This is a genomic window from Huintestinicola sp., assembly GCF_051882455.1.
Taxonomy (GTDB): Bacteria; Bacillota; Clostridia; order Oscillospirales; family Ruminococcaceae; genus Huintestinicola.
In genome coordinates, this window is record NZ_JBJERV010000063.1 from 29,895 (window position 1) to 82,614 (window position 52,720).

At 49.8% G+C, this 52,720-nt stretch carries 51 protein-coding genes; 23 read left to right on the top strand and 28 right to left on the bottom strand.

What is annotated here, in order from left to right:
- The first annotated feature begins 197 nt into the window (after positions 1-197).
- Positions 198-662 (top strand): superoxide dismutase family protein, encoded by a 465-nt coding sequence (locus ACI4J0_RS08405; RefSeq protein ID WP_439765366.1) that lies wholly within the window; start codon positions 198-200, stop codon positions 660-662.
- A 2-nt stretch (positions 663-664) separates the two neighbouring features.
- Here ACI4J0_RS08405 and murB read toward each other — a convergent pair whose 3' ends face one another.
- From murB to hprK, 3 genes are all read right to left on the bottom strand, one after another.
- Positions 665-1,573 (bottom strand): UDP-N-acetylmuramate dehydrogenase, encoded by a 909-nt coding sequence (murB, locus tag ACI4J0_RS08410; RefSeq protein ID WP_439765367.1) that lies wholly within the window; start codon positions 1,571-1,573, stop codon positions 665-667.
- 37 nt (positions 1,574-1,610) lie between these two features.
- On the bottom strand, positions 1,611-2,333 hold the full coding sequence (locus tag ACI4J0_RS08415) for a phosphatase (RefSeq protein WP_439765368.1): 723 nt from the start codon (positions 2,331-2,333) through the stop codon (positions 1,611-1,613).
- A 73-nt stretch (positions 2,334-2,406) separates the two neighbouring features.
- Positions 2,407-3,369: an HPr(Ser) kinase/phosphatase gene (hprK, locus tag ACI4J0_RS08420; protein ID WP_439765369.1), complete on the bottom strand. Its 963-nt coding sequence runs from the start codon at positions 3,367-3,369 to the stop codon at positions 2,407-2,409.
- Positions 3,370-3,646: 277 nt separating this feature from the next.
- Between hprK and ACI4J0_RS08425 the strand changes: the two genes are divergently transcribed.
- Positions 3,647-4,357: a winged helix-turn-helix transcriptional regulator gene (locus ACI4J0_RS08425; RefSeq protein WP_439765370.1), complete on the top strand. Its 711-nt coding sequence runs from the start codon at positions 3,647-3,649 to the stop codon at positions 4,355-4,357.
- Positions 4,358-4,394: 37 nt separating this feature from the next.
- Here the strand turns inward: ACI4J0_RS08425 and ACI4J0_RS08430 are convergent, their stop codons facing one another.
- Together ACI4J0_RS08430 and ACI4J0_RS08435 are read right to left on the bottom strand one after the other, a co-directional pair.
- Complete coding sequence (locus tag ACI4J0_RS08430) at positions 4,395-4,601, bottom strand: hypothetical protein (protein WP_439765371.1); 207 nt, start codon at positions 4,599-4,601, stop codon at positions 4,395-4,397.
- 2 nt (positions 4,602-4,603) lie between these two features.
- Positions 4,604-5,047, bottom strand: coding sequence for a hypothetical protein (locus ACI4J0_RS08435; RefSeq protein ID WP_439765372.1), 444 nt, complete (start codon positions 5,045-5,047; stop codon positions 4,604-4,606).
- Between the two features lie 88 nt (positions 5,048-5,135).
- On the opposite strand from ACI4J0_RS08435, the gene ACI4J0_RS08440 reads away from it, so the two are divergent.
- The 13 genes from ACI4J0_RS08440 to ACI4J0_RS08500 all read left to right on the top strand — a co-directional run bounded on the left by ACI4J0_RS08440 (position 5,136) and on the right by ACI4J0_RS08500 (position 16,329).
- On the top strand, positions 5,136-5,510 hold the full coding sequence (locus ACI4J0_RS08440) for a GntR family transcriptional regulator (RefSeq protein ID WP_439765373.1): 375 nt from the start codon (positions 5,136-5,138) through the stop codon (positions 5,508-5,510).
- Positions 5,503-6,399 carry an ABC transporter ATP-binding protein gene (locus ACI4J0_RS08445; RefSeq protein WP_439765374.1) on the top strand — a complete coding sequence of 299 codons (897 nt, stop codon included), beginning with the start codon at positions 5,503-5,505 and terminating at the stop codon, positions 6,397-6,399. Before ACI4J0_RS08440 ends, ACI4J0_RS08445 begins: the two co-directional genes overlap by 8 nt.
- The gene (locus ACI4J0_RS08450) at positions 6,377-8,989 is read left to right on the top strand and encodes a hypothetical protein (protein ID WP_439765375.1); all 2,613 of its coding nucleotides are present in this window, start codon (positions 6,377-6,379) and stop codon (positions 8,987-8,989) included. Before ACI4J0_RS08445 ends, ACI4J0_RS08450 begins: the two co-directional genes overlap by 23 nt.
- Positions 8,990-9,093: 104 nt before the next feature.
- On the top strand, positions 9,094-9,480 hold the full coding sequence (locus tag ACI4J0_RS08455; RefSeq protein WP_439765376.1) for a hypothetical protein: 387 nt from the start codon (positions 9,094-9,096) through the stop codon (positions 9,478-9,480).
- Positions 9,481-9,797: 317 nt separating this feature from the next.
- A complete protein-coding gene (locus ACI4J0_RS08460) occupies positions 9,798-10,178 on the top strand; it encodes a hypothetical protein (RefSeq protein ID WP_439765377.1) in 381 nt (126 codons plus the stop codon).
- Positions 10,175-10,486, top strand: a complete 312-nt coding sequence (locus tag ACI4J0_RS08465; RefSeq protein ID WP_439765378.1) for a hypothetical protein — start codon at positions 10,175-10,177, stop codon at positions 10,484-10,486. The genes ACI4J0_RS08460 and ACI4J0_RS08465 overlap by 4 nt, the downstream gene beginning before the upstream one ends.
- A 24-nt stretch (positions 10,487-10,510) precedes the next feature.
- Positions 10,511-11,203: an urease subunit gamma gene (ureA, locus tag ACI4J0_RS08470; protein WP_439765379.1), complete on the top strand. Its 693-nt coding sequence runs from the start codon at positions 10,511-10,513 to the stop codon at positions 11,201-11,203.
- A complete protein-coding gene (gene ureC, locus ACI4J0_RS08475) occupies positions 11,196-12,908 on the top strand; it encodes an urease subunit alpha (RefSeq protein WP_439765380.1) in 1,713 nt (570 codons plus the stop codon). The genes ureA and ureC overlap by 8 nt, the downstream gene beginning before the upstream one ends.
- Before the next feature lie 70 nt (positions 12,909-12,978).
- Positions 12,979-13,473 (top strand): urease accessory protein UreE, encoded by a 495-nt coding sequence (locus ACI4J0_RS08480; protein WP_439765381.1) that lies wholly within the window; start codon positions 12,979-12,981, stop codon positions 13,471-13,473.
- Positions 13,474-13,478: 5 nt separating this feature from the next.
- A complete protein-coding gene (locus ACI4J0_RS08485) occupies positions 13,479-14,150 on the top strand; it encodes an urease accessory protein UreF (RefSeq protein ID WP_439765382.1) in 672 nt (223 codons plus the stop codon).
- A 16-nt stretch (positions 14,151-14,166) separates the two neighbouring features.
- Entirely contained in the window at positions 14,167-14,778 is a 612-nt protein-coding gene (gene ureG, locus ACI4J0_RS08490; protein ID WP_439765383.1) for an urease accessory protein UreG, read from the top strand.
- A 1-nt stretch (position 14,779) separates the two neighbouring features.
- A complete protein-coding gene (locus tag ACI4J0_RS08495; protein ID WP_439765384.1) occupies positions 14,780-15,532 on the top strand; it encodes an urease accessory protein UreD in 753 nt (250 codons plus the stop codon).
- 38 nt (positions 15,533-15,570) lie between these two features.
- The gene (locus ACI4J0_RS08500) at positions 15,571-16,329 is read left to right on the top strand and encodes a response regulator transcription factor (protein ID WP_439765385.1); all 759 of its coding nucleotides are present in this window, start codon (positions 15,571-15,573) and stop codon (positions 16,327-16,329) included.
- Between the two features lie 214 nt (positions 16,330-16,543).
- On the opposite strand, the gene ACI4J0_RS08505 is transcribed toward ACI4J0_RS08500, so the two are convergent.
- Positions 16,544-16,885, bottom strand: coding sequence for a histidine triad nucleotide-binding protein (locus tag ACI4J0_RS08505; protein ID WP_439765386.1), 342 nt, complete (start codon positions 16,883-16,885; stop codon positions 16,544-16,546).
- 13 nt (positions 16,886-16,898) lie between these two features.
- On the bottom strand, positions 16,899-19,535 hold the full coding sequence (gene alaS, locus ACI4J0_RS08510) for an alanine--tRNA ligase (RefSeq protein WP_439765387.1): 2,637 nt from the start codon (positions 19,533-19,535) through the stop codon (positions 16,899-16,901).
- Between the two features lie 395 nt (positions 19,536-19,930).
- On the opposite strand from alaS, the gene ACI4J0_RS08515 reads away from it, so the two are divergent.
- Positions 19,931-22,612, top strand: a complete 2,682-nt coding sequence (locus tag ACI4J0_RS08515) for a cation-translocating P-type ATPase (RefSeq protein ID WP_439765388.1) — start codon at positions 19,931-19,933, stop codon at positions 22,610-22,612.
- Here ACI4J0_RS08515 and ACI4J0_RS08520 read toward each other — a convergent pair whose 3' ends face one another.
- A complete protein-coding gene (locus ACI4J0_RS08520; protein ID WP_439765389.1) occupies positions 22,613-23,209 on the bottom strand; it encodes a leucine-rich repeat domain-containing protein in 597 nt (198 codons plus the stop codon). It lies immediately after the preceding gene.
- A 67-nt stretch (positions 23,210-23,276) separates the two neighbouring features.
- Positions 23,277-24,719: a glycogen synthase GlgA gene (gene glgA, locus ACI4J0_RS08525; RefSeq protein ID WP_439765390.1), complete on the bottom strand. Its 1,443-nt coding sequence runs from the start codon at positions 24,717-24,719 to the stop codon at positions 23,277-23,279.
- Positions 24,720-24,946: 227 nt separating this feature from the next.
- On the opposite strand from glgA, the gene ACI4J0_RS08530 reads away from it, so the two are divergent.
- A complete protein-coding gene (locus ACI4J0_RS08530; protein WP_439765391.1) occupies positions 24,947-25,162 on the top strand; it encodes a type II toxin-antitoxin system Phd/YefM family antitoxin in 216 nt (71 codons plus the stop codon).
- Positions 25,159-25,575 (top strand): PIN domain-containing protein, encoded by a 417-nt coding sequence (locus ACI4J0_RS08535; protein ID WP_439765392.1) that lies wholly within the window; start codon positions 25,159-25,161, stop codon positions 25,573-25,575. The genes ACI4J0_RS08530 and ACI4J0_RS08535 overlap by 4 nt, the downstream gene beginning before the upstream one ends.
- A 44-nt stretch (positions 25,576-25,619) precedes the next feature.
- On the opposite strand, the gene ACI4J0_RS08540 is transcribed toward ACI4J0_RS08535, so the two are convergent.
- The 5 genes from ACI4J0_RS08540 to ACI4J0_RS08560 all read right to left on the bottom strand — a co-directional run bounded on the left by ACI4J0_RS08540 (position 25,620) and on the right by ACI4J0_RS08560 (position 32,290).
- The gene (locus ACI4J0_RS08540; protein WP_439765393.1) at positions 25,620-27,977 is read right to left on the bottom strand and encodes an ATP-dependent Clp protease ATP-binding subunit; all 2,358 of its coding nucleotides are present in this window, start codon (positions 27,975-27,977) and stop codon (positions 25,620-25,622) included.
- 215 nt (positions 27,978-28,192) lie between these two features.
- Positions 28,193-28,993, bottom strand: a complete 801-nt coding sequence (locus tag ACI4J0_RS08545) for a YdcF family protein (protein WP_439765394.1) — start codon at positions 28,991-28,993, stop codon at positions 28,193-28,195.
- Positions 28,990-29,232 (bottom strand): TIGR03905 family TSCPD domain-containing protein, encoded by a 243-nt coding sequence (locus ACI4J0_RS08550; RefSeq protein ID WP_439765395.1) that lies wholly within the window; start codon positions 29,230-29,232, stop codon positions 28,990-28,992. Before ACI4J0_RS08550 ends, ACI4J0_RS08545 begins: the two co-directional genes overlap by 4 nt.
- Before the next feature lie 17 nt (positions 29,233-29,249).
- On the bottom strand, positions 29,250-30,083 hold the full coding sequence (locus tag ACI4J0_RS08555) for a PHP domain-containing protein (protein ID WP_439765396.1): 834 nt from the start codon (positions 30,081-30,083) through the stop codon (positions 29,250-29,252).
- Positions 30,084-30,235: 152 nt separating this feature from the next.
- Positions 30,236-32,290, bottom strand: a complete 2,055-nt coding sequence (locus ACI4J0_RS08560) for a diguanylate cyclase (protein WP_439765397.1) — start codon at positions 32,288-32,290, stop codon at positions 30,236-30,238.
- 286 nt (positions 32,291-32,576) lie between these two features.
- Here ACI4J0_RS08560 and ACI4J0_RS08565 point away from each other — a divergent pair, with 286 nt between their 5' ends.
- The 5 genes from ACI4J0_RS08565 (at position 32,577) to ACI4J0_RS08585 (ending at position 38,247) form a co-directional block, all read left to right on the top strand.
- Positions 32,577-33,074, top strand: a complete 498-nt coding sequence (locus ACI4J0_RS08565; RefSeq protein WP_439765398.1) for a hypothetical protein — start codon at positions 32,577-32,579, stop codon at positions 33,072-33,074.
- Between the two features lie 25 nt (positions 33,075-33,099).
- Entirely contained in the window at positions 33,100-34,167 is a 1,068-nt protein-coding gene (locus ACI4J0_RS08570) for a radical SAM protein (RefSeq protein WP_439765399.1), read from the top strand.
- A gap of 154 nt (positions 34,168-34,321) precedes the next feature.
- Positions 34,322-35,476: an MFS transporter gene (locus tag ACI4J0_RS08575; protein ID WP_439765400.1), complete on the top strand. Its 1,155-nt coding sequence runs from the start codon at positions 34,322-34,324 to the stop codon at positions 35,474-35,476.
- Positions 35,477-35,639: 163 nt separating this feature from the next.
- Positions 35,640-36,974 carry a diguanylate cyclase domain-containing protein gene (locus tag ACI4J0_RS08580; RefSeq protein WP_439765401.1) on the top strand — a complete coding sequence of 445 codons (1,335 nt, stop codon included), beginning with the start codon at positions 35,640-35,642 and terminating at the stop codon, positions 36,972-36,974.
- 97 nt (positions 36,975-37,071) lie between these two features.
- Positions 37,072-38,247, top strand: a complete 1,176-nt coding sequence (locus ACI4J0_RS08585) for a DUF4317 domain-containing protein (protein ID WP_439765402.1) — start codon at positions 37,072-37,074, stop codon at positions 38,245-38,247.
- Between the two features lie 288 nt (positions 38,248-38,535).
- Here the strand turns inward: ACI4J0_RS08585 and ACI4J0_RS08590 are convergent, their stop codons facing one another.
- The 14 genes from ACI4J0_RS08590 to mutL all read right to left on the bottom strand — a co-directional run.
- Positions 38,536-39,486: a transketolase family protein gene (locus ACI4J0_RS08590; RefSeq protein WP_439765403.1), complete on the bottom strand. Its 951-nt coding sequence runs from the start codon at positions 39,484-39,486 to the stop codon at positions 38,536-38,538.
- A gap of 4 nt (positions 39,487-39,490) precedes the next feature.
- Positions 39,491-40,333, bottom strand: coding sequence for a transketolase (locus ACI4J0_RS08595; protein ID WP_439765404.1), 843 nt, complete (start codon positions 40,331-40,333; stop codon positions 39,491-39,493).
- A 34-nt stretch (positions 40,334-40,367) separates the two neighbouring features.
- Positions 40,368-41,189, bottom strand: a complete 822-nt coding sequence (locus ACI4J0_RS08600; protein ID WP_439765405.1) for a Cof-type HAD-IIB family hydrolase — start codon at positions 41,187-41,189, stop codon at positions 40,368-40,370.
- On the bottom strand, positions 41,182-42,120 hold the full coding sequence (locus ACI4J0_RS08605) for an RluA family pseudouridine synthase (RefSeq protein WP_439765406.1): 939 nt from the start codon (positions 42,118-42,120) through the stop codon (positions 41,182-41,184). The genes ACI4J0_RS08600 and ACI4J0_RS08605 overlap by 8 nt, the downstream gene beginning before the upstream one ends.
- Entirely contained in the window at positions 42,110-42,619 is a 510-nt protein-coding gene (gene lspA, locus ACI4J0_RS08610; protein WP_439765407.1) for a signal peptidase II, read from the bottom strand. Before lspA ends, ACI4J0_RS08605 begins: the two co-directional genes overlap by 11 nt.
- The gene (gene ileS, locus ACI4J0_RS08615; protein WP_439765408.1) at positions 42,619-45,432 is read right to left on the bottom strand and encodes an isoleucine--tRNA ligase; all 2,814 of its coding nucleotides are present in this window, start codon (positions 45,430-45,432) and stop codon (positions 42,619-42,621) included. The genes lspA and ileS overlap by 1 nt, the downstream gene beginning before the upstream one ends.
- A 31-nt stretch (positions 45,433-45,463) precedes the next feature.
- A complete protein-coding gene (locus tag ACI4J0_RS08620; protein WP_439765409.1) occupies positions 45,464-46,051 on the bottom strand; it encodes a DivIVA domain-containing protein in 588 nt (195 codons plus the stop codon).
- Between the two features lie 92 nt (positions 46,052-46,143).
- Positions 46,144-46,932, bottom strand: a complete 789-nt coding sequence (locus ACI4J0_RS08625; protein WP_439765410.1) for an RNA-binding protein — start codon at positions 46,930-46,932, stop codon at positions 46,144-46,146.
- Positions 46,933-46,958: 26 nt separating this feature from the next.
- Positions 46,959-47,432 (bottom strand): cell division protein SepF, encoded by a 474-nt coding sequence (locus tag ACI4J0_RS08630; RefSeq protein ID WP_439765411.1) that lies wholly within the window; start codon positions 47,430-47,432, stop codon positions 46,959-46,961.
- Positions 47,433-47,473: 41 nt separating this feature from the next.
- Positions 47,474-48,172 (bottom strand): YggS family pyridoxal phosphate-dependent enzyme, encoded by a 699-nt coding sequence (locus ACI4J0_RS08635; protein WP_439765412.1) that lies wholly within the window; start codon positions 48,170-48,172, stop codon positions 47,474-47,476.
- A complete protein-coding gene (locus ACI4J0_RS08640; protein ID WP_439765413.1) occupies positions 48,165-49,595 on the bottom strand; it encodes an HlyD family efflux transporter periplasmic adaptor subunit in 1,431 nt (476 codons plus the stop codon). Before ACI4J0_RS08640 ends, ACI4J0_RS08635 begins: the two co-directional genes overlap by 8 nt.
- A 26-nt stretch (positions 49,596-49,621) precedes the next feature.
- A complete protein-coding gene (gene hfq / locus ACI4J0_RS08645; RefSeq protein ID WP_432651090.1) occupies positions 49,622-49,873 on the bottom strand; it encodes an RNA chaperone Hfq in 252 nt (83 codons plus the stop codon).
- A 100-nt stretch (positions 49,874-49,973) separates the two neighbouring features.
- Positions 49,974-50,927: a tRNA (adenosine(37)-N6)-dimethylallyltransferase MiaA gene (gene miaA / locus ACI4J0_RS08650; protein WP_439765414.1), complete on the bottom strand. Its 954-nt coding sequence runs from the start codon at positions 50,925-50,927 to the stop codon at positions 49,974-49,976.
- The coding region (mutL, locus tag ACI4J0_RS08655; protein WP_439765415.1) for a DNA mismatch repair endonuclease MutL at positions 50,927-52,720 on the bottom strand (1,794 nt) is incomplete at its 5' end. The genes mutL and miaA, both read right to left, overlap by 1 nt.

Consider the following 52,720-nt stretch of genomic DNA (forward strand, 5'->3'; position numbering starts at 1 on the left):
GTAACGGTAGAAATAAATTGACCCACATGATCAATATTTTGCAGGCTGAGCCTGCAGCCGCTCGTTCTATAGTTTTTTTGGGGCAGCAGACAGGCGGCTCGGTAACGGTAGAAATAAATTGACCCACATGATCAATATTTTGCAGGCTGAGCCTGCCAAAGTCCTCCCGTACTGCATATTATAATGCAGTATGGGAGGTGTTTTTTATAAATACAGTATACGCAAAAGCCGCCATTCACGGCAGCAATAAATATCCGGATATTTACGGCTATGCCGCATTTGTCCCCGATGCAAACAAAACTCTTGTGACAGTCTCGGTCTACGGTCTGCCCAAATGGGAAAAATGTGACTGCCACATCTTCGCAATGCACATTCATGAGGGCGGAAGCTGTACGGGTACATCGGAAGACCCCTTTGCCGACGCAAGATCACACTTTGACCCCGAGGGCTGCCCTCACCCCTGCCACGCAGGCGACCTGCCGCCGCTGTACGCCGATAAAAGCGGCACCGCAAAGCTTGCCTTTGTCACCGACCGCTTTACTCCAAGTGAGATAATAGGCAAGACCATCATTATACACAAAATGCCCGATGACCTTCACACTCAGCCATCGGGCAATTCGGGAGAGAAAATAGCCTGCGGAGTTATTGAGAAAATGGGATAAATTTATCCCCGTCTGATTATCTCAGGCTCGCACTCCAAGCGTATCCCCCGTTTTTCAAAAACCGTTTTCTTTACGTGTTCTATAACGTTCATAACGTCCTCAAAGGAAGCAGTTCCCTTGTTTATCACAAAGCCGCTGTGCTTGACGCTTACCTCGGCGTCACCGCAGGAATAGCCCTTTAAGCCGCACTCCTCAATAAGGAGAGCCGCAAAGGTGCCCTCGGGTCGCTTGAAGGTGCTGCCTGCGCTGCGGTATTCAAGGGGCTGCTTTTCCTTTCGCTTTGCTGTAAGCTCAGCCATTGTTTCGGAAATTTCATGGGTATTTCCCCGGGAAAGCCTGAGCTTTGCGGACAGAATGATGTATCCGCCCCCCGAAAACACGCTGTGACGATAGCCGAAATCAAGCTCCTCTGCGGAAAATTCACGGATATTTCCAAAGAAGTCCGAAGCGGTAACGCTTATTATCACATCTTTCATCTCGCCGCCGTATGCCCCCGCGTTCATATATACGGCTCCCCCCACGTTCCCGGGGATACCATAGGCAAACTCAAGCCCCGTAAGCCCCCTGTCACGGGCAAATGCGCTGACAGCAGATAAAGCCGCTCCCGCCTGACAGGAAATAACGCCCTCTTCCTCGGAAATATCCGCGATATCCTTTCCCATATGCAGGAAAACCATAGGGATATCCCCGTCCTCCACCAGCAGATTTGAGCCTTTCCCGATAACGTAAAAAGGGATTTTTTCGGCAGACAGCGCCTTCACAAGCTCCGCCGCCCCCTTTTCGCCGCCTATCTCTATCATCAGCGGACATTTTCCGCCGATGCCGAATGTGGTGTATCTGCTGAGAGGAACATTTTCAAGACATTCAAAGCCGAGGGTATCCGCAAGCTCCTTTATTTTATTTACATTCATTGTCATAGTCATCACCCAAAGTCCATTATGCCATAAATCAGCTGAAAATAATGCCGTTTTTTCTGTTTATCCTTTCAAGGAGCAGCTCCCTGTCCGCATTCACAATTAGCCTTTCGGGGTAATCAAACTCCCGAAGCAGCGCAAGCGAACGGCTCACCTGTCCTACAGCCGCAAAAAAATGAGCGTCGGTGTTTACGATAACGCTGACCTCATATTTTTTGCATAAAGGAATTATTTCCCGATAATTTTTCTCCGAATTTTTCCAGAGCAGAGTGCTTTCGTTTATCTCGACCAGCTTGTCATATTCCTTGAACGCCCTTATCCCCTTTTCGTAATCAAAGAGGAATTTGGTGTTTCCCGGGTGTCCGATAACGTCCACAAGGGGATCTTTTGCAAGTCCCAGATAGGCATTTGTGTTCTGTTCGACAGTACCCGAGGGAAGGATATCCGTATGCACCGAGCCGATTATCCAGTCAAGAGCCTTACATTCCTCAGCGGGCAGGTCAATATGCCCCTCGAAATCAGTAACGCTTGACTCCGCCCCGTATATGATCTTGACCCCGAAAAGCTCACGGGGAATAGCCTTGTGAAGATTGTGAAAATGCCAGATATGAGGCCCGTCGGTGGAGTTCGGCGTGTGGTCGGTTATGGCAAGAAACTCAAGCCCCGCGTCCCTCGCCGCCTCGGTCATTTCCTTGACGGTGGAGTAGGCATGAGTGGAGGCAACGGTGTGAGTGTGCATATCTGCGATTATTTTCATTGGTTAACTTTACCTCACAAAATGCAGACTTCGGAGCGCCGCCGAAGCCTGCATATCTTCAATTTGCTTGTGATCAATAAATATCCCACTTCTTGATGGTATCCTTGTGCTCCATCTCGAGACCCAGGTTGTCAAGCAGCTCCTGAGCAGCGTTGTAGCCCATCTTCTTCTGACGGTTGTTCATAGCCGCTACCTCAAGGATAACAGCCAGGTTACGTCCGGGCTTTACGGGAATAGTGGTGCAGGGCACCTTTACGCCGAGGATAGAGGTATATTCGCTGTCAACGCCCATTCTGTCGTAAACCTTTTCCGAATCCCAGGGCTCCAGCTCAACTATCATATCGATCTTTTCCGTTACCTTAACGGCACCCATACCGAACAGGCGGCGGGCATTGACGATACCGATACCTCTCAGCTCCAGGAAATGGCGGATATTCTCGGGGGACGAGCCTACGAGACTGATATTTGAAACCTTTCTTATCTCAACAGCGTCATCGGCAACCAGTCTGTGACCGCGCTTGATAAGCTCAACAGCGGTCTCGCTCTTACCTACGCCGCTCTCTCCGAGAATGAGCATACCCTCGCCGTAAACCTCGATAAGAACGCCATGACGGGTAATTCTCGGAGCAAGGTGGAGATTAAGGTAAGCAATAAGAGCGGACATAAAGCTTGAAGTGCTGTCCTTGCAGCGCAGAAGGGGTATCTCATACTGCTGCGCAAGCTCCAGCATTTCGGGGAAATAGGGCAGCTCACGTGTGATGATGATACAGGGAACGTGCTGAGCAAAGAGCATTTCCAGGTGCTCCTTTCTCACGCTTTCCTCCATGGTCGCAAGGTAAGCAAACTCTGCCTTGCCCACTATCTGGATACGCTCTTTATTGAAATATTCGTAAAATCCCGAAAGCTGAAGTCCGGGACGGTTTATCTCGGTCTCGATAACAAGGAGCTTTGAAGCGTCCATAGGAAGATGGATAGTTTCAAGATGGAATTCGTCAATTATCTCCTTTAAAGTAACGCTGAATTTCTTTTCTGCCATAATAACCCTCCAAATCACAAAATCGGCATACATACTTATATTATACACCTTTTGAAAAAATTTTCAAGAGGGATTGAAATATTCGTTAAACTTTCGGAGGTAAACAAACTGTGAACTGCGATAAAAAATCACATCGCAGCCATTTGTAACCAAATTGTAACCTTTTGTAATCCATTACCACATAAAGAAAGACTTGACAAAACCGTATAAGTGTGGTATAACTGTATTACACCAACTAATACAGTTAATACAGATAATACAGCAAGGAGGAACAGAAATGGATATAACCAAACAGAGCCGTCCGAGGGTCTGGATATACGCCCCCGAAGAAAGCGGCGTAGGCGCAAAGCTTGAAGCCTATCTGAAAAGCGAAGATATTTCCGCAAGAAGCGCAAAAGCGTTCCCCGACAGCTTTGAGGATATCTCAATGGCGATAATCTGTGACGGCGGCGTAATGTCGCCCCGTTTTAAGGAGATAGAGCGGATAAGAGCCTGCTCGGATATCCCCATAATGACAGTTTCCCGTTCCTGCGACGAGATATACCGCACAGTGGCTCTGGACAAGGGCGCAGACATATGCCTTTCCGCAGACAGCCTGGGCAGGAACGAATTTACCGCAAGAACAGCGGCAATGCTCAGAAGATATCTTTACGCCTCTCCCTCCCCCTCTCCCGTTCCCGACACCATCGTAAACGGCAGCCTCGCCGTTGACAGGAAGCGCAGGGAATTTTACGCAGGGGGAAGGTCCATAAAGCTCACCTCCACCCAGTTCGGCATAGTGGAATACCTTATGGAAAACTGCGGCAGGGTGTGCTCCATAGAGGACATTTACCAAAGCGTATGGAACGAGACCCCCTACGGCGTTCACCGCACTGTGGTGGACCACATTCGCCGTATCAGGGGCAAGATAGAGCCCGACCCCCATAATCCCCGATACATAAAAGCGGTTTTCGGGGTGGGGTATAAGATGGAAAGAGCGATATCATAAAAGAAAAAGCAGCTTCCTTATTGAAAGCTGCAAAAGCTTAAACCGAAGTATCATTTCTGCTGCAAATAACAGCCTCAGCGTTCAGCTCTTCAAGAGACATATCATCAAATTGGTCTTTTCTCCACTCGGTGTAGTCAAAGGGTTCACGCAGCAGCGCAGAGATGAATATCTCAGTTTCCACTACTCCTAAAGTTTTTATTAAACAATTCATAGCGTCGTTTACGATTACGTTTGTAGTTCTCATAATTACACCTCCGGAACGTAAATGAAATTTACCGGGTTTATTACTTTAATTTTATCTGACTGATATTTCAAAAGCCTGATATCTGTTGAAAGGAAATAATCTGCTTTGCCTATTATAGCAGCAGCAATATGAAGTGAGTCCATTTTCTTAACTCCTGTTTCCATGATTTTCATAGCTTCCGACAGAATTTGCTCCGAATATGATTCATCAACATAGACGGAAGCATTTTTAAAAAAATCGGAAATTGAAGTTTTTCGGTTAACATTCGGGTTTCTGAAATTTTCATATACAGAAATGTATGAGTAAACAAGATTTAATTTCTTATCAACTATCAGCTGCTGAATGTGAAGCTTTGCCTGAGTTTCAAGGCTGATGCGAAGCTGGGACTGATCGTCATAAGGGCGGTTATAACAGCAGTTATCCAGATAAACGCTGATGTTCTCCATAATAAGATCTCCTCAATGTTTCTTAACATTATTATACATCAATATCATAAAAACGTCAATAGAAAAATTTCCGGAAAGGAGCAGCTAAATGTTCGACATAGATCTCCAGAGCAGGACTCCCATATATGAGCAGCTCTATAAGCGAGTGGTTGAGCTGACGGTGAAAAAGCAGCTGTGCCCGGGGGATAAGCTCCCCTCGGTAAGAGAGCTTGCCAAGGCGCTGGGAGTAAATCCCAACACCGTATCAAAAGCATTCCAGAACCTTGAGCGTGACGGTATAATTTACTCCCTTGCAGGACGGGGAAGCTTTATTTCCGATAAAAACGGTGATGTGATAAAGCAGAACGCCGCAGAACGCTTCACCCTCGCTGCAAAAGAAGCGGCAGCCGCAGGGCTTACGGCAGAGGAAATGACCGAAATAATTCAAACGATAACTCAGACAGGGGGAAACAAAATTGATTAAGCTTACAGGCGTTACCAAAAAATTCGGAGACTTCACCGCCCTTGACGGCATAGACCTTATGATACCCAAGGGCACCTCCTTCGGACTGTTAGGCTCCAACGGAGCGGGCAAATCCACTATTCTGAGACTTCTCTCGGGAATTTACTCAAAGGACGGCGGCAGCGTACGGATAGACGACGAAGAGGTTTTCGACAACACCTCCGTAAAGGAAAAGGTGTTTTTCATAAACGATGAAACAGTCCAGTTCGGCAGCTTTACCTTAAAGGGGCTCAAGGATTATTACAAGGGCTTTTACCCCAATTTCTCCGAGGAGATATTCGAGGAGCTGAGAAATACCGTAAAGCTCCCTATGGACAAAAAGCTTGACCGTTTCTCAAAGGGAATGAAGCGACAGGCGATAGTTATCACAGGACTTGCCTGCCGCACGGATTATCTACTCCTTGACGAAGCCTTTGACGGTCTGGACCCCACAATGCGTATAATCGTGAAGCGTATGCTGGTTGACGCAATGCTCGACCGCCGGCTCACCACCGTTATTTCCTCCCACAACCTAAAGGAGATAAACGAGGTCTGCGACAGCGTGGCGCTTTTACATCAGGGAAAAATGCTCTTCAACCGCGACCTTGACAGCGTCAAGGGCAGTATTCACAAGGTACAGGCGGCATTCAGGGAAGAATATTCCAAGGAGGATTTCGATAAATACGGCGTTCTCCACTACAGCCGCAGCCAGAGCATACACTATCTGATAATGAAAGGCTCGGAAGAGGAAATAAGGGAAAAGCTTTCGGAGAAGGACCCCATAGTTTTAGACCTTATACCGCTTTCGCTTGAAGAAATATTTATCTACGAAATGGAGGGAATGGGCTATGACGCAGGCCAGCTCGACTAAAAAAGAAAAAAGCTTCTTTACCGGAGCAATGGGGCATAATTTCAAATTTAACGTGAAAGATAATTTCAGGCTGATGATAGTTATCTTTGTTCTGCATTTTGCGGCAGCTCCCCTGCTTCTTATCACATCTCTTGCGGAGATACTGACAACAGGCAGACACGGGGGCTTTGACGATGGCTTTATAGCCGCAGCAGTCATCGGAACGGGACTTGCCGCAGCCTCGGGAATGCTGTGCGCCCTCACCGTTTTCAAGTATCTCTACAATAAATCGGCGGTGGATATGAGACTGTCTCTGCCAATGACCACCTCACAGCGTTTCATTTCCGATTTTCTGTCGGGACTTTTCATCTATATCGTCCCCTACATCGCCGCAGAAATAATAAGCTGGATCTTAATGCTTGCAGGACATCTTCTCTGCGACGGAAAGACCTTTACTTATGTCCTCCCCGACCAATCCGATCCCCGACAGGAAAAAGCCTATTCCTGGGTATGCAACTTTTTCGAGCAGGCAGCCCCCTTCCTCTGGAGAGGAATGTTAGGCGGACTTATGCTTATGGTGATGTTCTATGCAGTTACCGTCCTTGCAGCAGGCTGCTGCGGAAATATTTTCGAGTCTGCGGCGTATGATATCCTGCTTAATATCCTTGTTCCCGTTTCGGTATATCTTGGAATTTATTCGGTAAGCAGCAATGTTACAGGATTTATGGAGACTGTCTATGAACAGAAAATAATCCCCTACTGCGGACCCTTCGGAGGAGCATACGGACTTATCCTGACCCTTGAAAACTTAAATTCACAGCTTGACACCCCCTATCATTATTATATGTATTCCCCCTCGCTCATTGAACCGCTGAGCTTCGGAATATGGTTCCTGCTCTTCACCCTCTGCACACTTGCGGTTATCGGTATATCCTACCTCATCTACAGAAAGCGCAGAGCGGAGGACACAGGCAAGCCCGTAGTATTCGGCATTTTCCACCACATCATAATGACTCTCGGCATATTCTCCCTCTGCTATCTTATGGTAGTTGACGGCACACAGAATTTCGTTCCCGTTATCGTCATAACCTTTATTGTATACCTTGTAATGCACGTTATACGAAACCGCGGCTTTGGAAAAATAGTCTCGGGACTTGTGATATTTGCGGCGACCATCGTGCTTTCCATCGGCTCATTCCTTCTTATCCACGACACAAAGGCATTCGGAGCAGGAGACTATGTTCCCGACCCCGAAAGCATCGCAAGTGCGCAGATAACCTATGCGGGAATGTTTGGAAAAGGCTCAAGGAACGAGGGTATCATAACCGAGCTTACCGATATATCGGCACTTACCACCCTCACCGAGACCCATAAGCAGATAATCGAATATCATAATAACAATGATGAAAGCACCGATCTGTACAGATGCTTTATGGACGATACATTTATGATAAAATACAGATTAAAGTCGGGCAGAACGGTAATGCGCAGCTACTACGACCCGGGTATGACCGCAATGAATACCCTCAGCACCCTTGATACGACCGGAGAGGTAACACAGTCAAGAGCGGAGCACGTAAAAAGAGCTGTGACCGAGTATGTTATCGCCTCTCTGAAGGAATATGAGGAAAACTCCGACTATATGGGCATTAAGCAAAAGCGCACCGACCTTTATGCCGAGCTTACACCTCAGTGGATATACAGCAGCGGCGGCAAGGACTATCACGACTCCTGCCGCAAGGGCTACAGCGAGCTTCCCGAGGATTTCCTCGACAGGCTGGGCGACTGTCTCTATAACGATATCCTTTCGGAATCTCCCGAAGAATACTACTCTCCCTCGGGCAAAGTATGGCAGCTTAACATCTTCAATATGAATTACATCAAGGTAAAAGAAAGCTACACCGAAACAATGGCGTATCTTTCCTCCTGCGGCTTTGACACATTTCCCGAGCCTACCGAGGAGCTTGTGAGAAAGTTCATCCTCTCCCCCATTGACGGCATAGGAATAGCAATGAGCAGCCAGCCGCTTATCGAATATATGACAGGAGAAGATTTCCCCACCGCCACATTTTATTACCTTAACGGCGGATATTTCAGATACAAGGACACCTCCATAACACCCTACACCTTCTCAGCGGCATACGAATACTATGACGATCTTTTAACGCTTATTAAGCACAGCTATAAGGAGTATAAATCCGACGAAAGCTGTTATACTATAAGCGTGAGCGGAAACAGCGCCGTTATCTCCGAGGAATACAACGACGTAGCTGAAAGAGTATTCATAAGAATGACCGCCGACAGAGCAAGCTATATGGCAGAGCGTGACTTCTTTGGGTCACCCTATGAAAGAGACGAAAACGGAAACACCTACTACGGCTATTCGGAATACCTCACGAAGTTTATTGAGTTCTACGGCAAGGATAAGATAGTCTCGGCACTTAGCTGTTACTATGACAGCGAAGCTGCGGAGGAGACCTATAAAAATCTTACCGAATGGGCAAAGACCGATACGAATTTCGGCGATGAGTACAGCGAAATAATATACGATGAGCTCGCAGCCGAAGGCTATGCAGTCGTGACCGAAGCCCATACAGTACCGTTAGACTAAATTCCTCGGGAAATACGGCAAACGGGTTTGCAGCTTTTCCGTTCATCATTTCTGATATTGAACACGCAGGGGGCACAAGCTCTGCGGGAAAGGATAGCAGACGTATGAAAAAGAAAGCAGCAGCATTACTGCCATTGCTTCTGGGTTTTGGCATAATGTTCACAGCCTGCGGCGCAAACAACGCACAGACCGGTAACGGACAGAACGGACAGAACGCAGGCTCTTCCGCCAATTCAGGCACAAACGGCGGAGCAAATACAACCTCTAACCACACATCGGGCACAAATCCCGGAAACGGCAACGGTTCCGTTATCGGCGACAACAACGCCCGCACAGGCGATGTAGACGGCGACGGTATCATCGAGGACATCGTAACAGGTGCCGAGGATATCGTAAACGGCGCAGCAAGAGGCGCAGACAACATTCTTGAGGACATCACCCCCGGCGAGCACAACAACAACACCCAGACAACAACAACGGTAAACAGATAAAGAAATATCTTTAGCTCCCATGCGGCTGAAACACAAAAGCCGTATGGGAGTTGTTTTATTCATTTTTGAATTTTATTTCAAATATAATTTCATTTTCTTTTCATATCCAAAAATTGCCGTCAAAAAATCCCGCCGGGCTGTCCAAATCCGCAAATCCGCGTATCAAAGCCATTTATTCATAGTATCAATATCTTTTTTCATAATGTTAAAAAAATATACATTGACATTACAGTAGGATAAGGAGTTATAATATAACCATAAAAATGAAATTTGCAAACCAAAATCTTGCAAATCAAACTTGAAAGGACTGTAATAATATGGCTTGTTTTGTCGTACCCGGCGCAGAGGCAATAATTGCCGCCGCAGCTTCAAAGATCATCGCAGTAAGTGAGAAAAAGGGACATATCCATTCGGAGGAAACCGCAGCAAAGCTTTCGGAAAAGGTAAGCTGGCTTACAAAGCTTTCAGGGGGCGGCTCCGCACTTCTTGCCTTTGAGCACCTCTGGCACGGCGAGATATCCCCCTTTTTCCCCTTCCTCACCGCCGCTGCAGACCCCGAGGAAACAAGCATAATGCTCCACGAAATGGCAACGGTGGGAACCTCAATGGCACTTCTCATAACCGCCGTGTGGATAGGAATGCTCGTAATAACAAGCTCCGTCAGAAGGAAAGCTGCAAAGGAGACTGATGTAAAATGACCCTGCTCGTTACCGTATTTGCCGCCGTAATATCCACCGCAGTGTGGTACTCAAGCGAAAAAGCAAGAAGCCTGAAGGTAAGCTCCCTTATGTTTATGTACTGGGGCGCAGCACTTATGTGGCTCGTAGACGCCGCTTTTGAATATACGGAGCTTAGAGCGGACTATTTTACCCCCGCTCCCTCGGATATGATAAATGACCTTTTCTTAGGCTTTGCCGCCGTCGCCTTCGGACTTGTGATATGGACGGTGATCTTACTTGTAAAAGACCCCAAGGGCGTATTAAAAGCAGCACTTATAAAGAAATAATACACGAATGTGAGGTAATAAAAAATGCGGCTTACCCCAAGAGAGCAGGAGCGCCTGATGATACATCTTGCAGGCGGACTTGCAAAAGAACGCAAAGACAGAGGCGTAAAGCTAAATTATCCCGAAGCCATAGCCTACATAACCTCCGAGCTTTTAGAAAAGGCTCGTGACGGAAAGACTGTCACCGAGCTGATGAGCGAGGGCAGAAAGCTCCTCACCGCAGAAGATGTAATGGAAGGCGTTCCCGAAATGCTGAGCGAGATACAGCTTGAAGCCACCTTCCCCGACGGCACCAAGCTTGTGACCGTCCACGAGCCCATCGTCCCCGAAAATAAGCTTATTCCCGGGGAAATAATCACCGAGGACGGGGACATTGAGATAAACAAGGGCAAGGAAGCTGTCCCCCTTACCGTAACAAACACCGCCGACCGCCCCGTGCAGGTAGGCTCTCATTTCCATTTCTTCGAGGTAAACAAAGCTCTGGAATTTAACAGAGCAAAAGCCTTCGGTATGCGGCTTGACATTCCCGCAGGAACGGCAGTCCGCTTTGAGCCCGGCGAAAGCAAGGAAGTAAGCCTTATCCCCATAGGCGGAAACCGTCAGGGCTTCGGACTAAATGACCTTGTTTCGGGAAATATGGACGACAGCGAAATAAAAGCTGCGGCTCTGAAAAAAGCCCAAGTATCGGGATTTAAGGGGGAATACGGCAATGTTTAAAATGTCACGCAAGCAGTATGCGGATATGTACGGACCCACCACAGGGGACAGGATACGCCTGGGCGATACCTCTCTGATCATCGAGGTGGAAAAGGACTATGCGGTCTACGGCGAGGAAGCGAAATTCGGCGGCGGAAAATCCCTCCGTGACGGAATGGGACAATCCTGCTCCGTAAGAGACGCCGACTGCCCCGACACCGTCATCACAGGCGCAGTAGTAGTTGACTGTACGGGAATTTACAAAGCCGATATCGGCATAAAGGACGGGAAAATTTGCGGCATCGGCAAGTCGGGAAATCCAGATATAATGGACGGCGTGACCCCGTCCCTGGTGTTCGGCGCAGGCACCGAAGCCATAGCAGGCGAAGGACTTATCCTCACCGCCGGGGGCATCGACACCCATATCCATTTCATCAGCCCTACCCAGATAGAAACCGCCCTCTATTCGGGCATAACCACCATGATAGGCGGCGGCACAGGTCCCGCCGACGGCACCAACGCCACCACCTGCACCCCCGGCAAATTCAACATTGAAAAAATGCTTGAAGCCGCCGAGGAATATCCCATGAACTTAGGCTTTCTGGGCAAGGGCAACAGCGGCAGTCTCGAAACCCTCACCGAACAGATAGAAGCAGGCGCCTGCGGACTGAAGATACACGAGGACTGGGGCTCCACCCCCTCGGTAATAAACAAAGCTCTTACCGTAGCGGATAAATACGATGTTCAGGTGTCTATCCATACCGATACCCTTAACGAAGGCGGCTTTGTGGAGGATACCATCGCTGCAATAGGCGGCAGGACGATACATACCTACCATACCGAAGGCGCAGGCGGCGGCCATGCCCCCGATATAATCAAGGCAGCGGCATTCCCCAACATTCTCCCCTCCTCCACCAACCCCACCATGCCCTTCACGAAGAACACCCTTGACGAGCATCTTGATATGCTTATGGTCTGCCACCACCTTGACAGCAAGGTGCCCGAGGACGTGGCATTTGCAGACTCAAGAATACGCCCCGAGACCATTGCCGCCGAGGACGTGCTTCACGATATGGGAATATTCAGTATGATGTCCAGCGACAGCCAGGCAATGGGACGAGTAGGCGAGGTCATCACAAGAACATGGCAGACCGCCTCAAAAATGAAGGATCAGCGCGGCGCACTCCCCGAGGACAGCGACAGGAACGATAATTTCCGAGTAAAGCGCTACATCTCCAAATACACCATAAACCCCGCCATAACTCACGGCATATCCGAATATGTAGGCTCCGTCGAAGTCGGCAAGGTGGCAGACCTTGTGCTCTGGAAGCCTGCAATGTTCGGCGCAAAGCCCGAAATGATAATCAAGGGCGGATTTATCTGCGCCTCGCGAATGGGCGACGCCAACGCGTCAATCCCTACCCCCCAGCCCGTTATATACACCAAGATGTTCGGTGCGGAGGGACTTGCGAAAAAGCGCACCTGCATAAGCTTCGTGTCAAAAGCGGCTGCAGACAGCGGCATTGCCGAGCGTCTTGGACTTCAGAAGCTCGTCCTCCCCGTAAAGAACTGCCGAAATATCGGCAAAAAGGATATGCGCTTCAATGACCGCACAGGAGATATCAGGGTAGACCCCGAGACCTACAGCGTAACGGTAGACGGCGAACCCATCACCTGCAAGGCAGCGGAAAGCCTTCCCCTTACTCAGAGATATTTCCTGTTCTGATATATTATAGCACAAATATTCTATTTTGTCAACAGTAAAACAAAACAAATTTTCTAACGGAGTTTTATATATGATAACCGAAAAAATAACAGGCAAGCTTACCCAAACGGATAAGCAGGTAGACTATGTATCCATCGACTGGTTCGAGCGTGACAAAAAGCTGCTGAGAAAGACCACCGACAAGGGGGAGGAGATAGGCATAAAGATACCCGCCCCCTTAAACGAGAACGATATAATTTACGAGGACGAAAACCGTATCATCGCCGTGACCATCGCTCCCTGCGACCTTATCAGCGTAAAGGTGTCGGATATCCGTGAAATGGGCAGGCTCTGCTTTGAGCTTGGAAACCGCCATCTTTCCCTTGCCATCGGCGAGGACGAGGTAAAATGCCCCTATGATGAGCCCACCTTTGAGTATCTGAAAAAGCTTGGCTTCAAAGCAGAAAAAGTCCACGGCAAATTCACAGGCTACACCGAGTGCCGCGGACACGCTCACTCTGACGGTGAACATACTCACGGGAATGAGCATCATTCCCATAGTCACGAGCATACCCATACCCAATAATGCCTATGAACACAGACATAAAGCTTATCCGCCTTGCCCAGGCACTTGACCCCCTTTTCCCCATAGGCTCCTTCACCCTCTCAAACGGCACCGAGACCTATACGGCAAAGGACATAGTAACCGACAAAGCCACACTGTCACAGCTTCTGAGCGCCTATATCTGCACTCTGCCAACAGGCGACTTAGGCTTCGGTGCAAAAGCAGCCGCAGGCGAGGATATCCCGCTCCTTGACGACCTCTGCGCCGCCTCAAGATCCCCCTATGAGCTTCGCGACGGCAGCTCAAAGCTGTGCAGGCGGTTTCTCAAGGCACAAATGGCTCTCTGCCCCACTCCCCGCCTCACGGAATATTCCCGGATGATAGAAAAGGGCGAATGTACAGGCTTTCACCCCATAGCTGTCGGGCTGTTCATGGCGGATATAGAAGCGGATATAAGGGAGGGACTTTCCCTCTACGCCTACAGCCTTCTCTCGGCAATGGCAAACCACGCCGTAAAGCTTGTGCCACTTAGGCAGCTTGACGGTCAGTCGGCACTTTATGCGGCGATGGAAAGGATACCCGAAGCTGTGGAAAAGGCTCTCTCTGTGCAGACAGACGATCTGGGAATAAGCGGCAGCGGCTTTGAACTGCGCTCAATGCAGCACGAAAAGCTGTTTACAAGAATTTACATATCATAATTTCGGAGTTGATAAAATGTCATACGTAAAGATCGGCGTGGGAGGACCCGTAGGCTCGGGAAAGACCGCTCTCATCGAACGACTCACAAGAAAAATGTCCGAGGAATACAGCATATGCGTCGTCACCAACGACATCTACACCAAGGAGGACGCAGAATTTCTCATAAAAAATTCCGCCCTTGACCCGAAAAGGATAGTGGGCGTTGAAACAGGCGGCTGTCCCCATACCGCCATACGTGAGGACTGCTCAATGAACCTTGAAGCGGTGGACGAAATGGCGAAAAAGTTCCCCGATGTTCAGATAATTTTCATCGAAAGCGGCGGCGATAATCTGTCCGCAACCTTCTCCCCCGACCTGGCAGACGCGTCAATATATGTAATAGACGTGGCGCAGGGGGAAAAGATACCCCGAAAGGGCGGTCCGGGCGTTACCCGTTCCGACCTGCTTGTAATAAACAAGACCGACCTTGCCCCCATGGTAGGAGCAAGCCTTGAGGTAATGGCAAGGGACTCTGAGCGTATGAGAGGAAGCCGCCCCTTTATGTTCACAAATCTTATGACCCTTGAGGGCGTTGATGAAGTTATCGGCTGGATAAAAAAATACGTCCTTATGGAAGACCTTGCATAATATGAGCATCCTTAAACTCACCGCCGAATACAAAAACGGCAGAACAGTGATATCCGACAGCAAATTCACCGCTCCCTTAAAGATAGCCCTCCCCTTTTACCGCGAAGATCACACCGAAGTAATGATGATGGCGGCAAGCGCAGGAATACTTGAGGGCGACCATTACGACATAGAAATAACCGTAAAGGAAAACGCTTCCCTTAAATTCACAGGTCAGTCCTATACAAAAATTTTCAAAGCGGAAAATCAAGGCGCGTCGCAGAATGTGAAAATAACTGTTGAAAATGGCGGTACCCTTATCTATGCCCCCTGCCCCGTCATACCCTTCGGCGGCAGCATATTTGACAGCAGGGCGAATGTGTATCTCTGCAAGGACAGCCGCCTAGCAATGACGGATATCCTCGCCTCGGGGCGAACGGCAATGAAGGAGGAGCTTGCCTTTAAAAGCTTTCGCTCAAGAACAGCCGTCTATATTGACGGAAAGCCCGTTTATCTCGATAACAGGCGGCTCGTGCCCGAGGAAATGCCTCTTCGGGGCATAGGCTTTTTCGAGGGATATACCCACGCAGCCTCCGCCTATTTTTACGGAGCGGACAAGCAGGCTCTTGAAGCTGCTCTTTCGGGATATACCTACGGAGAAGCAGCCCTCAGCGCTGCCGCAGCAGGCATATCCGTCCGTGCAGCTGGAAACGGCGCCGACCCAATTCACAGACTTTTTGAAAAAATGACTCATACCATGTCAGCGCATTTTTGAGACGACGAAAAATCATCTCCCGAAAGGAGCGTCCCCGAATGTACCGAATACTGCTGGCAGAGAGCGACCCCTTCTGCCGCCTGTCCTACAGAAAAATGAAGGTCTGGGAGGAATACGGCTTTGAAATATCCGCCGAAGCGGTAAACGGCAGAGAAGCACTCAGACTTATGGGAAATGAGCCTTTCGACCTGCTTATCTCCGATATAAAAATGCCCGTAATGGGCGGCATAGAGCTGCTCCGTGAGCTAAGGACCGGAGGGCTTGATATCGCCGCCGTATTCATAAGCTCCCGCGCGGAGTTTGAGTATGCCCGAGAAGCCATGATACTTGGGGCAATGGATTTTCTGAAAAAGCCCGCCTCCGAAGAAGCATTGGGAGAAATGCTGGGACGGGTGCGCCGCAGTCTGGGCGGAACGGAGAAAACAGCGGTCAACAGCATAGTAGCCCGTGTGATGGAGCAGATAGGCGCAGACACTGACAGCGACATATTTCTCCATAACGTGAGCCTGTTTCTTTCGGAAAATATATGCAGAGCGGTATCAATGACCGAAGCGGCTGAAAATCTGAAAATGAGCCGCGACTATTTCGGCAAGATATTCAAGCGCCGTTCGGGAATGAGCTTCAACACCGTCCACACTATGATAAAAATGGAATACGCCAAAACGCTGATAGACTCGGGCAGGTACAAAAATTACGAGATATCCGAAAAGCTTGGCATCTGCGACCCGGATTATTTCACAAAGCTTTTCAAATCCGTAACCGGAATGACCCCAACGGGATATAAAAACAGAGTATAAGTAAAACGGCTCCGCACCGCAAATGGTGTGGAGCCGTCAGTCCGTCGAAAATACCGTAATTTTGTTCATTTGCATAATTTGGCTTCAATACTTAAATTACCGAGCCACAAAACAAGGAAACCATTGCTATTCTACCAACGAAGTGGCTTCAGCGACACGCTGACGGCTCCTCACCGCAAATGGTGTGGAGCCGTTGATTTTTCGGATAAGCTTATCAGCCTGCGGGCCAGGTAAATTCTCTGCCCGAAAGCACGTGAAAATGAAGGTGCTTAACGGTCTGACCTGCGCAGTCGCCGCAGTTGGAGACCACACGGAAGCCCTCGGTCATACCCATCTCCTTTGAAAGCTTTGCGATGACCTCGAAGATGTGACCGACCACAGCCGAATTTTCGGGAGTTATCTCGGCAGCGGAGGTGATATGCTCCTTGGGGATAACAAGGAAATGAACGGGAGCGGTGGGGGCAATGTCGTTGAAGGCATAGCAAAGCTCATCCTCGTAAACCTTTGTTGAAGGTATCTCACCCTTGATAATTTTACAGAAAAGGCAGTCGTCCATAGCTATTTCTCCCTTACTTTATAAATTCAGCGATAATGCCGTCAAATGCGTTGATAGCTTCGTCTATCTTGTTCTTGTCGCCGATACCTGCCATAGCCATATCGGGACGTCCGCCGCCCTTGCCGCCTGTTATCTCGGCAGCAGCCTTGACTATCTTGCCTGCATTGGCACCCTTTGCAATAGCAGCCTTGGAGCAGGCGCAGAGGAACTTGGGCTTCTCGTCGGCGGTTCCTGCCATAAGGAGAATAAAAGGCTCGTCAATATTCTTGACGCCGTCGGCAAACTTCTCATACATATCCGAGCCAACGTTTGAAAGCATATTTGCCATTACCTTAACGCCGTTTACCTCGCGGCAGTTCTTGATTATCTCCTCAAAAATGCCGTCTGCAATGCGCTTCTTGAGAGCCTCGTTCAGCTTCTCAAGTCCCTTGTTGGACTCAAGGACAGAAGTAAGCTTCTCTTCAAGCTGGGACATATCGCCCACCTTGAGGATACGAGCCGCCTCTCTCACCCTGTTCTCAGCCTCGGTAAGGATCTTCAGCACGCCGCTTCCGGTAACTGCCTCGATACGTCTTACGCCCGAAGCAACGGAGTTCTCGCCGATTATCTTGAAAAGTCCCAGACGGGAGGTGTTGTCGATATGTGTACCGCCGCAGAACTCAACGGAAACGCCCTTTGCTTCAACCACACGGACGATATCGCCGTACTTCTCGCCAAAGAGTGCCATTGCGCCCAGCTTCTTTGCCTCATCAATGGGCATTTCGGTCATAGTAACGCTTATTGCGTCAAAGATGTCCTTGTTAACGATAGCCTCTATCTCAGCCAGCTGCTCGTGGGTAACTGCTTCAAAGTGGGAGAAGTCGAAACGGCAGCGTTCATCGTCAACATAGGAGCCTGCCTGATGAACGTGGTCGCCAAGCACCTTTCTGAGAGCCGCCTGGAGAAGATGTGCAGCAGTGTGGTTTCTCATAATAGCATAACGTCTTTCGCTGTCAACGGAAGCAGTCACGCCGTCGCCCTTTCCGAGACCGCCCATTTCCATTGTACCGAAATGGAGATACTGTCCCTTGGAGGTCTTTTTGGTGTCGGTAACGGCAAAGCGGCTCTCACCGATGGTGATAACGCCTCTGTCGCCTACCTGTCCGCCGCTCTCGGCATAGAAGGGAGTCCTGTCAAGGATAACAACAGCGTCGTCGCCCTCTGAAAGCTCGGTTATCTCAGCGCCGTCTTTGAAAATAGCAAGCACCTTTGCTCCTATCTCAAGCTGTGAATAATCATAGCCCGTAAACTCGGTCTTAGGCAGGTCAAGGTTGCTCATTGCGTCCTCGTCCCAGGAAGAACCGCTCTTAGCATCATGGTCGGCACGTGCAATTGCCCTTGCGTCGGCAACGCACTTTCTGAAGCCCTCCTCATCAACGGAAACGCCTTTTTCGGCGGCAATTTCCATAGTAAGGTCAATGGGGAAGCCGTAGGTGTCGGAAAGCTTGAATGCGTCCTCGCCGGAGAGCATACCGCCCTTTTCGATGGAGGAGAGCATCTTGTTCAGTATCTCCATACCTGCGTCAACGGTCTTTGCGAAGCTCTCTTCCTCGTTCAGGATAAGCTTCTTGATGTATTCACGCTTTTCGTCAAGCTCGGGATATGCGCACTTGTTTTCGTCAATAACGGTATCGACTACCTGATAAAGGAAAGGCTCGTTTATGCCTAAAAGTCTGCCGTGACGTGCGGCACGTCTTAAAAGTCTGCGGAGAACATAGCCTCTGCCTGTGTTGGAGGCAGTAACGCCGTCGCCAACCATAAATGTGGTGCTTCTGATGTGGTCGGTGATAACTCTCAGGGAAATATCGGACTTCTCGTTGTCCTTGTAATTCACGCCTGCAATGCGGCTGATGTGCTTCATAATGTTCTGAACGGTGTCAACCTCGAAAAGGTTGTCCACGCCCTGCATAGCGCAGGCAAGTCTCTCAAGACCCATTCCCGTATCAATGTTCTTGTGCGCCATCTCGGCATAATTGCCGTTTCCGTCGCTGTCGAACTGAGAGAATACCAGATTCCATATCTCGATAACTCTGTCGCAGTCGCTTGCCTGCTCAAAGCTCTCGAAGGGGCCGTAGCTTTCGCCGCGGTCGAAGTGAATTTCGGAGCAGGGACCGCAGGGACCACTGCCGTGCTCCCAGAAATTGTCAGCTTTTCCGAGACGGATAATTCGCTCCTTGGGAATGCCGATATCGTTCATCCAAATCTGCTCAGCCTCGTCGTCGCTCTCAAAGATGGTTATCCACAGTCTGTCCGCGGGAATTTCCAGAACGCCTGTCAGGAACTCCCATGCCCAGGCAATGGCTTCCTTCTTGAAATAATCGCCGAAGGAGAAGTTGCCCAGCATCTCAAAATATGTGCCGTGACGGGCAGTCTTGCCCACGCGCTCGATATCGGGTGTGCGGATACACTTCTGGCAGGTGGTGACTCTTACGTTTGGAGGAGTTTCGGTGCCCAGAAAGAATTTCTTCAAAGGCGCCATTCCGCTGTTGATGAGCAGCAGGCTGTTATCCCCCTGAGGGATAAGGTTAGCGCTTGCCATTCTTGTATGATTTTTGCTCTCAAAAAAAGATAAATACTTCTCACGGAGCTCGTTAAGACCTGTCCATTTCATTACTTTAAGACTCCAATCTGTATATCGGGGCATATTCCCCCGAATTTATTTACATACATCAGTTATTATAGCAAATTTTACAGCGGTTGTCAATAAGCGGAAGGAAGGGAATTTTATTTTTTGAAAAATTTTTGCAGGCTGAGCCTTCAGCCACTCGTTCTATAATTTATCCGGACAGCAGGCAGACGGCTCGGCAGCGATACAAAAAGCTGCCAATAATTTCGATTTAACAGGCTGATATCATACCTATCGGCGCGGAAACAAAGCTAACCGATCTTTACAAACTAACAGCGCGACCTCGCTGCGGGTCGTCACCCGCCCCCGCTGCCGCAGGCATATTTTTCCGTTTGTTGAATATAGATTAGACAAGCATAAAAATAAAGGAGAGAAGAGCTATGTCTCAAAGCCTACTTGAAAGGGATTACACCGAAAGCCCCGCCCCTCAGCAAGCGGAACCGCCGAAAATAGGACTAAGCTCCGGACAAGCGGAGGAGCTGCGGCAAAAATACGGTCCGAACTCCCTCGCCTCGGAGCGGAAAGCCCGACCGCTCCGAATATTTATGGGGCAGTTCAAGGACGTTATGGTCATGATACTCATCATAGCCTCGGCGGTGTCTGCCTTCATCGGGGAGTATTACGACGCCCTCACCATAATCATTATCGTGGTCCTCAATGCCGTTCTGGGCTTTGTGCAGGAGTACCGCACGGAAAAAACGCTGCTTGCTCTCAAGAATATGGCGGCTCCCATGGCAAAGGCGTACAGAGACGGTCATCTTGCGGTCATACCTGCCTCGGAGCTTGTCCCCGGGGACGTTATCTCTCTCGAAGCAGGGGACAAGGCTGCCGCAGACTCGGTGATACTCAGCGCAAAGGGGCTTATGGCTGACGAAAGCGTGCTCACAGGGGAAAGCGTTCCCGTTTCCAAGTCGGCAGGCAATACGAGAGATACGGACAATTCTCTCGGGAAACCGAACATCATCTACAGCGGCAGCATAATCACCAAGGGCACCGCCGCCGCAAGAGTCATCGCCACAGGGGTAAACGCCCAGATGGGAAAGATATCGGGAATGCTCACCGATATAGACGAGGAGGAAACTCCACTGCAAAAGCGGCTGGGTGAGCTTGGCAAGGTAGTTGCGGTCATATGCCTGGTTGTCTGCGTTATCGTGGCAGGAGCGGGGATTTTAAAGGGCGAGCCTGTTTTCGATATGCTCATGACGGGCATAACCATCGCCATCGCAGCCATTCCCGAGGGGCTTCCCGCCACCGTCACCATTGCCCTTGCCCTTGCCGTCAGCCGAATGCTAAAGCAAAATGCCCTTGTCCATAAGCTCCATTCGGTGGAAACTCTGGGCTGCACCTCGGTCATATGCACCGACAAAACGGGTACAATTACCGAAAACAAAATGACGGTGAAAAAGGCATATACCGCAAACGGCGAATATGAGCTTACGGGACAGGGCTACCGTGTATCGGGGCGTATCGTTTCTCCCAAGGGAGAAAGCGCAAATATCAAGACCTCCGCAGTTCTGCGCGAGCTTCTCCGCTGCGGCGTATTATGCTCCAATGCGGATATTTCCGATGATAACGGCGATGAACAGACTATAGCAGGCAATGAGCGCACCATTGCGGGAGACCCCACCGAAGCGGCACTTCTCATTGCTGCGGCAAAGGGAGGAATGAGCCACAATACGGAGCGAATGGCATACAAGCGCATTGACGAGCTGCCCTTTGACAGTGACGTAAAGCGAATGACGGTCATAGTAAAAGACCCCTCGGGGCAGGGAATGATATCCTACTGCAAGGGCGCGGCAGACGTTATCCTTGAGCGCTGTACCCATATCCTCACCGAAGGCGGCGTGAAGGAGCTTTCCTATTCAAAGAGAAAAGAAATCGCAGATAAATGCGGCGAGATGTCCTCGGAGGCTCTGAGAGTGCTGGCATTTGCCTACTGCCCCAAGGCTTCAAAAAGCTCACCCGACAGCGGAATGGTATTTTTAGGACTTATGGGCATGACCGACCCGCCGAGAGAGGAAGCAAAAAAAGCCGTCCGCCTCTGCAAAAGCGCAAGGATACGGACGGTCATGATAACGGGGGACCACAAAAACACAGCGGCGGCGGTTGCCCGTCAGGCAGGGATACTTACAGGCGAGGGCGGAGTCATCACAGGGGAAGAAATGAGCAAAATGACCGACAAGGAGCTGGAGAATGCCGCCCGTGATACTTCTGTCTTTGCCCGGGTCTCCCCCGCCGACAAGCTGAGGATAGTGAGAGCCTACAAGCGGCTGGGGCATATCGTCACAATGACAGGCGACGGCGTGAACGACGCTCCTGCGGTAAAGGAAGCGGATATCGGCGTTGCCATGGGCATTACGGGAACAGACGTTACCCGTGAGGCGGCGGATATGGTTCTCCTCGACGACAATTTCGCCACCCTCGTAAGCGCAGTCGAACAGGGACGGGGAATTTACGCCAATATCCGAAAATTTGTCCGCTACCTGCTTTCCTGCAATATAGGCGAGGTGCTGACCATGTTTCTGGGCATTGTCATGGGTATGCCCATGGTGCTCCTGCCTGCACAGATACTTCTTGTAAATCTCGTAACGGACGGTCTGCCCGCAGTGGCGCTGGGCGTTGAGCCCTGCGGCGAGGAGAATATGAAAATGCCCCCAAGAAGGAAGGACGAAAGCTTCTTTTCGGGGGGGCTGATGTTCAGGATAGTTTTCAGAGGCATACTTATCGGCATATGCACCCTTGCCTGCTTTACGGTAATGCTCAGAACGGGCGGCTCTCTTGAGGCGGCAAGAACGGGCGCGCTGGCAACTCTTGTAATGTCCCAGCTTTTCCATGTGTTTGAATGTAAATCCGAAACGGGCAATATTTTTACCGTGCCCTATTTCAATAACATTAAGCTGATACTTGCAGTGCTTTTCTCGGTGGCAGTCCTCGGGGCGGCGATATATCTGCCGTTTTTGCAGATGGTATTCACCACCGTCCCCCTTACGGGAGAACAGCTTCTGATTGCGGCAGGGCTTGCATTTGCCGCTCCTCTGCTGCAGTGCTTCGGGGCGAAATAATTATTCCGCTGTTTCCTCTTCGCCCTCGAATATGACCGTAACTCCCCTTTCGGCAAGCTTATCGGTCACATCTCCCGAAAGTGAGCTGTCTGCGGTGAGCTTTGTCAGGGCAGGAAGCTCGAGGAGAGGGGAAAGGTCGGTTATCTTCGTTCCCGAGATATCAAGCGTCTCAAGCTCTGACATTCCCGATAAAAAGGACAGGTCGGAAACGGCGCAGTGAGATACATCAAGATTTTTTAGACCTGTGAGGGGGGCTATGAAGGACAGATCGGATAGGTCGGTGCAGTCCGCATAGACCTCCTCCGCCTTTTTGTGAATTGCCGCGTCATAGGACGGGTCGCCCATTTCCATGGCACCGGGTGCGGCGTATTTATAAGGGGTTACGGACAAAGTCTCAAGGCGGTCAAAATCCCCCAGGAACTCCGTCCCCTCCTCGGTCATAAGGCAGAGCGAAAGCTCCCGCTCGCCGGTATTATAATACTGCCCGTCTATCCTTCTTGTGTTGTCCGAAAGGCTGCCCGACAGTGCATTGAAGGCAATGAACAGGGCTATTACCGCGGCAAGTATCACCGCCGCTTCTATGGCTCTTTTTTTCAAAATTTATCCTCCAGAACAGCTTCGGGGTATGATGATATCATACCCCGAAAATTATTTTCAGTTATTATTACAGCCTGCTGTAAAGCTCCTCATACTTTCTTGCGGAGTTGACCCAGGAATAATCGGTCTTCATACCTCTGAGGACCATCTGATCCCATTCCTTGCGGCAGTCGAAGTAGATGTGCTTTGCATAGTTTATTGTGGCAAGAAGCTCCTCGCCGTTGTAATTTGCAAAGGAGAAGCCGATACCCGTGCCGTCATACTCGTTATAGGGTGCAACGGTGTCCTTTAAGCCGCCTGTTTCGCGGACAATGGGCACTGTGCCGTATCTGAGACCGATAAGCTGAGTAAGTCCGCAGGGCTCAAACTGGCTGGGAACGAGCACAGCGTCTGCGCCTGCGTAGAGCCTGTGGGCAAAGCTTTCGTTAAAGAGGATATTTGCGGAAACTCTGTCGGGCTTTCTCCATGCATAGTCTCTGAACAGATTTTCATACTGAGGGTCGCCTGTGCCGATGACAACGAACTGTGTATGCTGGTCGCATATACGGTCAAGAGCGTATCTTACAAGGTCAAGACCCTTCTGGTCGGTAAGACGGGAGATAATTGCTATCATAAACTTGTTGTCGTCCTGAGGGAGACCAAGCTCCTGCTGGAGAGCCTTCTTATTTGCAGCCTTTGCCTTCTTCACGTTCTTTATGCTGTACTGCTTGGCAATGGCTGTGTCTGTCTCAGGATCATATGCGTCATAGTCGATGCCGTTCACGATGCCGCAGAGAGACTGATTTCTGGCTCTGAGCAGTCCGTCCAGACCCTCGCCGTAGTAGGGAGTCTGTATCTCACCTGCATAGGTGCCGCTTACGGTAGTGATAAAGTCTGCATACACAAGACCGCCCTTGAGCATATTTGCGTCCTTTTTGAACTCAAGCTTGTCGGGTGTGAACACATAGTCGGGCAGTCCCGAAAGAGACTTGATGGTCTTGATATCCCATATGCCCTGAAATCTCAGGTTATGTATGGTGAAGATAGTCTTTGTTCCCCAATAGAAGGGATTGTCCTTGTAGAGTGTGTGGAGATATACGGGCACAAGACCTGCCTGCCAGTCGTGGCAGTGGATAATATCGGGCTTGAAGCCGATAACGGGAAGTATTGCCATTACAGCCTTGGAGAAATATATGAATTTCTCAATATCGTATCTTGTGTCGGCATAGGGCTTGTCTCCGCCGAAGTAGAAGAGATTGTCAACGAAATAGAAGGTTATCCCGTCGTACTGATACTCCATAATTCCGACATGAACGCTGTTGAAGCGCTGACCCATATCCATATAGAAATGGTGAACATATTTGAAGTTATTTCTGAATTTATCGGGGATACATCTGTAGTTGGGGATAATCACGCGGCAGTCATATTCGTTTTTGTTGAACATTTTGGGGAGAGTTCCCACAACGTCAGCAAGTCCGCCTGTTTTTATAAAAGGAACACATTCGGAGGCTACAAAGAGTATATTTTTCATAAATCCATATCCGTCCTTTCGGTATGTAGTACTGAGCAAACGCTCAGTAATTTCTATTCATATTATATAATATTTTTCATCAGCCGTCAATAGGTTTTTATAATTTTTCCATAGCGCGGTCTGCGAAAACCGATATTTTTTCGTACGATATTATTGACAAATTCGTGCGATTTGTGTATAATGAATATAAGGAGAAGCCATACTATGCTTTATGAGGAGGAATGAATATGTCCATCACAGCTACAGAATTAAAGATGAATTTAGGAAAATATCTTCTGCTTGCAGAGACCGAGGATATTTTCATCACCAAAAACGGAAAGGTCATTGCAAAGCTGTCAAATCCCAATGCGGACAGGGTTGAAATGGCAAAGTCTCTCCTCGGAATTATCCCCGCCGATGTTACCCTTGAGGAAGCGAAGGCGGAAAGGGCAGAAAATATATGAAGGCGCTTATCGACACCTGCATCGTCATTGACGTTCTGCAAAAGCGTGAACCGTTCTGCAATGCGGCTATGGAAATTTTTCTTGCCGTGTCAAACCGCCGTTTTACGGGAGTGCTTACCGCAAAATCTATCACAGATATCCATTATATCCTGCACAGAAGCCTCCACAATGAAAATGAAACACGAAAAGCCGTCCGCACTCTTTTTACGCTTTTTGCAGTCGCCGACACCCTTGCCTCCGACTGTCAGAACGCACTTTCATCTCCTATGACAGATTACGAGGACGCTGTTATGTCCGAGACCGCAGGCAGACTTGACATTGATTACATAGTAACACGTAACAAAAGGGATTATATAAGCTCCTCCGTTCCCGTTCTGTCTCCCGATGAATTTCTGAAGATACTTGAGACATAGAAAAACCCGGGCTTTCGCAGCGCACACTGCGAAAGCCCTGTTTGTTACCCATTCATCGGCTGGATCTCCGCAAAGCGGAGAGCCTCCCCGTCGGCAGTGAGGATCACGCTGTCGCCGGGCTTTATCTCCCCCTTGATTATCTTTGCGCTGAGAAGATTTTCCACCCTGTCGGTTATCTCGCGGCGCAGGACTCTTGCCCCCTGAGATCTGTCCTCCTTGCAGGCAAGGAGCCGTACTGCCTCGGGAGCAAATTCCATGGATATCTCCATTGCCGCCGCACGTTCTCTGAGCTCCCCGAGAAGCTTCTGCGCCAGCGCCTCAAGCTCCGTTTTTCCGAGCCTGCCGAATACGATGACCTCGTCTATCCTGCCCAGGAGCTCGGGGCGGAAATGCTTTTTAAGCTCTCTCCTCACATCTGCCCTTATCCGCTTGTTCTCCTCCGCCGCAGACAATTCCTCACCCTCGAAGCCCAGCCTGTTTTTCTCGGTCATTTCCCGAGCACCCACGTTTGATGTGAGTATCATTACGGTGTTTGCAAAGCTTGCCTGCCTGCCCTGACTGTCGGTGAGTATGCCGTCCTCAAGTATCTGCAGCAGGATATTTGACACATCGGGGTGAGCTTTTTCTATCTCGTCAAAAAGTATCACCGAATAAGGACGGCGGCGCACTGCTTCGGTAAGCTGTCCCCCGTCGTCGTAGCCCACATATCCCGGAGGAGAGCCGATAAGACGGGAAACGCTGTGCTTCTCCATATACTCGGACATATCAAATCGGAGAAGTGCTTTCTCATCATCAAAAAGGCACTCGGCTATTGCCTTTGCAAGCTCGGTCTTTCCCACTCCCGTAGGACCCGAAAAAATAAAAGAGCCAATGGGTCTGCGGGGGTCACGAAGCCCTGCCCTGCTGCGGCGTATGGCTTCCGCCGCAGCCTTTACCGCCTCGTCCTGACCTATGACCCGCTTGTGAAGCTCCTCCTCGAGAGTAAGGAGCCTTTCCGACTCGTCTGCGGTGAGCCTGCCCGCAGGTATGCCCGTGGCGGCGGAAAGCACCTCGGCAATATCGTCAGCTGTGACCCGGGGGCGGCTGTCGCTGTGGTCGCCCATGGTCTCGCTGAGGCTCTTTTTCTTTTTGGGCATATTCCTGTCTATCATTGCGGTAAGCTCGTCGGCAAGGTCGTTAAGGGATTTTTTTGCACCCCTGATATGCACCTTTGAAGCGGCTTCGTCTATAAGGTCGATCGCCTTGTCGGGGAGACATCTGCCGTTTAAATACCTTACGGACATATCCACCGCCGCCCGCACTGCCTCGGGAGTTATCCGCACCTTGTGAAAATCCTCGTAGCAGGGGCAGAGACCCGTAAGTATCCTTACCGCCTGCTCGGGAGTCGGCTCGCTTACGGTCACCTGCTGAAAGCGGCGCTCGAGAGCGCTGTCCTTGCCGATGAATTTGCGGTATTCGTCAAAGGTGGTGGCGCCGATTATCCGCAGCTCACCCCTTGCAAGCTGGGGCTTTAAGATATTTGCGGCGTCAATTGCACCCTCGGCGGCTCCCGCTCCCACAATGGTATGAAGCTCGTCAATAAACAGGATAATGCTGCCGTTTTCGATGACCTCGTCAATGCACAGCTTTATCCTGTCCTCGAAGTCGCCCCGGTATTTGGCTCCTGCAAGCATTGAAGTGAGATTAAGGGAAAAAATATGCTTGCCCTTCAAGGTATCGGGCACATTTCCCGATGCAATAGCCATTGCAACTCCCTCTGCAACGGCAGTTTTTCCCACTCCTGCTTCACCCACAAGACAGGGATTATTTTTCGTCCTGCGGGAAAGTATGCGTATGACCCTGGCTATCTCGTTTTCACGGCAGAATACGGGGTCGCATTTATTTTCAGCCGCAAGGGCTGTAAGGTCTCTGCCGTATTTGATAAGTGTGGGGGCTTTGGTGATGGGGGGAAAATATTTCACATCAAGTCCCGAAAGTCCGCGGCAGGTGCTGAGTATCGCCGAGACATTCACCCCCATTTCACTGAGGATATTTACGGCTGTGCAGTTTTCCTCACGAAGAAGAGCCGCAAGAAGATGCTCGGTGCCCGCAGGCTTTTCGGGAGTTGCCCCCGCTCCCCTGCAGGCGCTGTCTATGATACGTGAGACCGCGGGGGTAACAGAATCCCTGTCCACCACCGACGGCTCTCCCCTGCCTATAAGGCGGATTATGCGCCCCAGCACCTTTTCCTCGGTAACTCCCGAGGATTTGAGGATACTTGCCGAGGTGCTGCCCGTCTCCGAGGAAAGGGTGAGGAGCAGATGCTCGCTCCCCACATAGGTATGCCCCAGCTTTCCCGCCTGGATAAAGGCTTTGCTTATTACGGTGTTTGCTTTGCGTGTAAGCAGCTCCTGATCGTACATTCTATACAGCATCTCCTTAACAGGTCAATTTCAGATACATTAGGGAGTCTTTTTTGAGAGACTCCAATATCTATTATGGACTGTTTTTTCCAAATTAACTGTCGTATTAAGGGAAATGCTTGATAATTCAAATTTTATTTTTGTCTGATTATTTGTATCGTTACCGAGCCGTCCGACTGATGTCCAAATAAATCATAGAACGAGCGGCTGCAGGCTCAGCCTGCTTTCACCCACTCATAAGCCACCGCAAACCATTCTCTTACCCAATATGACGGCAGGAGAGGGAGAAAGGTATGGGAGCTTTTGCTGTAGCTTTCAAGCCCCTGCTTTTTCGATATCATGGAAGCTCTCAGCTGATGGAACTCGCTGGTTATTATCACCGCTCTGCGCTCCGCACCGATGCTGTCGATAATTTCCAGGGAGTTCCGGATATTCTCATAGGTGTTAACAGACTTGTCCTCCAAAATTATCCTGTGGGCTGAGATCCCTCTGCTCACAAGCCCGTCTCTGATACATTCTGCCTCGCTCACAGGCTCGTCGCTGCCCTGTCCGCCCGAGGCTATGCATATCACATCGGGATTTGCCGAGAGATATTCATATGCCGCTTCGATACGCTTTTCAAGCATAAGAGAAGCGCCGCTCTCCTTTACTCTGCACCCGAGGACAATTACGTTTGCAGGCGTTTCGGGCTGTCTGTCCACTGCCCTTGCCATAAAAACGGAAATGACAACTGCGAGTATGACCGACACAGCCGCAAGCAGGAAGAACAGCACAAGCAGCACTCTGCCGAATTTATTCTCAGCCGCCTTTAAAACAAGCCTTGCGGCAGTATCGGGAAACAGGCACACAAAGGCAAGAGCGGCGCTCACAGCCATTCCCGCAGCGTTTCCCGTGTGAAATTTTGCAGTCATACCCGATACAAAAAACAGCAGAAAAAAGCCTGCGCTTATTATCCCTAAAACTAAAAGGCACACTCGGGGAAGCGTGCCTTTTACAATTTCCGAAATCATTTTCATAACGCCTGCTTCAAAGCCTTTGCAAGCTGGTCGGGGCAGGAGGTGCCTCTGCCGCCGCAGTCAACGTTCTCAAGCCTTGCTATAACGTCCTCGACCTTCATTCCTTTTACGAGACGTGAAATGCCCTGAGTGTTGCCGTTGCAGCCGCCTGTGAAGATGACGCTCTTAACAACGCCGTCCTCGACCTCTGCGGTTATCTTTCTTGAGCATACCCCTCTGGGGGTGTATTCTATAGTCATTTTAAAGCTTCCTTTCCTTATTTCTTGCTGCAAAGCCGCAGTATGCGGTCAATGTTATCCTTGTCGGTGGTGTACATTCCCAGATGTGTGGGGCGCATATTGTACAGCCCGTGGAAATCCGAACCGCCCGTTACTATAAGGTCATATTCGTTCGCCTTGGCAAGAAGCATTGCCTGCTGCTCCTCGTCGGCGGAATAGTGATATACCTCAATGCCGTCAAGCTTGCCGTTTGAAGCAAGGTCGTCTATCAGGTCAACGGAGTCATATACCATGGGGTGGGCAAGCACCGCCGCTCCCCTTGCCGAATGGATAAGCTCGAGAACATAGTTCACATCGGGATATTCCCTCTCCACAATGCAGGAACCCGTCTGCTCATTGAAAAGCTCGTCGTTCAGCCTGCCGTAGAAATGGGTGGAATAGCCGTATTCGATAAGGGCGTGAAGGATATGCTGCTTGTAAATGCTCTTGGAGCCGCTTAAATGCTTGGTGATGTCCTCGGCTGTGATGGGGTAGAGCTTGAGAACATTCTCCACCGTTTCCTTGGCGCAGGACTGCCTTATCTCGCTGCATCTGCGGCAGATACCCTCAAGCCTGTCGGGCTTCTGGGGCGCATAGCAGAGGATATGTACCTTCCTGTTTCTGGTCTTATCCCAGGCGGTAAGCTCCACTCCGGGAATTGTCTGTACGCCGTATCTCTCTCCCAATACCTTTGCCCTTGAGACAGATGACATGGTATCGTGGTCTGTGATGGATATAAAATCAAGTCCTATGCGCTTAGCCTGAGCGATGACCTCCTCCATTCCGAGGGAGCCGTCCGACAGAGTTGTATGTACGTGAAGATCGCCTTTCATATATACAAGATCCTTTCCTGTGCAGGATTTTGGCAGCAGTCATTCGGCTGTCTCTCAGCCGAACGAATTTACACCTTACTATTATACCACATTTACAGCCCATTGTGCAATACCTTTTCTGATATTTTCACGATAGTTTCACAATTTCGCTGTTATTCGGCTCTGTTTCCCTTGTATTCCCGTCTTTCTTCGCCGCTGTAAACCGTAAATCTGTCCTTGCCGCCGTTTTTGGAGAAGTACATTGCGATATCCGCAGAGGTGTAAAGCTCCTTGAAGTCCTTTCCGTATTCGGGGGCGAGCGCCACGCCGATGCTTGAGGAAACGCTTACCGACTTGCCCAGGCTTTCATCGGAATAGGTGTACCTGATACTTTCGCAGAGAGCGGTGCAAAGCCCGTTTATACGCTCTGCCGCATCGTCTCCCGAGAGAAATGCCATAAACTCATCGCCGCCTATCCTGCCTGCAATATCGCCGCCGTTAAGCAGTGCTTCTATCTTTGTGGCAATGTCCTTTATGACCGAGTCGCCCCAGGAATGTCCTAAGATATCGTTCACGTTTTTGAAATTGTCCACATCGATCAATATCATTGCATGAGTGCCGCCCTTGGAAAGCCTTTCGGTGATAAGCGCTTCGGTAGTCGTCTTGTTGTAAAGCCCTGTGAAGCGGTCGCGGCTGGCGTCCTCCCTCAGATTTACAACATCATCGATATTGCTTATTTTTCCGACTATCTTGACAGGCTTTGAGTCTGCATATATGGCTGTTCCGCTGAATTCTATCCAGTTGACATTTTCATTTATGTCAATTCGGGAAACCACCGCTCCGCAGGCTGTTTCTCCCGAGAAAAAGCGGGTGGCGATATCCGTATCCTTCGCTCTGAAGCCGTCGCAGGACAGGACGCGTTTCAGAAATGCCGTATGGGAATTTGCAATGGTCTTCGGAACATCGGGGTCAAAGACAGAGCCATAGGTGATAAGGCAGTCTGTCTCGATATCGTACTCGAAAACCACGTCGGAGGAGCTTTGCAGAGCAGTCTGATAAAGCTTTCTTTCCTTTTCGGACTTGATGTTCATCTCTCTGAGCTGGGACATCATTTCGTGATTGCGGTGGAGAAGGGAGTTAAAGCCCACAGCAAAATGCTCCAGCTCCCTGCAGCCCTCGGGGACAAGAATATCGTCCTCTCCCCCGTTGTCGCCGGAAAGCTGTATGGAGTTTATCTTCTTCGTGTAGTCCTGAAGGGGTCTTACCACCTTGTTTGAAACGATGGAGATGGTGACGATGAGCATTGCCGCCACTCCAAGGAAGGTGATGACCATTATCCGTGTCTGGTGGTCGATAAGCCTTTGGGCAGAGGTGAAATCTCTCAGGGCATAGACTGTCCAGCCGCAGTTCTCGGAGCTTTCCGCCGAACCCACAAGCTCTCTTTCGCCGTCATTAAAGCTGCCGTTTCCTGCAGGCTTGATGCCAAGCTTGGAGAATTTGCGGTATATCATATTCACATCGGAATGGTAGATAACGGTGTTGTCGGAGGTAATGATGTATATCTCGTTGTTTTTTGATTCGGGCAGAGCCGATATCTTTACCCACAAGCCCCCGAGCTTGATATCTGCGCCGAAATAGCCTATGACCTCTCCCGTGCGGCGGTCGCGGACGGGGGCTGCTGCGGATATGACCGTTTTTCCCGAAATGGGCGATACATACAGGTCGGTGATGAAATACCTCTCGCTGCCGTTCATCATTTCCCCAAACGGGAACTCCCCGAACTCAAAATCGGGCTTTGCCACCCAGCCGTCAGAGGAATTTGAAAATGCCACGCCCTGATTTACAGCCGATACCAGCCAGGTGCGCTCAAGGCTCTCAGGCGCATCTGAGACGGCAGAGTCAAGCTCTCCCATCGCTAAGCTGAAATAGGCGTTGTCCTCGATGGTATCTCTGTCCTCGGCGGTGCGGAGAAAGCGTTCTATATCCTCCACTGCGGCTTTCATCTCCACAGTCTCGCCGAAGGAGGATATCATATCTTCTATTCTTCTGCAGGCAAGCTCGGTGCTGCCCGCCGCTTCCGATCTGGAAATACTGTCGATGACCCGACGTACGGAAAAGGTCATAAAGCCGCCTGCGATGATGATTATCACCAGCACGGGCAGCACTGTGTACAGCATTATTCGCGATTTAAGGCTCATTAAAGTGGTTTTGTGAAAATTTTCGGACAAGCTCACACCTCCCGAGGGGATATTTTCCGAAGCATTGCGCTCCGGCATTACCCGAAAAAGCTCAACCGTATATTATATGTTCATAGGCTGTCCTTATGAACATGAATAGTCATACTGCTCCATATAATATATCGGCAGTTGTTTTTAAAACTTTAGAGGTTTTTGTATTTTTACGGAGGTTTTACATAAATTTCCAAACTGCATCTTTGCTTGACATTATTTACATAATTATGATATAATTAAAAAAATGTATCTGTGCCGAACATTACAAAGGGGTGACTGAGCTTTGAAAAAGAAAAATGTTAAAAAAGTCCTTATTACGGCGGCGATCTTTTCGGCGGCGTTCAACATGAATGCCTGCGCCTACGGTCCTCCCGAAGGCGATTTAGACGATAACTACAGCCCGAGCTCCAACTACAATGAAGATGTTTACGGTCCTCCCGAGGACTATTATGATGAAACCGAGTCAGAGCAGACAGAAGTATCTTCCGAGGACGGCGACACATTGACCGACCTTGAGCTTGATGAAATGCAGGCGGTTGACAATGCAATTTCCGAGCTTTTAAACAGCGATGAATACAAGTCCCTTTCCTCGGAGGATGAACGAAGAGAGGCTGTCACAGCGCTTATCACGGAGCTTGCGGAAAAGGGCACGGAGGAATTCCCCTATCCCCTGATAAATAAAAGCTCTGTCAATACGGAAGGCGATGTTATAAGCTTTTCCTACAAATGCGGCGCATTGGGCGGCGTGATGACAGGGCCATTTGACCCTATGATGAACTGATAGATCAACGGACGGGATAAGAACAATGAACAATATCAAATCAAAGCATATGAAAGAGCTTGCCGAATATAAGCGGCAGCTTTGGGAAAAGCCCATACTCAGAAATCTTTTTATGGAGCTTACTCTGCGGTGCAACGAAAACTGCATCCACTGCGGCAGCAAATGCACGAGCACAGGCTCCGAGGAGCTGCCTTTATCGGTATGGCAGGACTTTCTTGACAAGATAGCAAGGGATTTTGCGGGCAGACTTCCCATGCTCAGCATTACAGGAGGCGAGCCGCTGCTCAGAAAGGATCTTTTTGAGATAATGGGCTATGCTCACAGTCTGGGCTTCAGGTGGGGCATGACCAGCAACGGAACGCTTATTGACGGCGATATCGCTCACAGGCTTTATGAATGCGGTATGGGCACGGTTTCTATAAGCATTGACGGGCTGCGCGAGACCCACGACAGCTTCCGCAGGACAAAGGGCGGATACGACGCCGCAATGAAGGGGCTGAACGCACTTATCTCTCACGGTGGCTTTAAGCATATTCAGGTAACATCGGTCATACATAAGCAGAATATTGCTGAGCTTGAGGAGCTTTATGAGATAATGTGCGGGCTGGATATAGATTCATGGCGGGTGCTGAATATCGAGCCTATAGGCAGGGCGAAGGAACATTCCGAGCTTGTTCTCCTGCCCGAGGATTACCGCAGAATGTTTGAATTTATCAAAGACAAGCGGAGAGAGGGTATGCCCGTGCTGTACGGCTGCACCCATTATCTCGGGGAGAAATATGAGCGCGAGGTAAGAGACTGGTATTTCCTCTGCAATGCGGGTATCTACACCGCAAGCGTTATGGCAAACGGCAATATCGGCACCTGTCTCGATATCGAGCGCAGGGCGGAGACCTTGCAGGGCAATATTCTGACCCATGATTTCACAGATGTATGGAATAATGGCTTTGAATATTTCCGCAGCGACCTTGCACAGCGAAACAGCAAATGCTCCGAATGTTCATCGAGAGAATTCTGCGGCGGCGGCTCCTTTCACAGCTGGGACTATGACCGCTGCGAACAGCAGGTATGCTTTAAGGATATTTTATTCTGACGTAATTTTTTGCAGGAGCCGCTCCGCCCGGGGCGGCTTTTTCTGTGGGGCAATATTTCAAAGTCCCACAAAAAAGTTAACCAAATCTCCATTGAACTTTTCTTTTCAAAATGATAAAATAGGACGACTACACTAAAAAGGAAGCTGTAATTTTATGTGTACATTTCTGCTTTGTCTGATTTATCTTGCATTTATAAGCCTGGGGCTGCCCGATTCACTGCTGGGCTCCGCATGGCCCGCTCTCAGGCTGTCCTTTGACGTGCCTATTTCCTATATGGGCATTGTTTCTATGATAATCTCGGGGGGCACCATCTGCTCGAGCCTTATGTCCGAACGGCTCACAAAGCGCTTCGGTACGAGGATAGTCACCACGGTGAGCATTTTTGTTACAGCCATTGCTATGTTCGGCTTTTCGACTGTTGCCGAATTCTGGCAGCTGTGCTTATGGGGCATTCCATACGGTCTGGGCGCGGGGGCTATCGATTCGGCGCTCAACAACTATGTGGCACTCCACTACAGCTCCCGTCATATGAGCTGGCTCCACTGCTTCTGGGGCGTGGGCACTATCATCAGCCCCTATATTATGAGCTATGCCATCGCTCATTCCTCGTGGAGCGGCGGCTACCGCATTGTTTCATATATCCAGCTGGGAATTGCTCTGGCTATGCTCATCACCCTGCCCGTATGGAACGTTCACAAGGCTCAGACCGACGGCGGGAATGACGGAAATGTGGTGGGACTGAGAGGTGCCCTTAAAATAAAAGGTGTTCCCTGTCTGCTCATAGGATTTTTCGCCTACTGCGCCGCCGAGGCTACGGTAATGCTGTGGGCAAGCAGCTATCTCTCGGAAACAAAGGGACTCCCCGAAAAGACTGCCGCCGCATACGCTTCCCTTTTCTTCATCGGCATTACCGCAGGTCGGTTTATCTCGGGCTTTGTTTCGGACAGGCTGGGGGACAGGAATATGATACGCATCGGGGTGACGGTGGCTCTGACAGGCGTTCTGATGGTGCTTCTGCCCGTTTCCGCTGAGCTGCCTGCACTGGCGGGATTTGTGGTAATAGGTCTGGGCTGCGCTCCCGTATATCCCAGCATTATCCATGCCACACCCTCCAATTTCGGCGCGGAAAATTCTCAGGCGATAATCGGCATACAGATGGCAAGCGCATATGTGGGCTCCACCTTTATGCCCCCCGTATTCGGACTTATCGCAAATCATCTGAACATCAGGCTCATGCCCTTTTATATCGCTCTGTTCCTTGTTCTGATGATCGTTATGACCGAAAGGACCTTCGGTATGAAAAAGTGATGTTATATCTCTTATTTTCGACAATGCAGGACAATCAATGCTTCTTATCTGAATAAAATCGCCAAATTTTTATAAAAATGTTGCAATTTGTAAAAATATATGTTATAATACTTTTAAACGGCATAACATCTCGCCGAATAATCAGAGGACAGGAGCTTGTATTATGGATGATCGTATTGCCCATATAAGCGACCCGAATTTGATAACACCCGCCGATAACTGCACGGACCTGTTTTTCAGGCTGTTCAACAGTATGTATGACGGCGTCTGCATTTTCGAGGTCTGCGGCGCAAAGGTTAAAGCCCTTTACCTTAATGAAAGATATTTTCATGTCATTGGCTACACAAGGGAACAATATCTGCCTTATTATGACAACGTTACCATCACCCTCTTTGAGGAGGACGAGAAGAGAATATTCGACCATGCTGAGGAATGCGTTAAAAGCGGGGACGATTTCTACTGCGAGGTGAGAGGCTACCGCTTTGACGGCAGCGTGGGAAGGTTCTGCATCAGAGCCAGAGTCGTGGATTTCATCAAAAGCGACAACCCCGTTTTTCTCGCTTCAATAAACGATATCACCGCCCAGAAGGACACCGCTCACCTGCTCAGCATAAATGCCGAAAGATACAAGATACTTGAGGAGACAAGCAGCGCATTCCTTCTCGATTACGATTATGAGAACGACGTTATGACCTTCTCCCCCGGAAAGGGCAGAGAGGATATGGTCATCAGGTCATACACCTCATACCTGCGCAGGAACTGTCCTATCTACGACGAGGACGTTATATATTACTGCAACGTGCTTTTCAAGACCTGCCGCAAAAAGGGCAAGGGCTTTGTGGACGTACGCTCCCTTGACAAGGACAGGTCCTTTTACACCATCTGCCGAATCATTTTCTCAAGCATTGCCGATGAATACGGAGAGATAATCCGCGTTGTGGGCCGGATAGAAGTCATTGACGAAAGCTCGGGGCTTGTTGCCCGATTTGCCGAGGACAGGAGCAGCAACAGCGTGGCAGGGCTTACCGACAGCGTTACCGCTATGGGTATGATAAAAAACAGGCTGCCACAATGCAGAAGCCGCTGCTTTATGGTGGTTGCGGACATTGACGAGTTCACCGCGTTCAACGAGAAATACGGAAAGGCTGCGGCTGATGACGCTGTAAGGCTCTCCGCCGAGCTTATCAAAAAGGTTTTTCCCGAAAATTCGGTGATCTTCCGCTATGTGGGTGACGAGTTCGTAATATTTGCCGAGGATATCAGCGAAAGCGAGCTGTACGATATGGTGGACAAGCTGAGAGCTGCCTGCAGGACCGCTGTGCTTACCGTAAACGGCGAAAGCGTAAACGTGGATATCTCCTTCAGCATCGGCGCTGTCTGGACTGTCTGCGATGAAAAGGTCAATATCAAGGATTTCTTCATCACTGCCGACAGGGCGCTTATCAAGGCGAAAAAAGAAGGCGGCTCTAAAATGCACGTGGAGAAAATCATTTACTGATATTCGTAAATTTTGCTAATTGAAAAAAATCTGCGGCTGTGGTACAATATGTATTACTGCCGCATTTTTTATCAAAGATACAGAAAGGATAATTTCAATGAACAAAAAGGAGCTTGCTGAAATTAAAAAAAGCTTTTCCGAAGGCTGCGGATTTTTTACTCTGAACCGCATTCTTTACGCATACTGCGACGCGGAAAAGCATATCAAATACACCGAGTCAAAGGGCTTTGCTATCATGCCCGAGGACGAGAGCGCTGTGGTCATGGAGACGCTTAAAAAGGCGCTCAGCGGAAGCCTTGGAAAAAATCTGAACGAGTACCGCTTCCCCAACGAGTCATACGAAGAGGGCGGCGCTCAGAATGTGCTTTATGCCGCTGTAAAGGGCAAGCTGGAGGACGAGGAGGCAAACAAGGCTTATATTGACAGAATAGTTGAGAACACCGATTATGCTTCTGCCTACACGATCATTTCCGGCCACTGTACATACAGCATACTTGTGAAGGACAAGAACGATGAAGTTATCGGCGAGGGCGATTCCGAGTATAATTTTGTCATTACCGCTTTATGCCCCGTTAACACGGGCGATGACGGGCTTTTCTATGATGATGAAAGCCAGACTATAGCAAAGAAGTCCAACACAGAGATGATAATCGCAAAGGCTCCTCAGGACGGATTTTTATACCCCGTTTTCAGCGACCGTTCACCCGATGTGAACAGCGTTATGTACTACACAAGGTCGCCTAAGAAGCCTAATCTTTCCATTATCGAGGACGTTCTCGACTGCAAATTCGATTTTACTCCCCAGGGCGAGAAGGAGCGTTTCAGAGCCGTTCTTACCGATGTTTGCAGAGATGAGCTGGATTACACGGTCATCACTAAGGTGAACGACAGCATTAAGGAGGTCATCGACCAGAACAAGAACGAGACCGAGCCGCCTGTTATCGACTGCAGCAGAATGAGGACCATTCTTTCCGACGCGGGAGTAAGCGATGACAAGCTTCAGGCTCTTGACGCGGTTTACAGGGACACTGTGGGTGACGGCGCTCTCAAGGCTTCAAATCTTGTGGAGAACAAGACCGTTCTTTCCGTTCCCGAGATAACCGTTAACATCAGCAAGGAGGGCACAGACAAGGTGAGGACCTCGGTCATTCAGGGCAAAAAGTGCCTGATAATCGACCTTGACGACCCCAGCGTGCTTGTTAACGGGATAGAGACTTCTTTTGAGACTGCGGAGAAAAACGAGGCTGCCGAGGGCGAGGCTGTTACCGTATAATTTTTGGGTCAACAAAGCAGAAATGTCTGCACTTTATTCTTTAATTATTTTCCGCTTTACATTTATACTAATAAAATAATTCAGAACGTTTTTGGGGGACGGGAAAGCCGTCCCCCAAAATTTTTTAACAAATAAGAGCTTATGTATTTGTGCAGATATACAAATTTATTATGTTTCCAAACTTTTGTTCTAAAATTACTTGACATATTCAAACAAATGTGCTATTATATAATTACAGAAAAGCTCCCCTGCATCTGACTGCAAGGGAGCGAAATATTTCTGTGGGAATTACTTCTTGAGCTTAACTGCTTCCCTGACCTTTGCAACAACATTTTCAGCGCAAAGTCCAAATTCCTTGAGAAGATCAAGAGCGGGTCCCGAGTGTCCGAACACATCGTTTACGCCTACCTTGATAACGGGAACGGGGCAGCACTCTGTTACTGTCTCGGCTACTGCTGAGCCAAGTCCGCCGATGACGCTGTGCTCCTCGGCTGTAACGATAACGCCTGTTTCCTTCGCAGCCTTGCAGATGATGTCCTTGTCAATGGGCTTGATGGTATGGATATTGATAACTCTTGCGCTGATTCCCTCTGCTGCAAGTGTCTCAGCTGCCACAAGAGCCTCGTTTACCATAAGTCCTGTTGCGATGATGGTCACGTCGCTGCCGTCTCTGAGCTGAACGCCCTTGCCAAGCTCAAACTTGTAGGTGTCCTTATCGTTGATAACGGGTACGGAAAGACGTCCGAAGCGCATATATACGGGTCCCTCGAAGTCAAGTGCTGCCTTTACGGCTGCCTTTGCTTCAACATCGTCTGCGGGGTTGATGATTGTCATTCCGGGGATAGTTCTCATAAGGGCGATATCCTCGTTGCACTGGTGAGTTGCGCCGTCCTCGCCTACGGATATGCCTGCGTGTGTTGCGCCGATCTTTACATTGAGATGAGGATAGCCGATGGAGTTTCTTACGATCTCAAATGCTCTTCCTGCCGCAAACATTGCAAAGGAGCTTGCAAATACCTTCTTGCCTGTGGTAGCGATACCTGCGGCTACGCCCATCATATTTGCCTCGGCTATTCCGCAGTCGAAAAATCTCTCGGGGCAGGCTTTCTTGAATATGCCTGTCTTTGTTGCTGCCGCAAGGTCGGAGTCAAGGACGATAAGGTCGGGATATTCGCTGCTGAGCTCTGCCAGAGCCTCGCCATAGCTTTCTCTTGTAGGTTTTTTGATTACATCTGCCATTGTCTTAGCCCTCCAGTTTCTCAAGCTGAGCTTTAAGCTCGCCCATAGCCTGCTCGTACTGCTCTGCGTTGGGTGCGGAGCCGTGCCAGCCTACCTGATTCTCCATAAAGGAAATGCCCTTGCCCTTTACGCTCTTCTGAATGATAGCTACGGGCTGTCCGTTTATCTTTTCTGCCTCGTCAAAGGCTCTTTCGATATCATCAAAATCGTGGGCGTTCATTGTGATCACGTGCCAGCCGAATGCCTCGAATTTATCGGTGATGGGCATAGGCGAGCATACCTCGGTGATCTTGCCGTCGATCTGGAGACCGTTGTTATCCACGATGGCAACGAGATTGTCAAGCTTATTGTGAGCGGCAAACATTGCTGCCTCCCATACCTGTCCCTCTTCGATCTCACCGTCGCCGAGGATAGCATATACCTTGTAGCTGTCGCAGGAGATCTTGCCTGAGAGTGCCATTCCGCAGGCTGCGGATATGCCCTGTCCCAGAGAGCCTGTGGACATATCAATTCCGGGAATATGCTTCATATCGGGATGACCCTGGAGACGGGAGCCTATCTTACGGAGCGTTTTGAGCTCTTCAATATCAAAAAATCCTCTCAGTGCAAGTGCGGAGTAGACTGCGGGAGCTGTATGTCCCTTTGAAAGAACAAGTCTGTCTCTGTCTGCCATTTTGGGATCTTTGGGATCAACGTGCATTTTGCGGAAATAAAGGTAGGTGACTAAATCAGCAATTGAAAGAGATCCGCCGGGATGTCCCGATTTTGCGTTGTATACGCCCTCGATGATCCCCATTCTAACCTTGCAGGCTGTGATCTCAAGCTGCTTCTTAAGCGTCTGATCCATAAGTTAAAATCATCCTTTCAAACATTCCCGTAATTCAGGAATTTAATATATATTCTATCAATTCGGCTACCGCTCCGTGGGAGCAGTCCGATTTGCAGACCATGTTGCACGCCGCTTTTACCTCATCTATGGCGTTGGAGGGGCAGGCGGAAAAATCCGCATTTCTTAGCATCTCAAGGTCATTGTTGAAATCCCCGATGGCTGCGGTAACGCTGTCTGCTTCTCCGTAAAGCTCAAGGAGCTTTTTCATTGCTGAGCCCTTTGAACAGTTCTTCGGCAGCATTTCGTGAAAGATCGTGCTTGAGGTGATGTATTCAACGTCTTCGGCATATTCAAGGCTCTTTGCATATTCTTCAAAGGGCTTTATGCTCTCCTCGGGCATTGCGAAAAGCACCTTGCACCAATTGCCCGAGGGAACGCTTTCGAGAGAGTCCATTATTTCGGCGGTAAAGCCGCCTATTTTCCAGTGACGGCGCTCATAATCGTTCATCTGAACGTCGTAAATGCCGTCCGGGGTACATATCTCAGCGCAGGCTTCGGGGAATTTTTTCAGAAGCTTTGCTATCATTGCCCGTGCTTTTTCCTCGGGAAGATATTCGGACCACATCACCTTATTGTTACCGCAGTCATATATCATTCCGCCGTTGCAGAGTATTACCGGGAAATCCACTCCCACAGGCGCAAAATAATGCCTTGTTGCCTGCAGGACTCTTCCCGTTGCGACTACGAATTTGCCCCCCGCTTCGCGAAGCCTCAGTATAGCTTTCAGATTTTCCTCCGAAAGGGTCTTGTCGGCGTTCAGAAGGGTGCCGTCCATATCGCTGAACAATATTATTTTTGATCTATCCTTAAACATACTGCCTCGTTTCGCCGTCCCCTATTTTTCGGAGCACATCGCAGAAATACTGGGGAAGCTCGCTTTCAAACTCCATATACTCATAGGTTATGGGGTGGACAAAGCCTATTTTGCCTGCGTGGAGACACTGCCCGTCAATGCCCTTGAAGGGCTTGCCGTAAACGTCGTCTCCCAGCACAGGGTGTCCGATATATGCCATATGGACGCGTATCTGATGGGTGCGCCCTGTTTCAAGCCTGAGCTTTATGAAGGAGTATTTATCGTACTCACGGAGGACGGTGTAATGTGTCACTGCGTTCTTGGAATTTCGCTCGGTGACGGTCATTTTCTTGCGGTCTGTGGGGTGTCTGCCGATGGGGGCGTTTACCGTTCCCTCTTTTTCCGAAAGTCTGCCGCATATGACCGCGCGGTATTCCCTGGTGAAGCTGTGCTCCTTTATCTGCGCCGCAAGACCCGTATGGGCGGTGTCTGTTTTGGCGACGATAAGAAGTCCGCTGGTGTTCTTGTCGATGCGGTGGACTATTCCCGGACGGATAATGCCGTTTATGGAGGAAAGTCTGTCTCCGCAGTGGTACATAAGGGCGTTCACAAGGGTTCCCGTATAATTTCCCGCCGCTGGGTGGACTACCATTCCCTTGGGCTTATTGACAACAAGAAGATAGTCGTCCTCGTAGATTATATCCAGGGGGATATTCTCGGGGAGGACGTCAAGGGGCTCGGGCTCGGGGATAACGGCGGTTATTTCGTCTCCCGCATTTATGGTGCAGCTTTTGCTGACGGTCTTTCCGTTTACGGTGACTCCGCCATCTGCAATTATCTTTGCTGCCAGGCTGCGGCTAATTTCTCCCCCGCAGGAGGAAAGAAGCTTATCTATCCTCATTCCGCTGTGGGTCTCGTCGGCGGTGAGCATTATTACGTTGTCACTTGTCATTTTCCACCTCGGAGGACTGGGTAGGAGCGAATTTTTTCAGATATTTCTCGTCAATGAAAAGGTAATAGGCTATAAGCAATATGGCTCCTATGACCACGCAGATATCCGCAAAGTTGAAGATGAAGTTAAAGGGAAAGAGACGGATAAAATCCGTTACATACCCCTGGAAAATGCGGTCATAGAGATTGCCTATGCCGCCGCCAACTATCATTGCATAGGAAACGGTCATAAGGGGGTGCTTATGCTTCTGACGATGAAAATATATGGTTATGAGGACGAGAGCTATGGCGGTGACTGCTGCAAGGGCAACGGTCTTGCCCGTAAAGCTGCTGAATGCCGCTCCTGTGTTTTTGTGGAGGGAAAAGGCTAAGATATCCGTATCTCCCGCGGTTATCACTCGGATATGGTCGCTCTCGCCTATATTTGCCTCAGCCGCCGCCTTTGTGAGCCTGTCGATGACCATAAATGCGGCGGTGAGTATCCAGAAAAGTATTATCATTATGCTCTGAACACTATCTGCTCGGCGCAGCGCTTGCAGAGAGTGGGATGCTCGGCGTTTGTGCCTACGGTCTCGCTGTAGCTCCAGCAGCGCTCGCACTTGCTGCCCGACGCCTTTTCTACGCTGAAGGAAAGCTTGCCGTCAAATGAGGGATCTTCGCACTTGAATTCGCCGTCGCCGTTGTTAACGACCTCTGCGGCGGAAACGATGAACACCTCGGCAAGGTCGCCTGCAACTGCGGAAAGCTTTGCATAAAGCTCGTCGCTGTCGGCGTGGAGAGTTACCTTTGCCTCGAGGGACGCTCCGATGAACTTCTCCGCTCTCTTGAGCTCAAGTGCCTTGGTCACGGAAGAACGGACGCTGTATATCATATCCCACTTTGCGGTGAATGCATCGTCAACGGATACTCCTGTCTTTTCGGGCATCTGATTGAGGAAAATGCTTTCCTTATCGTCTGCGGAGCTGTGGGGGATATATTTCCATATCTCCTCGGCGGTGAATGAAAGCACGGGAGCGATCATTCTCGATACGGCGCTCAGTATCATATACATTGCGCTCTGGGCACTTCTTCTTTCGGGTGCTGCTTCGGGTGTGCAGTAAAGTCTGTCCTTGATGATGTCAAGGTAGAAATTGGACATATCCGTTACGCAGAAATTGTGTATGCTGTGGACTACTACGTGGAAATCGAATGCGTCATAGGCTGATTTTACCTTGTCGATAAGGGCGTCAAGGCGGACAAGCGCCCACTTGTCGATATCAAGCATCTTGTCGGGGCTTACCATATCCTTGTCGGGGTCAAAGCCGCTGCCGTTGCAGATGTTGCCCAGGATATATCTTGCGGTGTTTCTGATCTTCTTGTAGGTGTCCGCAAGCTGCTTTAAGATCTCCTTGGAAATTCTGATATCCGAATGATAATCGGAGGAGGCTACCCAGAGTCTCAGGATATCTGCGCCGTTCTGGTCGGTGATATCCTTGGGATCTACGCCGTTGCCCAGGGATTTATGCATTGCTCTGCCCTCGCCGTCTACTACCCAGCCGTGGGTGCAGACTGCCTTGTAGGGTGCCTTTTGACCTGTTGCGGCGGAGGTGAGGAGGGAGGACTGGAACCAGCCTCTGTACTGGTCTGCGCCCTCGAGATAGAGGTCAACGGGAACGTCAAAGCCTCTTTCCTTCATAACAGCGGTATGGGTAACGCCGCTGTCGAACCATACATCGAAAATATTTGTCTCTTTTACAAATTCGCCGCAGCCGCATTCGCACTTGACGGACGCGGGGATAAAGTCCTTCGGTTCCTTGATGAACCAGGAATCGGAGCCTTCGGCGCGGAACATATCGGAAATTGCCTTGATGGTCTCATCGGTAACAACGGGCTTGCCGCAGTCCTTGCAGTATACAACGGGAATGGGTACGCCCCATGTTCTCTGACGGGAGATACACCAGTCGCTGCGGTCGCTGACCATGCCCTTTATTCTGTCCTCGCCCCATTCGGGTATCCACTGAACGTCTTCGATCGCCTTGATAGCATCGTCCTTGAAGTCCTTGACGGAACAGAACCACTGCTCGGTGGCTCTGAAAAGCACGGGATTTTTACATCTCCAGCAGTGAGGATACTGGTGGACGATCTTTTCAAGTGCGAAAAGTGCGCCGGATTCCTCAAGGTCCTTGGCGATCACCTTATTTGCCTCGTCGGTCTTGAGGCCCTTGTATTTGCCCGCTTCTTCGGTGAGAACGCCCTTGGAGTCAACGGGCACGGTTATGCCGATCTCGGGGTACTTCTTGCAGACCTCGAAGTCGTCAACGCCGAAGCCGGGTGCGGTATGAACGCAGCCTGTACCGCTTTCGAGAGTAACGTGGTCGCCTACAATAACCATGGATTCTCTGCCCATAAAGGGGTGCCGGGTCTTCATATACTCAAGCTCGCTTCCCTTGAAGCAGCCCTCTGTCGTATAATCCTCAACGCCCTTTGCCTTCATTGCAATGGGTGCAAGCTCGGCAGCCATGATATAGTTCTCGCCGCCTGCCTTTACAACGGTGTACTCATACTCGGGGCCTACGCAGATCGCAAGGTTTCCGGGAAGGGTCCATGTGGTCGTTGTCCAGATTACGAAATAGGTCTTGTCAAGGTCAAGTCCCATGGCGGTGAACTTGCCCTTATCGTCTGTTACCTTGAATTTTACATAGATAGAGTGGCAGGGGTCGTTTGCGTACTCGATCTCTGCCTCGGCAAGGGCAGTCTGACAGTCGGGGCACCAATAAACGGGCTTCAGGCCCTTATAGATATAGTTCTTTCTGAACATCTCGCCGAATATCTCCACCTGTCTTGCCTCAAATTCGGGCTTGAGGGTGAGGTAGGGGTCGTCAAAATCGCCCCAAACGCCCAGTCTCTTGAACTGTGACATCTGGTTTGCTACCTGGGAATGGGCATACTCATTGCACTTTTTTCTCAGCTCAACGGGAGGAACAGCGCCGTTTTCAACGCCCATCTGCTTGAGAACTTTAAGCTCGATGGGAAGTCCGTGGGTGTCCCAGCCGGGAATATAAGGAGAGCAGCAGCCGCTCATATTCTTCTGCTTGACGATGATATCCTTGAGCACCTTATTGAGAGCGGTACCCATATGGATATCGCCGTTGGCGTAGGGAGGTCCGTCATGAAGAACATATTTGGGAAGTGACTTGTTCTTCTCGATCATCTTGTAATACATTCTTCCGCTTTCCCATTCTTTTATCATATCAGGCTCTTTCTGAGGGAGATTTCCTCTCATAGAGAAATCGGTTTTGGGAAGATTCAGGGTGGTATTGTAATCCTGTGCCATTTTAACTTACTCTCCTTAAATGGAATAAAATTTACTGCATTGAAGCGGTGTCGATAACTCTTGTTGCCGTCATATCCTCGGGGTCGGGGTCGGGAACGGGTGTGTGTACCTCCTCCGCAGGCTCCTCTCTTTCCTCGGTATCTGACTCGGGGAGCGAGGTGATAAGCTCAAGGTGGGACTTGTACATACTGAGGAGATTGGACTTGAACTCGGTCACTGCTGTCTGCATTCTCTCGAGAGTTTCCTGCTCTCTCTGGGCTCTTACGGCGGTGGAGCCGATTATCTCGTCGGCCTTCACATTTGCGGCGGAAATTATCTGCTCCGCCTTCTGCTGAGCCTCGGAAATGATGGCGTCGGCTTTTCCTCTTGCCTCCTCCATTACGGCTCTTGCCTGCTTCTGAGCGCCGATCATTGCGTCCTTGAGGGCTTCCTCATCGGCTTTGTAGCGGCGTATGCTCTCCACAAGCACTTCTATCTTCTTTTCGGTGTCCTCTTTTTCCTTGGTCATTTTGCTTATCTGGTCGGCGATCTGATTTAAAAATTCGTCGACCTCCTCGGGCTTATAACCGGGCTTTGCCTGTTCAAAACGCTTGGTGTTTATCTCCATTGCTGTGATCATTGATATAATCATCCTTTCTCGAGAGCTTTGTGCTTTCCGCAGGCATTGTCCTATCCCCGGACCCGCTGCGGACAGGTGCGGAAACTTGATCTTCAGATGTATTTTTTTATTGTGATATGCAGCCTGTCCTTTTTGGTGGTGCCGCCTATTTCCGAAAGGATAAATCTGCCCGAACCTCTCACCGACAGAATGCTTCCCTCCGCTACATTTTCGGATACGCTTTCCGTAATCCCGTGATTTACCGAAACCGAACCCGAACGAATAAGCGCTGCCGCCTTTTCACGGCTGACTCTCAAAGCTGCGGATATAACGCAGTCAAGGCGCAGTGATGCCACTGTGGCGGTAATTTCGCTGAATTTATCCTCTCTTGACAGTGCTTCACCATCTGCATAGCGGGTCTTTACTCCCACTCTGCCGATCTTTGTGATGTTATACACAGCCATTTCAGCCGCCGCAGGGCTCAGTACCGCATAGGCACCGCTGTCGTCGCAGAGGATATCTCCCGTCTGACTGCGGTTTATCCCCAGCGCCATAAGGCTGCCCAGATAATCCCGATGGGTCAGGGAAGCGGCTCCCCTGCTGTCAAAGCGCACTGTCCGAAGGGGAAAAGCTTCGTGCTCAGGCTGCATATACTCCGGATAAATGCAGAGTATACACCGCATTGCACCCTCATATCCGCCGAAAAGCTCGTATCCCTCTGCGCACATATAGGAAAGAAATTTTTCTGCCAGAGCCAGTTCTCCCTCGCTCAGAAATCCCGAAAATCCCGGAGCAAAGCTCCTTTCGCAGATGGAAAGCATATCCCCGATACGGGAAACAAGCAGCTTTTCCTCCCCGTCAAGCCTGTTTGCGGCAATGAAGGAATTTTTGTCACGCCCCATAGCTTACATCAAATTCTCCTGTGAGATCAGAGTAATACTCCGTTGCTTTCGAGCTCTGCCGAAAGCTCATCTCCCTGAAACCCAACGTTGTAGGGGGTGATGATGAAGGTGTTGTTTGCAACGGGCTTTATGCTTCCGCCGTTTGCATATGCAACTCCGCCTAAGAAGTCGATTATTCTTCTTGTAACATCGGGTGTGGTGGCTTCGAGGTTAAGAACAACGGTCTTTTTGTTGTTAAGGTGATTTGCTATCTCCTTGGTATCGGAAAATTTCTCGGGCTTTACAAGAATTACCTGGAGCTGTGCAGTTACCTGGATATTCACCCTGTTGTTGTCGGGGGAAGGCATTCCCTGATTTCTGGGCATACCGTAGCCGCCCTCATTCTGAGGAACAGAATTGTTCTGAGGGAAGCCATCATCATATCCTCCCTCGTCTACATCGTAACCATCGGGGTCGTTATCAAACCCCAGCACAGACTTGATATTGTCAAATAATCCCATTTTTTATTTCTTCCTTTCTCTGATTTATCTATTAAAAAATTTTAAACGCTGTAATTTCGCGCTCCGAAAAGCGCGCTGCCCAGCCTTACCATTCCCGTGCCGAATTTCACGGCTTCCGTATAGTCGGCGGACATTCCCATTGAAAGCAGTGTTATTGCCGAATTTTTCGGCGGCGACGCTTTCAGATCCTCGAAAAGCCGCTGCATTTTTTCAAAATAAACGCAGCTGTCCGTGGGTGGCGGAATGGTCATAAGTCCGCAGACCCTGACCCCAGGAAGCTCGGATATCTGGGATATCCCATCGTAAAGCGCTTCGGGAGAAAAGCCGCTTTTTGAAGCCTCTCCGCCTATATTCACCTCGCAGAGTATGTCCATGACCCTGCCCTGTTTCACAGCTCTTGCGGATATCTCCTTTGCAAGCTCGGTGCTGTCAACGGACTGTATCATTGTCACACTGTCGATGATATATTTTACTTTATTGCTTTGCAGATGTCCGATGAAGTTTATCTCGGCATTTTCTGCGTATTGTTCCTTTTTGCTCAGATACTCCTGAACTCTGTTCTCGCCCAGAAGCTCAAAGCCCTGTGAAACTGCGAAATTTACTCTTTCGGCGGAAACAGTCTTGGTGACTGCCATTATTCTGATGTCGTCACTCTCTCTGCCCGCTCTGACCTTTGCTTCCTCCATATTAAAGCGTATCCGCTTTATATTTTCGGAAATATCCTCAAAATCGTTATTCAAAGTGAATTTCCCCCTCTGAATTGTTTTCGGATAATGACTGCTCTGCTGCGGTCTCCTCTGAAGAGGAAGTCTCCTCGGAAACGCTTTCCGCGGAAGGCTCCGTTTCTTCGGAAACCGTTTCGGAGGGCTCTGTTTCGGAGATCACTTCATCGGTATAAACAGGTATCTCCTCCTCGGGCTCTTCCTTGGTGACTATTTCGTCGGAATTAGCCATATATGCCGCTGTATCGACGCCCTCGATAATTATGTCGTCATAAACGCAGACATATTCCTCGTTGGAGGTGAGCCTTGAAAGCAGATAATCCTCGCTCTCGAAGATGGGATCCACCTTTTTGAAAAGCACTCTCTGTCCCCAGAGGACATAGCAGCCCTTTTCATTGTTTTTGTTGAAGCGCAGCGCCTCCCTGGGCACCTTTATCCCCTCAAAGTCATTCAAGGTCATCTCGACCCTCTCCACTCTTTTGCGGACAAGGTCAAAGGTCATCTCATCGCAGCGGAGGATAAGCGTCCATTCGGTTGGGTCTTCGGTGGGCTCAAGAGACTCGATGGTGGCTGTTACCGTATCGGGAGTGGAGGCAAAGCTCAGCTTTACCGTATCTCCCGGATTGTAAACGCTGTCGGAATTGTCGATAATTCCCGCTATCTTCCAGTTATAGCCTCTTACAAGCTTGCCTATCTCGTTCTTGTTCCTGTTCGCCCCGGCAGAGCTTTCATTTGCGATAACGTCCTTGATGGTCTCGGCAGTAAGCTCGCCGCTCTTTTCCATTGTGAGAACGCTTTCGTATCCGTCTGTGGTGCTGACAAAATAGCCCGAGTCGGGAGATACTATCTCCGACTTGCTGCTTTTGCGCATTTTCACAAGCTCGTCTATCTGACCGTTAAGCTCGGCGATACGGTCGTCATAGCCGTCCTCCTGCTTTACGGATATCTGATAGATGCTCATAAGGGTGAGCAGGTCGTCCCGCTGGCTCTTTATATCGGAGATGTCCTTCTTTGCAAGCCGTGTTGCCACTGCCTGATACCGCTGACTGATAAGGCTCGAGATGAATGAGGGGTCGGCGGTAAGCACCGTTCCCGGGTTCTGAGCGGCTTTTAAAAGGTCTATCTCGTCGGAAAGCTCCTGTATCTTCCTGTTTATCTCAATGTCATTCTCGCTGCCGTAAACGTATGCCACCACAGAGCCGTTGGCGACCTTGCTTCCGTCGGAGATGGGATAGCTCAGAACGCCTGTGTAGCTCTTCCTGATAACGGATTCGTCACGGATATAAACTCCTCTGAACGAGACCTTGTCCGCTGAGGAATAGATGACCGCAGTCTGGGTCTTGTATTCCTCGGTAACGCTTGTGTAAACGCTGTTGAACACCGAGCACAGGATAAGCCCCGCCAGCAGAACGAACAGGACTTTCATTATGCCGTTTTCCATCGCCGTTCATTCCTTTCGGAGGATACTCACTTTTCGGCGGTATCCTTGTCCTGCTCCGCGTCGAGTATGGAAATTGGTCTTGCGGGAACTATTGTGGATATTGCGTGCTTGTAAACAAGCTCCTGCTTGCCGTCGGCATCGATGATGACCGCATAGCTGTCGAAGCCCTTTACAACTCCCTTGAACTGGAAGCCGTTGGTCAGGATACAGGTAATGGGTATCCTTTCCTTTCTCGCCTGATTAAGGAACACGTCCTGAAGATTAAGCGCTTTATTCATCTGATATCATCCTTTCGGTTTTTTATCTATCTATTTTCGGTTCTTCAAGTAATGAATGACCTGACACAGAGCATACTGCTCCATATTCTTTTTAATTATATCACATAATTTTTGATTTGGCTACTATATTCAAGCAATTTGATATAATTCCGTCAAATTGTTCACTATTTGCCGTATCTGTCCACGTAATTCGTACATCTCGACGAAACCATGTGAGCTGTCTCTTGGCATAATGCCTTGTTTCCTGCTTGATTTTGTCGGCTGCCTCCTCTAAGGAGCACTCTCCCTCAAAGTAGGGTATCATCTCCTTGAAGCCGATGGCATTGAAGGCGGTTCGGAGCCTGTATTTTTCGTAAACGGCTCTTACCTCCGCTTCAAGTCCGGCCTCAAGCATCTTATCAACGCGCCTGTCTATCCTGTTGTAAAGCACCTGCCTGTCAAAGCAGGTAAGACCTATCATGCAAGGCTCATAGGGAGACTCGTTCTTTCGGCTCTCCTCCCTGTTTTCGCTGCCCGTCCGTCCCGACAGGAGACACATTTCGATGGCTCTTATGACCCTTATCACATTGTTCGGGTGTATTCTGTCCGCGGCTTCGGGGTCAAGGCTGCGGAGCTTTTCGTGCATATGCTCCTTGCCCATTTCCAAAGCTTCCGCCTCAAGCTCCTTTCTCAGGCTGTCATCGGAAACAATGTGGTCAAAGGAGATATTGTCGATAAGAGAATTGATGTAAAGTCCCGTTCCTCCGACTATTATTGGCAGCTTTCCGCGGCTGCGGATATCCGAAATGCACTCCCTTGCCATTTTAACATAATCCGCTACGGAGAAGGGCTCATCGGGTTCGAGGAAATCCATAAGATGGTGAGGAACGCCCCGCATTTCCTCGGGAGAGGGCTTTGCGGTGGATATGGCAAGCCCCTTGTATATCTGCATAGAGTCGGCTGAGACCACCTCTCCCCCAAGTCTCAGGGCAAGCTCAACGCCTACTGCGGTCTTGCCCGAAGCGGTGGGACCGCAGACCACGATAACGGGTATTTTTTCAGAATTGCTTACCATTACACTATCCTCCGGAACTGCTTTTCAAGCTCTTTCTTTGTGAGCTTGAACATTACGGGTCTGCCGTGGGGACAATACCTTATCCTTTCGTCGGAAAGTATCTTTGATACAAGATATTTCAGCTCCTCTGCATCGGTTTTGTCATTGGCTCTTATGGCTCCGTGGCAGGCGATGGTGTGGTACATATCGTCAAGTATCTCAGGCAGAGGGTCATGCCTGTGAGCCGCAAAATTCTGCGCAAGCTCGCTTACCGTCTCCCCCGCGTCCCTTTTGTCAAGCACTGTGGGTATGCCCTTTATAATGACCCTCGGAGCCTTGTCCGCTTCGATGTCAAAGCCCAGGTCGGCGCATACGCGAAGATTTTTCACCAGCGCATCATACTCGCCGTAATCAAGGGTAAGCTCCTCGGGAACAAGGAGCAGCTGAGCCGTTAAATGCTCCCTGCCGCTTCTGAGATCTTCAAACCGTATCCTTTCGTGAGCAGCGTGCTTGTCAACGATGAGGATACCGTCCTCAACCTCGGCAATGGCGTAATTCCTGAAGGCTTCGCCGATAATGCGGAAGAATATCTCTTTCTGCGGCTCTTCCTTTTCCGCAGGCATTTCGGGCTCATTATGCTCCTTGAAGGCGTTATTGTCAATGTATTTGAACTCCTGCTTAACAGGCTCGGCTTTCAGATTTTCTATAGCTTCATCATCGGCGGTATTTCCGTAGCCGCTTTGAAGATGCTGGGAAATATCCCGGGTCTCGGGCTTTGGGGGAGACTTCGGCTCGATGGCGGGCGGCGTTTCGGGAGATGAATGTATCTCCGTATTCTTAGCCCCTGCCCAGGCTGCCTCCGCAGCGGCAACTGCCATTTCCATCTGCTCGGCAGCGGTTTTTCCCGATTTATTTTCAAAATCTCTGGGAATTTCCTCCACACGAATTTTATGCTCATAGCTCTCGCCGTTTTTCACCGCTCTTATGTCCGAAAGCCGCTCGGACTGGTCCTTGTCGGTGCAGGAAACGGGTATGACCTTCGCGGTGAATTTCGATCTTGATGTCTCGGGAAGCTCGGTCTGAACGGGCTTCGGCGGGTCTTTGAACATGGGCGCGGCATAATCCGCCTCTGTTTTCGGCTTTCGCTCAAGGTTCAGCTCAACAGGCTTGGAGTCCTGCAAAACAGCGTTTTTCACCGCAAAATAAAGTGCGTCATAGATAAGCTTGTCATCGGAAAATCTGACCTCTGTTTTGGCGGGGTGAACGTTCACATCCACCGTCTGGGGCGGTATATCCATAAAAATAACGCAGGCAGGGAATTTTCCCTCCATAATGCAGTTTCTGTAGGCTTCTTCCAATGCGCTCATACAGGTGAGGGATTTAACGTATCTGCCGTTTATGAAAAAATGCTGCATGGAGCGGTTTTTCCGTCCCCACAGGGGCTTTACCGTATATCCCGAAACGGATATGCCCCCCAGTCTGTAGTCAACGGGCAGCATTGATGCCGCAAATTCCTTTCCGAAAACCGAATACACGGCAGAGTAAAGCCTGTTGTCTCCGGGAGTGAAAAGTTCCTGACGGTTATTACGGATAAATCGGAAGGATATTTCGGGGTGGGAAACAGATATCTTGCTGACGATAGAAGCAATGGCGTTGCCCTCGTATTTGTCCTGCTTCAAGAACTTGAGACGGGCGGGGACGTTGTAGAAAATATCCCTTATTATAATAGTAGTGCCGTCGGGGCAGCCCGAGCGCTCTATAAGCTTTTCCTCGGTGCCCTCGATGATGTAGTGGGTGCCGTATTCCTCGTCCTT

What these genes read in the sequence shown, in the direction of transcription:
- murB (WP_439765367.1), bottom strand. Translation starts at nt 1,573, where the DNA reads ATGAATGTAAATAAAATAAAGGAGCTTGCGGATACCCTCGGCTTTGAA.
- ACI4J0_RS08415 (WP_439765368.1), bottom strand. Translation starts at nt 2,333, where the DNA reads ATGAAAATAATCGCAGATATGCACACTCACACCGTTGCCTCCACTCAT.
- hprK (WP_439765369.1), bottom strand. Translation starts at nt 3,369, where the DNA reads ATGGCAGAAAAGAAATTCAGCGTTACTTTAAAGGAGATAATTGACGAA.
- ACI4J0_RS08425 (WP_439765370.1), top strand. Translation starts at nt 3,647, where the DNA reads ATGGATATAACCAAACAGAGCCGTCCGAGGGTCTGGATATACGCCCCC.
- ACI4J0_RS08430 (WP_439765371.1), bottom strand. Translation starts at nt 4,601, where the DNA reads ATGAGAACTACAAACGTAATCGTAAACGACGCTATGAATTGTTTAATA.
- ACI4J0_RS08435 (WP_439765372.1), bottom strand. Translation starts at nt 5,047, where the DNA reads ATGGAGAACATCAGCGTTTATCTGGATAACTGCTGTTATAACCGCCCT.
- ACI4J0_RS08440 (WP_439765373.1), top strand. Translation starts at nt 5,136, where the DNA reads ATGTTCGACATAGATCTCCAGAGCAGGACTCCCATATATGAGCAGCTC.
- ACI4J0_RS08450 (WP_439765375.1), top strand. Translation starts at nt 6,377, where the DNA reads ATGACGCAGGCCAGCTCGACTAAAAAAGAAAAAAGCTTCTTTACCGGA.
- ACI4J0_RS08455 (WP_439765376.1), top strand. Translation starts at nt 9,094, where the DNA reads ATGAAAAAGAAAGCAGCAGCATTACTGCCATTGCTTCTGGGTTTTGGC.
- ACI4J0_RS08460 (WP_439765377.1), top strand. Translation starts at nt 9,798, where the DNA reads ATGGCTTGTTTTGTCGTACCCGGCGCAGAGGCAATAATTGCCGCCGCA.
- ACI4J0_RS08465 (WP_439765378.1), top strand. Translation starts at nt 10,175, where the DNA reads ATGACCCTGCTCGTTACCGTATTTGCCGCCGTAATATCCACCGCAGTG.
- ureA (WP_439765379.1), top strand. Translation starts at nt 10,511, where the DNA reads ATGCGGCTTACCCCAAGAGAGCAGGAGCGCCTGATGATACATCTTGCA.
- ureC (WP_439765380.1), top strand. Translation starts at nt 11,196, where the DNA reads ATGTTTAAAATGTCACGCAAGCAGTATGCGGATATGTACGGACCCACC.
- ACI4J0_RS08480 (WP_439765381.1), top strand. Translation starts at nt 12,979, where the DNA reads ATGATAACCGAAAAAATAACAGGCAAGCTTACCCAAACGGATAAGCAG.
- ACI4J0_RS08485 (WP_439765382.1), top strand. Translation starts at nt 13,479, where the DNA reads ATGAACACAGACATAAAGCTTATCCGCCTTGCCCAGGCACTTGACCCC.
- ureG (WP_439765383.1), top strand. Translation starts at nt 14,167, where the DNA reads ATGTCATACGTAAAGATCGGCGTGGGAGGACCCGTAGGCTCGGGAAAG.
- ACI4J0_RS08495 (WP_439765384.1), top strand. Translation starts at nt 14,780, where the DNA reads ATGAGCATCCTTAAACTCACCGCCGAATACAAAAACGGCAGAACAGTG.
- ACI4J0_RS08500 (WP_439765385.1), top strand. Translation starts at nt 15,571, where the DNA reads ATGTACCGAATACTGCTGGCAGAGAGCGACCCCTTCTGCCGCCTGTCC.
- ACI4J0_RS08505 (WP_439765386.1), bottom strand. Translation starts at nt 16,885, where the DNA reads ATGGACGACTGCCTTTTCTGTAAAATTATCAAGGGTGAGATACCTTCA.
- alaS (WP_439765387.1), bottom strand. Translation starts at nt 19,535, where the DNA reads ATGAAATGGACAGGTCTTAACGAGCTCCGTGAGAAGTATTTATCTTTT.
- ACI4J0_RS08515 (WP_439765388.1), top strand. Translation starts at nt 19,931, where the DNA reads ATGTCTCAAAGCCTACTTGAAAGGGATTACACCGAAAGCCCCGCCCCT.
- glgA (WP_439765390.1), bottom strand. Translation starts at nt 24,719, where the DNA reads ATGAAAAATATACTCTTTGTAGCCTCCGAATGTGTTCCTTTTATAAAA.
- ACI4J0_RS08530 (WP_439765391.1), top strand. Translation starts at nt 24,947, where the DNA reads ATGTCCATCACAGCTACAGAATTAAAGATGAATTTAGGAAAATATCTT.
- ACI4J0_RS08535 (WP_439765392.1), top strand. Translation starts at nt 25,159, where the DNA reads ATGAAGGCGCTTATCGACACCTGCATCGTCATTGACGTTCTGCAAAAG.
- ACI4J0_RS08540 (WP_439765393.1), bottom strand. Translation starts at nt 27,977, where the DNA reads ATGTACGATCAGGAGCTGCTTACACGCAAAGCAAACACCGTAATAAGC.
- ACI4J0_RS08545 (WP_439765394.1), bottom strand. Translation starts at nt 28,993, where the DNA reads ATGAAAATGATTTCGGAAATTGTAAAAGGCACGCTTCCCCGAGTGTGC.
- ACI4J0_RS08550 (WP_439765395.1), bottom strand. Translation starts at nt 29,232, where the DNA reads ATGACTATAGAATACACCCCCAGAGGGGTATGCTCAAGAAAGATAACC.
- ACI4J0_RS08555 (WP_439765396.1), bottom strand. Translation starts at nt 30,083, where the DNA reads ATGAAAGGCGATCTTCACGTACATACAACTCTGTCGGACGGCTCCCTC.
- ACI4J0_RS08570 (WP_439765399.1), top strand. Translation starts at nt 33,100, where the DNA reads ATGAACAATATCAAATCAAAGCATATGAAAGAGCTTGCCGAATATAAG.
- ACI4J0_RS08575 (WP_439765400.1), top strand. Translation starts at nt 34,322, where the DNA reads ATGTGTACATTTCTGCTTTGTCTGATTTATCTTGCATTTATAAGCCTG.
- ACI4J0_RS08580 (WP_439765401.1), top strand. Translation starts at nt 35,640, where the DNA reads ATGGATGATCGTATTGCCCATATAAGCGACCCGAATTTGATAACACCC.
- ACI4J0_RS08585 (WP_439765402.1), top strand. Translation starts at nt 37,072, where the DNA reads ATGAACAAAAAGGAGCTTGCTGAAATTAAAAAAAGCTTTTCCGAAGGC.
- ACI4J0_RS08590 (WP_439765403.1), bottom strand. Translation starts at nt 39,486, where the DNA reads ATGGCAGATGTAATCAAAAAACCTACAAGAGAAAGCTATGGCGAGGCT.
- ACI4J0_RS08595 (WP_439765404.1), bottom strand. Translation starts at nt 40,333, where the DNA reads ATGGATCAGACGCTTAAGAAGCAGCTTGAGATCACAGCCTGCAAGGTT.
- ACI4J0_RS08600 (WP_439765405.1), bottom strand. Translation starts at nt 41,189, where the DNA reads ATGTTTAAGGATAGATCAAAAATAATATTGTTCAGCGATATGGACGGC.
- ACI4J0_RS08605 (WP_439765406.1), bottom strand. Translation starts at nt 42,120, where the DNA reads ATGACAAGTGACAACGTAATAATGCTCACCGCCGACGAGACCCACAGC.
- lspA (WP_439765407.1), bottom strand. Translation starts at nt 42,619, where the DNA reads ATGATAATACTTTTCTGGATACTCACCGCCGCATTTATGGTCATCGAC.
- ileS (WP_439765408.1), bottom strand. Translation starts at nt 45,432, where the DNA reads ATGGCACAGGATTACAATACCACCCTGAATCTTCCCAAAACCGATTTC.
- ACI4J0_RS08620 (WP_439765409.1), bottom strand. Translation starts at nt 46,051, where the DNA reads ATGATCACAGCAATGGAGATAAACACCAAGCGTTTTGAACAGGCAAAG.
- ACI4J0_RS08625 (WP_439765410.1), bottom strand. Translation starts at nt 46,932, where the DNA reads ATGGGGCGTGACAAAAATTCCTTCATTGCCGCAAACAGGCTTGACGGG.
- ACI4J0_RS08630 (WP_439765411.1), bottom strand. Translation starts at nt 47,432, where the DNA reads ATGGGATTATTTGACAATATCAAGTCTGTGCTGGGGTTTGATAACGAC.
- ACI4J0_RS08640 (WP_439765413.1), bottom strand. Translation starts at nt 49,595, where the DNA reads ATGGAAAACGGCATAATGAAAGTCCTGTTCGTTCTGCTGGCGGGGCTT.
- hfq (WP_432651090.1), bottom strand. Translation starts at nt 49,873, where the DNA reads ATGAATAAAGCGCTTAATCTTCAGGACGTGTTCCTTAATCAGGCGAGA.
- miaA (WP_439765414.1), bottom strand. Translation starts at nt 50,927, where the DNA reads ATGGTAAGCAATTCTGAAAAAATACCCGTTATCGTGGTCTGCGGTCCC.